A 56,853-nucleotide genomic window follows, 5' to 3' on the forward strand; every position below is an offset into this window, starting at 1 on the left:
TATCTAGTTGAGCTTCAAACCCTAAATCCTGATTCTGTCTCTTATACACATCTTTATTAGAGATATTGAGATTCCCTTCTATATATATAGCGGGAAAATTATTCAAAATTATCAGCTGGGATGTGGGCTATTTATACGTGAAAAAGATAACTATGACCAAAAGAGTATCATGTTCGTTTCTAGTTCAGAGAATGATCATGACGCGATTAATTATCTATCGTCTGGTCAGCTATCAGGCTTGGTGATTGCTTTCACCCTAGCTTTAAACAAGGTATACGAACAAAAAGCCTTAGATATTCTATTGATAGATGATCCTGTCCAAACTATGGATGAAATAAATGTTGCGTCATTCGTAGAGCTACTAAGAAATGATTTTAATCATAAACAGATTATCTTATCGACACACGAAGAAGATATATCCAAGTATATTCGTTACAAATTCTCGAAATATAATTTAGTTACTAAAAGAATCAATGTGAAAGATAAATTATATAAGGCGGAGTAGAGATAGAATGTAAAAATAGATGAAAATATAGCTGCCCGGTGAATATATGGGCAGCTATGCTTTCAATCAAAAACTTCTATTATATATACTGATTTCTCAGATATATTCTATTCGACGTTTTCATACATTGGTTCTAAGATAGTCTTTTCTAGAATCCTTCTTCCTCGCCTCACTTCAACTCCATTCTTTTTGAGGTGGTTGCTGACGGTTTCTCTATGACAAGAGTATTCATCTGCTAGATCTTTAATGAGGAAACCTTGTCTGTATTTCTTAACGATTTGCTCTATTTCGTTCTCCGAGAGTGTCTTTTGGCGAGCCATCCTTGGTTTGACATTTCCGATGATCTTGTTATACTTTTTTAAGTTAGTTTTATATGAATTGCTTGCCTTATATTTCAGGATTTTATCGATCTTATTCGTATCTAAGACCGATAGTGCGAAAGAACGGTACGGAAATACTTTGAATTGTTCATTGGAGCGGTTCTAAAATCCACTAGTTTCACATGAGTTACCGACCTTAAAATCAAAAGAGAAGATAAGAAAAAAGCTAACAGATTGTTAGCTTTTTTGGGTTATAGGTATATTTGGACTGCTGGACTGCTGGCACGCTTTATGAGGCTTTTTCTTTTTGCCCATTATCCGTTTTGTTTGATTGCGGTGTTTTAAACGAATATTTTAAGGGAAACGTAAATTTAAAAGGATAGCTTCAAAGCAAGAATTCATTTAAAATAGAGTACAAGAAAAGAAAGAATGGGGTAGAAGGATGACGACTATTAGTCGCTGGTTCAAACGCTACGCCACCTTGCTCAAGATTATTTTCTTTGGGATCGTTTTATTTTTCGTCGCAAATCAGGTGAAAAATATCGCTCATGGAATGAGCTGGCAAACCGTTTGGCAAACGATCAAACAACAGGATCAAATTGCATTATTAAGTATGTTTGGGATCGGCCTTTGCGGCGTTCTGCCCATGCTTTTATATGATCACGTAGCGATCACGACGCTGGAAGCGGCGGGACGGCCGCGGATGAATCGCAGAGAGTGGCTGGTCTCAGCTTGGACTACCAACACGATCAATAACCTAGCCGGCTTTGGCGGAGTCGTCGGAGTGAGTCTGCGGTCAAGTTTTTACGGAAAAGGAATGGAAAAGAAGAAGGTCTTGGCGGTGATCTCGAAAATCGCTATTTTCATGCTGGCGGGACTTTCGATCATGGCCTTCATCACGTCTTTGGATTTAATCTTCTTTCGAACGCAAAATCCCTTTGTTCGTTATCGGTTTTGGCTATTGGCTGGCGGAGCATTCGCGCCGATTCTGTTCGGCTTTGTTTATGCGCGCCGCCGTACAATTTTTAAGGAATTTCGGCTAAAACAGATTTTTGAACTATACTTGGCTTCATTAGGTCAATGGCTGGGCGCTTTAGCGGTCTTCTTGATCGTTGGCTATTTGATGGGTGTGAGATTAAATATTGGAGAAGTCTATCCGATGTTTGTGATCGCGACAGGATTAGGGATGCTGACGATGGTACCTGGAGGCGCGGGAACGTTTGATGTCATGATGATCTTGGGCTTAGGGCATCTGGGCTTGAATCAAAGCACCGCAATCGTCTGGATTCTGTTTTATCGGATATTTTATTACTTGCTTCCTTTTTTGACGGGGATCGTGATCTTTTTGACTAATACCAGTGTCAAAATGAATCGCTACTTTGATAATTTACCGCGCTTACTTTCGCAAAAAGTGGCTCATGTGATTATGGTCAGTGCAGTTTATTTTGCAGGAATCATGATGATTTTGTTATCGACATTGACGAATTTGTCGAATATCAGCCGCTTGTTCCAAGTGCTGCTGCCGTTCTCCTTTGATTTTTTGGATCAGACGTTGAATCTTTTGATCGGTTTTCTGCTGCTGGGCTTTGCTCGGGGGATTTCTCAGAAGGTGAAGCGGGCATTTTGGCCGACGATTCTCTTGTTGATTTTTGGGATCGTCAACACGGTTGCGCGGACAGCATCGGTTCGTTTGATCATGGTTTACGTAGTGATTTTATTGATCGTGTGGATGTCGCGGAAGGAATTCTATCGAGAACGCTTTGTTTATTCTTGGGGCGCGTTAGTGTTTGACGGTATTTTGTTTGGCTTGTTGTTCATATTCTATGCGGTAGCAGGTTATCACAGCGGACAAATTTGGAGTACGGAACGATTGTCGACGAAGTATTTTGCTTTTCCTTCCGGAGAGATTTGGTTCTCGGGATTAGTCGGATTGATCTTATCGATTTTGTGTTTGGCGATTTTATATCAATATTTGACCCAAAGTGATACCAGCCTTGGAGCGGCTTGGGATGAAAAACGCTTCAACTATTTGATCAGCCGTTATGGCGGCACGCCTGCCAGTCATTATCTGCGGGTGTCAGGCTATCAATATTTCTATTACCAAGAAAATGGCAATGATCAAATTCTATTTGGTTTTCAAACGCGTGCTAATAAGTGTTTTGTTTTAGGTGATCCTGTGGGGAATCCTAAAAAGTGGAAGGCGGCGACGTTTGCTTTTATGGAGCATGCCGATAAGCTGGGCTATCAGCTAGCTTTTTACAAAATATCGGAAGAGTATGTGCTGCTTTTACACGACTTGGGCTTCCACTTTGATAAGATCGGCGAGACGGGTGTGACGGATTTTAATCAGCATAAGCTGGATGTTTTCTCTGATCGTTTTGAATTTAAACGATTGACTAATGAAGGCTATCAATTTATCTATTTTGAAAAGCTGCCGGAAGAGGTCTTTGACGAGCTGGAGGAAATTTCCGATGAATGGTTGAACGGCGAAAAGGAAAAATGCTTTTCTGTCGGACGATTTGATCGGGCATATATTAAAACCAGCAATGTCGGGATCGCTCGTGATCCGCAAAACCGAATTGTCGGATTTATCACCGAGCAGCCGGTTAATCAGGAAAAAGCCTCCTTCGATCTTTTGCGTTTCCGAAATGATGTTCCGAATGAACTGCCGACATTTTTGAAGTTGCATTTAATGGATGAGTTGAAGAAGCAGGGCTATGCTGAAGTCTATCAAGGCATGGCGCCGCTAGCGAAGGTTGGGGAAACCTCCTTTGCCTTTTTAGGCGAACGGATCATGAACTTGATCTACAAATATGGTCATTCGATCTACGCCTTTCAGCAGGTGGCAGAAGAAAAAACGGTCTATGTCGATCATTGGCGGCCACGGTATTTCGCCTATATGAAAGACAGCAGCTTCTTATTTTCTGCTTTGCAATTATTATTATTGATTGGTCGGGGCAAGAACAAGGGCGCCACCATTTCAGAAGAGATGATCGAAGTATAAAAAGACGAGCCAAAGCGGCTCGTCTTTTCGTCTATTCAGCTGCTAATCGATCGTGATTGCTTTGCCCTTTTTCTCTTCATAATCGGCCTTTGGCAACTTTAAAGTAAGTACGCCGTTTTCAAATTTCGCGGTGATTTTATCTTCAATAATATCCTTTACGACAAATTGCCGATGATAGGCGCTGCTGGAGCGTTCTCTGCGAACGAAACGGCCGTCATCTTTGACCTCATTTTCTTCTGTGTGTTCTGCATCAATTGAAAGAATGTCATTATTGTGATGAATCGAAATTTCCGATTTATCAAAGCCCGGCAGGTCCGCCTTAACCTCATAATGATCATCCAAATCGCGGATGTCCACGCTCATTTTTCGATCATCCCAAAACGTGTTCATCAGTTTGCCAACTAAATCTTCTCCATCCAACCAATCGTTTTTCGGCAGTAGATTCATATCGCTTCCTCCTAATTCGTAATGAATGTTCTTCTGACAGCGTATACATAGTTCCTAACTTCATGGTAAAGCTTAAAGAGGAATTATTCAACTAATTTAGAGGGCTATGCTAAAATGAATTATCTATACATTTAGGATGGGCTATGATAGAATCGTCTAGTGAAAAATTTGAACGGGTGAGAAAATGGAAATTATGGAGAAAGCCCCAGCGAAAATCAACTTGGGCCTCGACATTTTAGGCAAACGGCCAGATGGCTTGCATGAATTGGCGATGGTCATGGCGAGCATCGACCTAGCGGATCGTTTGTATTTGGAAGAGATTCCGGAAAATAAGATTCTTATTGAGACCAATAAGGCTTTTTTACCCACGGATAAAAAGAACCATGTTTACGAGGCGCTGGAATTAGTCAAAGAACGCTTTGAGATAAAAAAAGGCTTGCGGGTCAAAATCCATAAAGAGATTCCTGTAGCGGCAGGACTTGGCGGCGGCTCGACGGACTCTGCTGCGGCTTTGCGAGCAGTCAATCGTTTGTGGGATTTGGGTCTGACGATTGAAGAGCTGGCTGCCTTAGGTGCCGAGGTCGGCTCTGACGTTCCTTACTGCGTCTATGGACAAACGTCTTTGGTTGAAGGATTCGGGGAAAAGGTCACACCGATTGCTCCGATGCCGCAATGCTGGGTCGTGGTGGTGAAACCGCGAATGAGCGTTTCGACACGCACGATTTTTGCTCAAATCGTGATGGAGGATTTGTATCATCCCGACATTGAGGCACTCGTCTCAGCGATCGAAGATAATGATTATCAGAAAATGACAGAAAACCTAGGCAATTCAATGGAAGTTGTCACGATCAAAAAGCATCCGATCATTCAACAGCTGAAGGATCGAATGTTGAGATATGGTGCAGATGCTGCAATGATGAGCGGCAGCGGTCCTACCGTATATGCCTTGTGTCATAAATATTCGCGCGCCAAGCATGTATTTAATGCACTGAAGGGCTTTTGCGATGAAGTCTATCTTGTACGTACGTTAAAATAGATCCGAAAAAGGGGTCTATTTTTTTGTGCTTTTTTAAGAAAGCTGGCTGATGGTTCATAAAATAACGTGATCGAGGGAATAAATCGGATACAGGTTTTGTGCTTCATATGAATGGAGTGTCATCTATTTTACGATTTAACAGCATTATTCTGAGTTAAATCGTAATTTTTACGTTTTGTGTTGACGGATAGAAAAACATTTGTTAAATTAAACCTTGTCTTAAAAAGAGAAGAGAAGGTGTTTAGCTAGATGAAGATGCAAAAAGGACTACTTTTAATAGGAACTGTGGTACTATCAGTTTTGCTGACTGCTTGCGGCGGTCAAGAGAAAAAAGAAGCCTCATCTAATGATAAAATTCAAGTGATGACGACATTTTATCCAATGTATGAATTCACCAAACAGGTGGTAGGAAATAAAGGCGAGGTAGAACTGCTGATTCCAGCAGGGACGGAGCCCCATGATTTTGAACCCTCAGCCAAAGACTTGGCTAAAATTTCTGATGCAGACGTGTTCGTCTATAATAGTCCCGAATTGGAAACGTGGACAGATAATCTGACAGATACGATCGATACGAAGAAAACGGAAATTATTCAAGCGTCTAAAAATATTACATTGATGGATGGTGCCGAGCATGATCACGAAGAAGCCCACGACGATCATGACGCAAAAGAGCATGAAGAAGACGGGCATGACCATGACTTAGATCCCCATGTTTGGCTAGATCCTGTTTTAGCGATCAAAGAAGTTGAAACGATTCGTGATCAGTTAAGTAAAAAGTATCCAGAGGATCAGGCGACATTTGAAAAAAATGCCGCAAGCTATATTGATGAATTAAAGACCTTAGACGAAGATTATCAAGCAGGCTTTAAAGCTGCGAAGAACAAGACCTTTGTGACGCAGCATGCGGCCTTCGGTTATTTAGCTAAGCAATATGGCTTAACCCAAGAAGCGATTGCGGGGATTTCGCCAGATCAAGAGCCGTCCCCAAGTCGCTTGAGTGAATTAAAGCATTATGTGGATGATCATCAAGTCAAAGTCATCTACTTTGAAGAAAATGCCTCATCTAAAGTTGCCGAAACGCTATCTAAAGAAACCGGCGTAAAATTAAAAGTATTGAATCCGTTGGAAAGCTTGACGGAAAAACAAATCAAAAACGGTGAAGACTACGTTTCCGTGATGCGGGAGAATTTGGACGCATTGAAGGAAAGCATTAAGTAGCCAAACGTTTTTAAAGGAGAGACGAAAAATGTCGTATATCGAGGTGGAAGACCTCTCGTTTTATTATGACAATGAACCGGTATTGGAAAATGTGTCGTATCACGTTGACCCGGGGGAGTTTGTCATTTTGACTGGAGAAAATGGTGCCGCAAAATCGACATTGATCAAAGCGACATTAGGTCTATTAAAACCCAGCAGCGGAAAAGTGACGATCGCGAAGAAAAATGCTGAAGGGAAAAAATTGAGTATTGGTTATATTCCGCAGCAAGTAGCGTCATTCAACGCGGGATTTCCCAGCACGGTGCTGGAATTAGTCGAGTCAGGGCGCTATCCGCAGGGAAAATGGTTTAAAAAATTATCGCCCCGCGATCATGAACATGTGCAAAAAGCTTTAGAATCTGTGGATATGTGGAATATGCGCCATAAAAAAGTCGGCGAATTATCCGGCGGGCAAAAACAACGAATCAGTTTGGCGCGTTTATTTGCGAAGGACCCTGATTTGTTGATTTTAGATGAACCAACCACCGGGATGGATGAAAAATCGCGAAATGATTTTTATGAATTACTGCGTCATAGTGCCCATGCTCATGGAAAGAGTATTTTGATGATCACCCATGACCACGAGGATACCAAAAAATACATTGATCGGCATATTCGATTGGTGCGAAAGGAGAATTCTAAATGGCGTTGCTTTCATATGAGTTCATGAGACGGGCCTTCCTAGCTGCGATCTTTATTGCCGGCATTGCGCCGATGTTGGGTGTTTTCTTGGTCATCCGTCGTCAATCGTTGATGGCCGATACCTTGTCCCACGTTTCGTTAGCTGGGGTAGCGCTAGGGTTCTTCTTAAATTTGAATCCGACCGGTACGACGTTATTAGTCGTGGTTATTGCAGCGATCATCATGGAGTATTTGCAGAACATGTACAGCTCGTATTCTGAAATATCGATCGCTATTTTGATGGCGGCGGGGTTGGCGGTTGCGCTGGTCTTGATGAGCTTGGCTCCCGGAAACTCGGCGGTCAGCATTCAATCCTATCTATTTGGTTCGATCGTAACGATTACGTGGCAGCAAGTTGTATTTTTAGGAATCCTATTTGTATTAGTGGGAATCTTGTTCCTACTATTTAAACGTCCGATGTATGTTTTGACCTTCGATGAAGATATCGCAGCAGTGGACGGCTTGCCGGTCCGTACGATGTCGATGATCTTTAACATTGTGACAGGAGTGGCGATTGCGATTATGATTCCGATCGCGGGCGCTTTGTTGATCTCCGCGATCATGGTGCTGCCAGCGGCGATCGGGATGCGAGTAGGAAAAAGTTTTAATATCGTCATTTTGGTCAGTGTGCTGGTTGGCTTTGTCGGCATGATCGGCGGCCTGACTGGCTCGTATTACTTGGATACACCGCCGGGAGCGACAATCACGCTGGGCTTCATTTTCTTGTTCCTGATACTTAACGGAATCCGACAATTACGGATTATGTTTCAGCGAAAACAGCAGCAAAATTAGAGGAAAGCGAAAGCTTTTCCTCTTTTTTTGTGGAATAATTAATAAATTCCGAACTTTTCGACTTTAAAACGAGAAAATGCTCGAATTTTATTGGCTAAACCCTTATAATGGGAAACGATAAATCAGAATAGGATGTCTTATGTTTTTTCTTTTTAATAGAAAGCCAAGGATGTGCGTCGAGTATCAGCTTATTTTCCTGATGTGGGAGAACTAAGTTCAATAAAATGAAACAGGTAGGAGTGAATTACGTGAAAGTGCGTCGAAGTGAACGATTAATCGACATGACACAATATTTGTTGGATCATCCACATGACTTGATCCCATTGACTTTTTTTGCGGCTAGATACGGTTCGGCCAAGTCTTCTATCAGTGAAGATTTAGCCATTGTAAAGAAAACCTTCAAAGAACGAGGAACAGGGTTCTTAGAAACGATCCCCGGTGCTGCCGGTGGTGTCGTCTTTACACCGAGTATTACTGATGAAGAGGCACAAGAGTACATTGGCTCTTTAGCTGAACGTTTGTCGGAAGAGGATCGTTTATTGCCTGGCGGCTATGTTTATCTGTCCGATATGTTAGGGCAACCGGACTTATTACGTAAAGTCGGTCGAATTATTGCTGCGCAATATTTGGATAAAAAGGTCGATGCAGTCATGACTGTCGCGACAAAAGGTGTGCCGATCGCCCAAGCGGTCTCGTATTACTTAAACGCACCCTTCGTGATCGTTCGCCGGGATTCAAAAATCACGGAAGGATCAACCGTTAGCGTGAATTATGTTTCTGGTTCTTCTGAACGAATCGAAAAAATGGAATTATCAAAACGCAGTTTGAAACGCGGTTCGAAGGTTCTGATCGTGGATGACTTCATGAAAGGCGGCGGGACCGTCAACGGGATGAAGAGCCTGATCGAAGAATTTGAAGCAGAACTTGTGGGGATCACTGTTTTTGCGGAATCTAAATTTAAAGGTGAGCGTGCGATCGATGACTATAATTCATTATTATTTGTGCAAGATGTGGATACCAGCACGAAAACTATTACGGTCGTACCCGGCAACTGCTTCGATAAATAGATGACAGAAATGCTAAGCTATTAGACTCTCTTGATTTTTTGATAGAGGGTCTAACGGGCTAGCCTTTTTTGCGTCTGGCTAGTAAAATAGGATGAGTGTTTTAAATTAGTAAGAATTTTATTGATAAGAATGATATGCGTGTTGAGCATCAGACTCATTTTTTTCTAAAAAAATGAATACATTAAAACGAACGAGGAGTGATTTCTTTTGGAAAATCGTTATGCGATTATTTTAGCAGCGGGTAAGGGAACTCGCATGAAATCAAAATTATACAAGGTCTTACATCCGGTAGCAGGCAAACCGATGGTGGAACACATCATTGAGCGCGTGGTTGAGACGCAGCCAACGGATATCGTGACGATCGTCGGCCACGGTGCGGAAATGGTCAAAGAACAGCTAGGCGACCGCAGCCAATATGCGCTGCAAGCAGAACAATTAGGAACGGGCCATGCGGTTATGCAGGCGGCCGAGTTTTTAAAAGGCAAAAAAGGCACGACGTTGGTTATCAGCGGAGACACTCCGTTGCTTACAGCCCAAACATTGAATAATTTATTTGATTACCATCAAGGTAAAAAAGCCAGCGCAACAATTTTAACGGCTCATGCAGAAGATCCAACCGGCTATGGCCGCATCCTACGCGACCATGTCGGTATTGTAGAAAAAATCGTCGAACAAAAAGATGCCACGCTTGAAGAGGCGCGTACCCAAGAAATCAATACCGGAACTTATTGTTTTGATAATGAACAATTATTTGCGGCATTGGAAAAAATCGGCACGAATAATGCTCAAGGTGAATACTATCTAACAGATATCGTTGAAATCTTGAAGAACGAAGATCAAACGGTTGCGGCTTACCAAACAGAAGATTTCGAGGAATCATTAGGTGTTAATGACCGGATCGCTTTGGCGAATGCAAATGAGATTATGCGCCGCCGTATCAACCGCCAACATATGGTCAATGGTGTAACCTTTATTGATCCGGCAACGACTTACATTGATGCAGGAATCGAGATTGGTTCTGACACAATCATCGAGCCAGGTGTGCAGATTCAAGGAAACACGGTGATTGGTTCGGATTGTGTTATCGGAGCACATTCAAAAATCGTTGACAGCACGATTGAAGATAATGTTGAGATCAAGGCTTCGGTCTTAGAAGAATGTATCGTTCGCAGAAATGCGGATGTTGGTCCGAATGCTCATTTACGTCCGCAGGCAGAAATCGGCGAGAATGCCCATATCGGCAATTACGTGGAGATCAAAAAAGCGACGATTGGCGAGAATACTAAAGTGGGTCACTTAACTTATGTTGGTGATGCGACTCTTGGTAAAGACATCAATGTCGGCTGCGGGGTTGTTTTTGTCAACTATGACGGCAAGAATAAACATCATACAACTGTCGGCGACCACGTATTCATCGGCTCCGGCACAAATATCATCGCACCGGTCACTATCGCTGATCATAGCGTAACAGCAGCGGGTTCAACGATCACTGACGACATCGCTGAAGGCGATATGGCGATCGCTCGTGCTCGCCAAGTGAACAAAGAAGGATATGCGAATCGTTTGCCATTTTAAGGGAAATCTCTTGATTTCTTAAATGGAAATGACTAGTATTTTATTTGAAATGGTATATAATCGGTAACGTATGTTTAAAAAGAAAGTGGAGGTCCCCATGTCGAAACATTATTTTGATCCAAGATTGAAAATTTTTGCTTTGAACTCAAATCGTCCCCTAGCTGAGAAAATCGCTGAAGAAGTTGGTGTTGAATTAGGAAAAAGTTCAGTTACCCAATTTAGTGATGGTGAAATTCAAGTAAACATTGAAGAAAGTATTCGCGGCTGTCATGTCTATGTCGTTCAGTCAACAAGTAGTCCGGTAAATGATAATCTGATGGAACTTTTGATTATGATCGATGCTTTGAAACGTGCGAGTGCAAAAACAATCAACGTCGTAATGCCTTATTACGGGTATGCCCGTCAGGACCGTAAAGCGCGTGCACGGGAACCAATTACTGCTAAGCTTGTTGCTAACATGATCGAAAAAGCTGGCGCAACCCGTCTATTGACTTTAGACCTGCATGCGTCACAAATCCAAGGATTCTTTGATATTCCTGTAGATCACTTAATGGGTGCACCATTGATTGCTGATTATTTCTTAGAAAAAGGCATTTGCGGAGACGATGTCGTAGTTGTTTCACCAGACCATGGTGGCGTAACACGTGCGCGTAAATTAGCCGAATTCTTGAAAGCACCAATCGCAATCATCGACAAACGCCGTCCGAAAGCGAATGTTGCCGAAGTAATGAACATCATTGGGAAAGTCGATGGCAAAACATGTGTCATTATCGATGACATGATCGATACAGCTGGTACGATCACATTAGCTGCCAATGCCTTAAAAGAAGCTGGGGCGAAACAAGTCTACGCTTCATGTACACATCCTGTTTTATCTGGACCAGCAATGCAGCGAATCCAAGATTCAGCGATCGAACATTTAGTCGTAACAGACTCCATCTACTTATCTGACGAACGTAAAATCGATAAAATCGACGAAATCAGTGTGGGTGTATTAATGGGGGATGCGATCAAACGTATCCACGAAAACAAACCGGTTAGTCCATTGTTTGAAACACATAAAAAATAATTAATTCTATTAGCTAGGTATCCTTGTTGGGTACCTAGCTTTTTTTACACATATTTTAATGATTAAAATTTTTTTGAACAAACGCTTTCACGCTGGTTTCCTTCTGATATGATAATAAGTAGAAGAAAGGAATCTGAGGAGGACATCATGCAAAAAAGAATGGATCGAATCTCCATGGCAGCGGGCTATGGGATTTTACTTATCGCTTTATTTTTAAAAATAATCGGCGGCGAAAGACAGCGGTTTACTTTGATCGAATCTTGGGTTCGCGGCTTGCTCAGCGGGAACTTCCTGCACTTTTGGCAAACAGAATTTGCTTCAGGAATAGGTGTCTTAGTAGGCACCGGGCTCTTCTTGCTGCTGACGTTGATGTACGTCCTTGATGCCGTTCTGCTAACGTTTCATCGACGAGTGCCATGGCTTGAATCAGCTAAGGCGGCGTGGCTTTATTTTACGATGTTCTTTTACTTTGTATTTATTTCATTTTATTCCAGCAGTATTTGGCTGGTGCTGATTCTGATCGTCTGTGCCTTGGAATTTCTGCTGAATCGGTATTTGGAGGATAAAATCGAGCGGGATCGAAAATACGCCGAGTCGCAAAAAATTGAAAAAGCCTATAATGAAGATCGCAAACGGCGCTTAGCCTTTCCGGGAAAATATTCGCCGGAATTCCACCAGATCATTCGCAAAAATTTCCGTTTCCATCAAAAGAATTATCTGCTGTTAATTTTTGCTAACGCGCTGGTTTTCTTTGCGTTGATGATTCTCTTTTTCACCTATCATGAGTTTAGCGGAACGCACACACAGGACTCGATCTTTGATAAGACTGGTCTTTTACGCATCTTTATCGAGTCAGGCGGCGTCCTTTTACTGCTGCTGCTATTATTTTTAACGTTTATGGATAGCTTGTACGTTGATTTTAAGGCGAAGCATATGGAGTTGTTCATTCAGCTGGGGATTCGCAAAAAGACATTTTTGGCGATGCTATTGGAAGAGTTTAGTTTTTGTGCTTTAGCGGGAATTTTGATTGGCGGAGTGATCGGCTTAGCGGTTACTAGAGGGTTGCATAGTTTCGGCTGGGCATTGCTGCTGTATATTGGATTGCTGGTTTTGGCGATGGCCTTTCATCAGGAAAAAATATTGCGCTTGATTCAGTTTAGACCAAGGGAACAAGCTAAACCGGATCGACCGAACCAACGCTGGACACCGTTGTTTTTATTGGTAGGCCTGATTGCGTTAGCGATCACTTTTTGGTGGTTCAATCGGCGAAAATCTGCGGAGACATTATTAGTGGTGGGGACGTTGGTCGCGGCATTGTGGGGACTGTTTCTTGGCGGAGGTGGGCTTTATGTTAAGCACAAGCGTGGAAAAATCAATCTGCTGCTTTCCCGCAATGATTTGTTTTATCGCTTCCACAAGAGTATCAATGTCTTACTGTTAGCGACACTACTGCAAGTATTGGCGATCGGTTTCTTTTTGCCCCGCTTAGTGACCTTTCAACAAACCAAAGTCCACGATTTATTTCCTTACGAGGCAGTGGCAAAAGTCAAACAGCCGGAAGTTCAGCAAGTGGAAACGACGTTGAATCAGGATAAGGCTTCGTGGAATAAATATCCTTTCTTTCCAGTAACCTCAGTTGACGGTGATCCGGAATGGGAAACTTTTGGAACGGCGCGCCCCATCATGTTCATTCAAGGTCAGCATATCGGAATTTCTGAAACGACTTATCAGCAGCTTCGTCAGGCGAATGGATTGAAGCGTCAGCCGCTGCATTTAAGAAAAGGACTGTGGCATGTGGTGTATCAACAGGCCATCAGTATTCGCGGACAGCCGATTGATTGGGACCCGCAAAGCACACTTCCGCGCTTGCGAATCGGGACACCTTTGGAAAGCTACAATACAGACGATGTCGATTTGATTTTTCCAATGCGTCAGATCAAAAGTCAAGAACGCTTAGTTTTGACGGGCATGTTTCAACGAGGATTGCAGGAGAACATTCTTGTTTTTGCCGATGAAGAATTTGCGGCGTATGCGAAAAAGGAAAGTCCAAGGCAATTATTCTTGATTAGCGACGATAAAAATAGCGCTGCTTCGTTGAACTTCCTGCAGAAAAAATATGCGGATGATAAGCGTTGGGATACGGCGATCGAACCTATATATGAAAAAACACAACGCAAAAACAATGTAATCACGGAAAATCATCTGCAGGTCCTGCTTCTGATCTTCACTTTAGTCACCTGCATTTTTATGAGTGTTGGGTTATTAGTATCGAAATTTGAAAGTGAACAAGCCAGCTTGGTGTCAAGAAGAAGACTGCTGGATCAATTAGGTATGCGAGAGAAGGAGCAGCAAAAGATTTTGAAGCAGCAGGTTGGCCTCTTTACACTGCTGCCGATCGTCGCAGGATTTCTATTGAGCGTCGGTTTTATTGTCATTATGGGGCTGCTGCGTTTCTTTACGAGACAGGAATGGCTGCAGTTCGCTCGTATTTTCTTCATAGACTACAGTATCTACTTGTTAGGCTGGGGAATCATCGCAGTTCTGATCTATCGCAGAATAAAAAAGTGGAGGTAAGCAAATGGAGCCAATTATCAAAGCCGCGGCTATCACTAAAAATTATGGGCAGCAAGAAGTACTTAAAGGAATTGATCTGACAATCAGCCGCGGAGATTTCACTTGCATCATGGGACGTTCCGGTTGCGGCAAGACAACGCTGTTAAAAATTTTAGGACTGATGCATCCGCCAACCACTGGCGAGGTCACATTTGAAGAACGATTAACCCATGAGCTGTTTCCAGATGAGATCTCCGATATTCGCAGACAAAAAATCGGTTTTGTTTTTCAAGATTTTAACTTGATGGAAAGCATCACTGTACGGGAAAATATTCTGCTGCCGGCGATCTTAGACAAACAGGATACAGGAACGGCAGAAGAACGGATGAAACCATTCTTTCAAATTTTGCGGATCGAACATTTGCTGGATAAGCTGCCGCATGAATTATCCGTAGGGGAAAAACAGCGGACCGCTATTTGCCGAGCGCTGATGAATGAACCGCAAATTATTTTAGCGGACGAGCCGACTGGAAATTTAGATAGCAACGCAGGGGCTGAGGTGATTAAGATTTTCCAACGGATCAATCAGGAGTTGGGGATTACGATCGTTATGATCACTCATGACAGCAAAGTCGCTCAAGCCGCTAAGGATGTTATCTTCTTAAAAGACGGGCAAATCTATGATCGTTTAACCAATATCGCCGGCTCAGAAGTCCAGATCGCGGAAAAAATGCTAGAAGTTTAAATGGAAGAGACGTAAAAGAAGCGCTCCGAGAGATCGGGCGCTTTTTTGCTGCAGGTATAACGGGCAAAAAAAGAGCTCATCGGTGGGTGGCCGATGAGCAAAGGAGTTAAAAAATGAAAAAGTGTTAGGGTTGTTTGTTGGTATGCTTATATAATAGCAACGAGTTGTGAATTATTTGTGAATGAAGCTTGCTATAAAATTAAAGAAAGTAGGTCGAAAAAAAGATTAACGATCTTTATTTTATTTATAAACAAAAAGGAGCTCATCGGTGGGTGGCCGATGAGCAAAGGAGTTAAAAAATGAAAAAGTGTTAGGGTTGTTTGTTGGTATACATATATAATAGCAACTAGTTGTGAAAAAAGTGTGAACGATGATTGTTCAGAAATTAAAAAATCTATAAAGAAACTGGAATGCAATTAACTTGACAAAAATATTATATTTATTTGCTTATAAAAAAAGGAGCTCATCGGTGGGTGGCCGATGAGCAAAGGAGTTAAAAAATGAAAAAGTGTTAGGGTTGTTTGTTGGTATGCTTATATAATAGCAACTACTTATGAATAAAATGTGATGAAAGAATAGCGAATCCATTAATTTTATAAGAAATAAAGCTCATCAATATATAATGCCGCGAAAAATTGTTCGAAATATTAAGGAGCTTACCTCAAAATAGTATAAATTCGAATTCCTAATAATTAAATTATATTGAGTAATTTTCAAGGCTTAGACAGAAAATAAACAACCGTGCTTTAGAGGCAAAGGCTCACAGGAATTTCAATAGCGAAAAAAACTCCCAAAACATGTCCTCATGTCTTTGGGAGTTTTGTCTATTCATAAACGCGATTTTTCTTGTCGTAAATATTACGCAATTCCAAGTAGAGCGGAATGAGCTCGTTTTTCGTGTATGGAAAGTCTAATTGATACAATTGAATATGCGGTTTTTCTTTTTTCAGTAAGGATGACGAGCTGATGATCAAATCGTAATCATCCTTCAGCGATACATCATACGGCTCAGCATCGATGAAGCGCAGATCCTCCAAGAAGCGATACAGATCACGAACAAAGATGGCATTGTGCTCTAAAGCGATCCCGACTTTTAAATTGTTTGCGTACGGGAACTGATTGAAGTAAGGCAGCAATAATCGCTTAAAGGCCCGCGTAAGCATCGGATGTACCGAACTAATGAAACCGTATGGCGGATGATCTTTGGCCATCTGCATAAAGTTTTGGATATTTTGGAATAAAATATATTCGCCGCGTGTTTGTTTTTCATTTGGGTCCATCACCAATTCAATCATGCTTGGGAACGGCTGACGGAAAATATAGTAGCCAAAGGTGATGTTCAACAAGTTTGCGACCACTAACGGATCATCCATCATTTCTGGGCGATCAGGGAACAACGCCTTTTTCGCAAAGTTACGGAACTCTACAACGAAATCATTAACAGGATTTGGCCGTGCAGCAAAATCATGGATCGTTTGTTTCATGCTTTGATCGTCACGAATCGTATAGAATGGTGAATAATGGGCTAAGAAATAAATGAAGCTGGATTCGCCCTTCAGCTGACGAGTCGTCATAGGACCATCGACTAAATCACGTAACGAAGTAAAATCATAATAAGGATTATCCTTCATTAAGAAATTGTAGCGCGGGTCGTATTTGACGAACTTCTTATTGTTGACACGAATCATAATGATGGAAGTGAACAATTTGATTTCCTGCGTACCAAAGTAAGTCCGAGACAATGGGAAGTATTCTTTGTATGTATCAACGATTTGTTCCAATTGATGCTGATCGACATTTAACGGACATTCGATTCCGCGAGTTCCCAGCCATAAAAGATCAAACAACGCTAAACGAATCAGACGTTCATCTCCAGACATACCTGCCTCTGTATAAGTAAAACGAATATTGAAGCGTTTCAAATGCTTTTTCAGCTTGTCGATCTTACGGGAAACTGTGGAACGGCTCACAAAATATTTCTCACAAAATTGTTCGATTGTTGGATTTTCTTCATTTAAGAAGTATAGGATGAACTGGAACGGCACTGCTTGCTGCAATAGATGGTAACGATACTCATCGACGGTAGCGTTAAGGTTTTCTAGGTTCACCTTTCCGGCACGCATCATGATCGTTTCGTGATTCGGACGAATTTCTGCCATTTCTTGATCTATTTCATTTAATTCAATGACACTTTGCTGGTAGTTTAAATTCAAGTCTTCTGACAGTTGACTGATGGCTAATACTTTTTTAGTCGTTTGATTTAAGTATTTAAAGATATTAAAACGCAAGAGGAGCGACGCATCAAACATAAGTTCCTCGTATAACATCTGTTTTCCTCCTTTATTAAATTGGGTTATTAATCTGAATTTTTTTAAGCATATTTCTCCTATATTGTACTTTATTTACAAAAACCTGTCAGTTATTAGCCGGTAAAAAGTGAGTAAAATTATATAGGGAAAAACAATTTTCATGCTATTCTAAGAAAGAAGGTGAAAAAATGACTAAGTCACGTTTGGAAGCATTTACTGACGGTGTCGTTGCGATCGTATTAACGGTCCTTGTACTTGATATCCAAATACCTGACGCGCCCTCGCTCGCTTCGCTGCTGAGTATCACCAATACATTATTTGCTTATATTGTTAGTTTTATTTTTGTCGCTGTAATCTGGGTGAACCATCATCGGATGATGCAGATGGCAGAAAAGATCAATTATCGCGTAATTTGGGCAAATATTTTTTGGTTATTTTGGCTAACATTATGCCCGGCAGTGACGAGTTGGGTGGGTCGGAATCCTGACCATTTTTGGCCGGAATTTTCTTATGTGGTGGTTTACATGATGTGGAGTTTTTCGTATGGTGTTTTATCGAAACAGCTTATCAAAGCCAACGAGTCTGACAGTCACGTGGTGAAAGTATTAACACGCGATCATCGCAGCAAGCTATCCATGCTCATTAATCTAGCTGTCTTGGGCGGCGTGTTTATTTTTCCGCCAATCGGAATCTTTGGCCGATTCTTAGTATCCGGCATCTGGATCGTCTCATATCGCAAGGCAGATCAGTATTATCAAAGAATCTTTGGTAAAAAAAATCACGGCAGAAGCTGAACGCTTCTGCCGCTTTTTCGCCCTATAAAGAAAACATAAAATTTTCACATGAATAAATCGCTTTGTAGCGGGTATATCCATGTCTGGCTTCACGAACTAGCTTTTGAGCAATAAGACCAAAAGCTGAGCGAGTTCGCGAAGCCTTTCTTACATGTAGACTTATGGATGTAATACCCGATGCAGAAACTCTTTTGTTCGAGCTTCTTTAGGATTTACAAAAATATCTTCCGGTGTTCCTTGTTCAGCGATGACTCCTTGGTCCATGAAGATGACCCGATCGGAAACTTCTTTAGCAAAGGCCATTTCGTGGGTCACGATCACCATCGTCAAGCCGCTTTCTGCTAATTTTTTCATGATCTGCAACACATCGCCGACCATTTCAGGATCAAGGGCTGATGTAGGTTCATCGAACAACATCACTTCCGGGTTCATTGAAAGGGCACGGGCGATTGCGACCCGTTGCTTTTGACCGCCGGAAAGCTGTGCTGGTTTGGCATCGATGAAACGCGCCATTCCCACTTCCTCTAAATTCTTCACCGCTATTTTGCGGGCTTCGTCTTCTTTACGACCTAAAACTGTGACTTGACCGCTCATGCAATTTTGCAAGACGTTCATATTGTTAAAGAGGTTGAAGGATTGAAAAACCATCCCTAAATGGGTCCGGTATTTCGGCAGATTATACCCAGGAGCTAAAACATTTTCTCCCTGATATAGGATTTTTCCATCCGTTGGTGTTTCTAATAAATTGATACAACGCAGAAAAGTTGATTTACCAGAACCAGAGGCTCCGATAATGGTCACGACTTCTCCTTTGTTGACGTTCATACTGATATCTTTTAAGACGAGATTATCGCCGAAACTTTTTTTCAAATGTTCGATTTCAATGATACTGCTCATAATGATCCTCCTTATTCTTCTTTCGCGAGAAAAAACATTGTAATAATCATGCTAGTGATGTCTGGCTTCACGAACTAATTTCTTAGTCTTGTCGTCCAGCCTTTATTATTTATCTTCGCCAACTGCTACGTCTACCTCATCCAAGCGGACATAGGCTGAAGGGCCGTCCATTTTCTTTTCAACAGCTCGCAAGATACGTGTCGCTGTGAAGGTCAATACGAAGTAGATCACACAAATAATGAAGTAGGTCTGGAAGAACATGTAGTTCGTTCCAGCAGCTGATTTCCCTTGGAAGAACAATTCAGAAACAGAGATGATGCTCAATACAGAGGTATCTTTGATATTGATTACTAATTCATTCCCGGTCGCTGGCAAGATATTGCGCAATACCTGCGGCAAGACAACTTTGCGCATGGTTTGTCCATGAGTCATCCCGATCGCATGGGCCGCTTCAAACTGACCTTGATCAACCGCGAAGATTCCGCCGCGGACGATTTCTGACATGTACGCCCCTGTGTTAATAGATACAATGAACAAAGCAGCGGCTGTCCGGTTTAAGTCGATCCCGAACGCCATCGCGATCCCGTAATAGATTACGGCTGATTGAACGATCATCGGTGTACCGCGGAAAATCTCAATGTAGGCATTTAACAGCCAACCAAAGACTTTTTGCAGGCCGCGTTTTGCATTATTGTTTGATTCTGGAATCGTCCGGAAGACTCCGACTAACAAACCAATCAATGTCCCAACAGTCGTCCCAACAATTGCCAGCAGCAAGGTCGTACCTGTACCGCGTAAGAACATAGAGCCATTTTGTTTTAAGATACGAACAAAAACATTTTCTTTTTTGCCTGAAGCATTTTGCGTTTCATCTGTAGCCGGTTGATCTTTGATGGCTTGGTCCATGATTTCTACTCGTTCATCTTGCGGGATTCCGCTTAAGATTTGATTGACTTGTGCCATATCAGGATCGCCTTTGCGCATCCCAACCGAAACTTGGACATCTTCGGGATTGGTTTGGAAGCCATCCGCTTTGTCAAATTCCACCATTTTCAAATCAGGGTTCACGCTTTCGGCAGTCACACCTTCAGGTCGTTCGCTGACGTAACCATCGATTGTTCCCGATTCCAATGCAACACGCATCGCTGGGAAATTATCCATAGCGCCCTGTTTTTTGACATCAGGGATTTGAGGGATAACATCATAATGGAACGTGCTCAGCTGTCCGGTGATCTTTGCGCCAGCAAAATCTTTGATTGAAGTGGCTTTGGCATATTTAGTATCTTTGCGCGTGACGATGACCAGCTGTGATTCGTAATACGCATCAGAAAAGTCGACCTCTTTGCGTCGTTCAGCAGTAGGCGACATCCCGGCAATAATCGCGTCGATCTTGCCAGATTGCAGGGCAGGCAGCAAACCATCCCATTCTGTTTTGACAATGACTAATTTGCGGTTCATTTTATCAGCGATTTTTTTCGCCATTTGAACGTCATACCCGCCGGCGTAAGCTTTATCGCCTTGAATTTGCACAGCGCCGTTGCGGCTATCCTTTTGTGTCCAGTTAAAAGGGGCGTAGCCGGCTTCCATGCCGACACGCAATTCTCCTTCCGGTGTCTTTGCGTCTGCTTGAGTGACTAATGGGGCTCCTAGAAATGAAATAAATAATGCGATGAGTGCGATAACTGAAAATTTTCTTCTATTCATATATTTCTCCCTTTCTTGAAATCACGAGATTGGGTAGAGCGTGTTTTAAAAACCTGCAACAAAAAAAGCCGCCGTTTCGTGTATAAGGCCGCTTGCAGATAATAAGAAGATGATGTTCCCTCTCACAAAAACATAGCGCAACTTAGCATCACTGCTAAGACAGTCCGCAAGTTATTCGCTTGCGTCCCAACATACAAAATAAAGAGAATTTTGTACATTTCGGCGAAACTTCCTAGACCTATTTCAACGTGTCTCTACACTCCATAGGGTTAATAAGGTTCGCGACCTCTACCTCATTGTTCTGAGGCATCTCGTATTCAGTTATTATGTTTCACAGTCTAAAGCCTACAAATGAAAAAGTCAATGGAAATCATTTGAAACGAACAAAAAAGTTGGCAGAAAGTTTTAATTCATCACGACTTTTTTGTCAAAAAAGACAAAAAATGAAAATAATCTCTTTCTCTGAGAAAAAATTTTCAACTTAAAAAGGCAAAATTGAAATGCTACGATTAAGTATTGCAGCAAATACACAAAAATAGCTTTGGTACAATCGTTTCGATTTTTAAAACGTAAATTGTACTGAAGAATGATCGCCAATAAAACGGTTACACCCTATACTTTAGTCAGGAGGTGAGGAGAAAGTGAATTACAAGATGAGCTATCTCCTATCCAACAATTTTAATTGTTACGTAACATTAAAAGAAGCGGCACAACAAACCGGTCTATCTGCCAGTGAGCTCGCGACTCAATTAGCAGAATTGAATTTGACCGTTGAGACAATCGCTGACACTGAAGAACAACGGGTGTTCATTGCACCGATAACGACTGAGCAATGGACACGGAAGCTCGTAAATGAAACACAAGATTTCTTTGTATATTCCGAGGAGCAGCGGCAAGCATTGATTTACTTGCTGAGCTATTCCGCTTTTGAGGAGTTGTCACTGTTTCATTTTCAGGATTTTTTGGAAATCTCAAAAGGAACTGCGATCGCAGACGTTAAAAAGCTTCGAAAGTATCTGGCTTCACAAAAAATCGAGCTGGTTTATTCTAGAAAGAATGGGTTTTTCCTGACGGGAGATGAGCTTGAGATTCGCCGGGTCGCTCAAAATTTTGTTGCACTATTGGTACAAGATACGATCGGGAAATTTGGTTTGTTTTATTGGTTGAACCAATTTGATCTAACATTGTACGCACAGATTCGCGATGTCATTCAAGAACAAACCGGTGCTTTGGGCTTGACCATCGTGCCGAGTCGCATTGACGAAGTCAGTTTATTGCTGGGACTGTCCTACAAGAGAATTGAACAACAGCGCTTAACCGATTTAACTGAGTTAAAAGTTTTGCGGTCATTGACGGCTTATCAAGCCAGCGAGAATTTCTTTCAAATATTTTTTAATGGAAGTAATCCGTACGAGCTGGGCTATATGACAGTTGTATTAATGACGATCGTTCAAGGCGAGATTCGCGATTTGCAATTGGATTTTTTATTGAATTGTTCGGCTGAAATAATTCATCGGATGGAAAATTATTCCGCCATCCAATTCTCGAATTTTCGTGAATTGCTGATGAATTTGTTTTATCATCTTGTTCCTGCTTATTTTCGCATTCGCTTTGGGTTTTATTTACCCAATGTTTTGATCGAAAATATTCAAATGGATTATCCAGAAATTTTTGATTTTACGAAGCAGGCGCTCTTTCCGTTAGAACAAGTTGTGGAACAAAAAATTCCTATTGAGGAAGTCGGCTTCTTTTCAATTCTATTTGGCGGAGCGATCACGAACCAGAAAGCTGAAGCGGCAGAAAAAGAAGTGCGGGCTTTGATCGTTTGTCCAAGTGGAATCAGTTCTTCGTTGATTCTGCAGACGGAATTGAAAAAAATGTTTTCGACGATTCGTTTTCAAGAAGCCGGTTCGGTGGATCAATTGCAGAGCGTTTCTGAAGAAAACTACGATGTGGTCTTCTCGACGATTCCATTAGACAGTAAAAAGCGTGTTTACTTGGTCAAACCATTGATGTCGCAATTAGAAAAAAATCAATTGATCAATCAAGTTCAGGAGGAATTGCTTGTTCCCGGTTTTTCTATGCCTAGTGCAGATGAAATTCTCAAAGCACTGAAACCCTACATTGAATTGAAAAATGGAGTGACCAAGGAAAAACTGTACAAAGTATTAAATAAAAAAATGAACCGATTAATTGAGCAGAAGGAGGACAATCGTCCAATGCTAACAGAACTTATTACCCCCGAAATGATCCAAATCAGTGATGAAGTCGCTGATTGGGAAAATGCCATTCGTTTAGCGGCACAACCATTGGTAGACAGCCAAAAAATCGAGTCTCGCTATTCAGAGGCAATGATCGAAAAAGTGAAACAATATGGTCCGTTTATCCATATTGGCAAGGGGATTGCTTTGCCTCACGCTCGCCCAGAAGACGGTGTAAAGGCGTTGGGAATGTCCCTGCTGAAAGTAGAAAAACCTGTTTTGCTGCTGGGGGACGAAAAGCATGCCATTCAACTATTCGTTTGTTTAGCAGCTGTTGATAATGAAGCTCATTTACGCGCATTGTCCAGTTTAACGAAACTATTATCCAATCGTGAAAATCTGGAGGCGCTATTAGCAGCAACGACTAAAGAAGAAATCACAACTATTTTAACTAGAGGAGAGAATAACTAATGAAATTTGCAGCAGTATGCGGATCCGGTTTGGGATCAAGCTTTATGGTAGAGATGAATATCAATAGTGTTTTACAAGAACTAGGAGTCAGCGATGTAGAAGTTGCTCATTATGATATGGGCAGTGCAACACCAGATCTTGCAGATGTCTTTTTTGTTGGCACCGATCTGGCAGACAGCGCACAGCATTTAGGCGAAGTCGTCATTTTAGACAGCATCATTGATATGGACGAATTAAAAACAAAGGTTCAAGCAGTTTGTGAAGAAAAAGGCTTGCTCTAATTAAACGGGAGGTCAGTATATAGCTGGGTGAATGGATTAGGCTCCTTGCTATAAAAGGCTGAACCTCCTTAACAAAATGTTATACGTGGTGAGAATAATATATTTTTTTTGAAAAATGATTACTTTAAAACGAAACGGGAGGAATACAAATGAATGGGATTTTAGATATATTAATCGATATTGCGAGTACACCTGCACTGTTGGTTGCATTGATTGCTATTTTAGGGAATCTTTTACAAAAGAAAGACACAGCATCAATTGTTAAAGGCGGAATCAAAACTTTTGTCGGCTTCTTAGTTGTCACTGCCGGAGCGGGTGTTGTGGAAGGCTCATTGGCACCTTTTGGCGAAATGTTCCAAGCAGCTTTCAATATGCAAGGAGTCGTTCCTAATAATGAAGCGATCGTTGCACTAGCCTTAACAAAATATGGCACTTATACAGCACTTATCATGTTGGTCGGCATGGCCTTTAACATTTTGATCGCTCGCTTCACACGCTTCAAATATATCTATTTAACAGGTCATGCGACATTGTATATGTCTTGTATGATCGGTGTAATCTTGAGCGTAACAAAAATGGGAACAGTGCCGTTAGTTCTGTTCGGCGGATTAGCTCTAGGGATTGCCAACACAATTTTTCCAGCAATTGCTCAGCCATTTACGCGGCAAATTACGAAAAATGACACCGTTGCTTTGGGGCATACAGGAAACTTCGGTTATGCCTTAAGCGGCTTGATCGGAAAATATGTCGGCAACAAAGAAAAATCAACCGAAGATATCAATTTCCCGAAAGGATTATCGTTCTTACGTGATTCAACAGTCAGCATTACTATTACAATGGCAATTGTTTATGTGATCGTCGCATTATTTGCGGGCAATACTTACGTTTCGACTAATTTAAGCGATGGAACAAACTACATTATTTACTCATTACAACAAGCCGGTTCGTTTGCGGCTGGAGTTTTTGTTATCTTAGCTGGTGTTCGTTTGATCTTGGCGGAAATCGTCCCAGCCTTCAAAGGGATTTCAGAAAAATTAGTACCAAATTCAATTCCTGCATTGGATTGTCCGATCGTTTTCCCTTACGCGCCAAATGCAGTATTAATTGGTTTCTTGACTAGCTTTGTCGGCGGGATTGTAAGCCTGGCAATCATGGTTCTTACTGGAACGACAGTGATCATTCCAGGGGTTGTTCCTCATTTCTTCTGCGGTGCGACTGCCGGAGTATACGGAAATGCAACAGGCGGGTTGCGCGGCGCTGTCATCGGCTCTTTTGTTCATGGCGTAATTATCAGCTTTATGCCGATTCTATTGATGCCAGTAATGGGTGATCTAGGATTCCAAGGCTCAACATTCTCTGATACGGACTATGGTGTTGTAGGAATCTTCTTAGGAAACTTAGCCAATGCCGGCGGTCAGATCGCAGTCATTTCAGGAATCGTTGCTGTGTTAGCCGTACTGATTGGTTTGACTATCATAGGTAAAAATAAAAAATCAAAAGCTGTCTCAGAATAAGAGGGGTTAAAGTGAATGGATAAGAAAATGGTAACAGAGCTAGAAGGACTAGCAGCAAAGATTCGGATCAATAGTATTGAAGCGATTCGAAAAGTTGGGGCCGGACATATCGGCGGGTCGCTTTCTATTGCCGATTTATTGGCGGTGCTTTACGGAAAACAAATGGTTTATGATCCAAAGAATCCGCAATGGGAAAAACGGGATCGGTTAGTACTTTCGAAAGGTCACGCAGGGCCGGCTTGGTATAGTACCTTAGCAGCGGTTGGCTTCTTTCCGGAAGAATGGCTGTGGACTTTGAACGAAGGCGGGACAAACTTGCCGTCACATCCAGATCGGATAAAAACGCCGGGTGTTGATGCTACCACAGGTTCTTTAGGACAAGGAACGTCACTGGCAGCTGGTATCGCCACTGGCTTAAAAATGCAGGGCAGTGAGAGCTATGTTTATCTGATTGTTGGCGATGGCGAATTAAATGAAGGTCAATGCTGGGAAGCCTTTCAGTACATTGCCCACTTTAAACTAAATCGTTGTATCGTGATTATTGACGAAAATAAAAAGCAATTAGATGGAACGACACAAGATATTTTAAATCCTTTTGACATTGCAGAAAAAATGCGGGCTTTTGGATTTTCGACTCAAAAAGTCAAAGGTGATGATCTCATCGCGATTGATCAAGCGATCGAAGACTGTAAAAAAGTCGAAGACCAAGCAGTTTGTATTGTTTTAGATACCATTAAAGGACAGGGTGTAAAATTCTTTGAAGAAATGGATGCTAATCACTCAGTAAAATTTGATAGTAAAGCAGTTCAAGAGGCAACAGACAAGGCCCTGGAAGAATTAAGAAAGGGGTGCGTCTAACATGTTTACTTTGGCAGATAATCATGAAATTGGAAAAGAGTTACGGACAACAGTTGTTGATGCATTAAAAGAAGCGATGGCGATTGATGAGAAAATCGTTGCACTGGATGCTGATCTTGGCGGTGCCAGCAAGTGGACAGATCTTGCAAAAGACGTACCCGATCGTTTTATTAACGTGGGGATTGCGGAAGCAAATATGGTAGGAGTGGCAGCCGGTCTTAGTTTGACTGGTTACACCCCATTCATTCACACCTTTGGACCATTCGCCACGCGTCGTGTATTGGATCAAATCTATCTTTCCGGAGCATACGCGGATAATACGATCAATATCTATGGTTCCGATCCCGGCTTTGCTGCGGGGCATAACGGCGGAACACATACTACATGGGAAGATATTGCTTTACTGCGTTCAATTCCGAAAGTAGTGATCTGTGATGCGGCTGATGAGGTGCAGATGGACTGGATCATAAAAGAGTTCGCGAAATTAAAAGGCGTCCACTATGTTCGAGGAAATCGAAAAGGAGTAAAAAATGTTTATGCTCCTGGCTCAACTTTTTCGATCGGTAAGGGAAATCTTTTGCGGGAGGGTCAAGATTACTTGATCGTTGCTGCTGGACAGCTCGTATCCGAAGCATTAGAAGTGGCTGAAATGCTGGAAGAAAAAGGAATTTCAACTGATGTGATCGACATGTTTACCATTAAGCCTTTAGACAAGGAACTATTACTTGAGCGCTTTGGCGGAAAAAAAGCCGTGATAACGATCGAAAACCATTCGATTACCGGGGGATTAGGCAGTGCTGTTGCTGAAGTTTTAGCTGAAAACGGCCTGGCGATACCATTGACACGGATCGGCGTCGACGAACGCTTCGGTCAGGTAGGTACCCCAAGCTTCTTGCAAGAAGAATTCGGTTTAACAGCTGAAAAAATTTTAGAGCAAGTAAAAGATTTATAAAAAGAATTCCCTCAGTTTTTTAAGCTGGGGGAACTCTTTTTATTTTAGCCAGCATTTATACTATACTGGTTCTTGAGGTGACAGAAATGGAAATCACAGTCGATCAAGCAGTAAAAATGATTCAGCAAAGTAAAAAAAATACTTTTCTAACAGGAGCGGGTGTCTCCACTCCTTCGGGGGTGCCGGATTATCGCTCATTGCAGGGTGTCTATCATGGACTTGAAGCACCGGAATATTTACTGAGCAGCGAGTGTTTGATTCGTGAGCCTGAGAAATTTTATCAATTTGTCAAACACTTGTATCATGAGGAGGCACGTCCCAATATTATTCATCAGGCAATGGCGGAGATGGAAAACACGAAGGATATCTGGGTGATCTCGCAAAATATTGATGGTCTGCACGAGACAGCCGGGAGTCGGCACTTGGTGAATTTTCATGGTTCCCTTTACGATTGTTATTGCCGCAAGTGTCAGCAGGCAGTAGTGTGGACAGATTATTTACAAAGTGACACTCATAAAGATTGCGGCGGACAAATTCGGCCGAATATTGTTTTGTATGGTGAAGGCTTTGAAGATGCCGTTATCCATCAAGCAATCACGGCAGTCGGCAATGCAGAGCTTGTTGTGATTGTCGGAACGAGCTTCCAAGTTCATCCATTTTGTGATTTAATTTATGAAAAACGCAGAGATGCAAAAGTATTGGTGATTAACCAAACACCGATCCCATTAGCGGGCGAGTATAATTTTGTCCAAGCTAACGGTACTGCCGTTTTTGAAAAAGTGTAGAATAGTTATTTGATAGCTTCACGAATTGCGAGGAGCTAATCATTTTCTGCACAGAATGATATTTAAAAAGCAAAACAATCCATTTATTACAACTATAGGAGGAAAATGTGTGGAGTTGACTGAAAAGGAAAAAATGATTGCGGGTAAATTATATTTTGCAGGAGATGCTGAGTTGGTAGCAGACCGAAGAGATGCGCGGATAAAATTACAGGCTATCAATCAAGAAACAGATAAGAAAAAACGCGAAGAGTTTGTAAAGGAAGCCTTTGGCGGAACTAAAAACCGGGTGTATGTAGAACCGACAATCTCGTTTGATTACGGCTACAATATTTTTGTAGGCGAGAATTTCTACTGTAATTTCCACAATATATTTTTAGATATTTGTCCCATCACCATTGGAGACAACTGTTTATTTGGCCCGAATGTACAATTATATACGGCGAGTCATCCGTTAGAACCAGGAAAACGCAATAGCGGACAAGAGCTTGGCAAACCGATTACCATTGGCAACAATGTCTGGATCGGCGGATCGGCAGTCGTGGTCCCTGGGGTAACGTTGGGGGATAACGTTGTTGTGGCAGCTGGGGCAGTCGTGACAAAATCATTTCCCGACAATGTTGTAGTCGGCGGAAATCCAGCTCGGATCATTAAGACAATCGAAGAAGAAAATGAAAAAGATCAGCTAACTCAAGCGAGAGAAAAGATCGATCAAATCGATCAAGAGCTCGTTGCGCTATTAGAAAAAAGAATGACGGCAGTTAGTGAAGTGACTGCGTATAAAGCGAAAACGAAGAAGGCTGTTTTGGATACTGGCCGCGAAGAAAAGGTGTTGCAGGGTGTCGCGGATTTGGTGAAGGATGAAAATTATCGTGAGACGATTGTCGAAACCTTCAAAGATATTATGAAGCAGTCACGAAATTATCAAGAAGGGCGGTTGAAATAGCATGCTCGATGGCGATAGACGCAAAGCCGAGATTTTAGAGGCACTGCAGCAGGCGGAAAAGCCCATCAGTGCAACCAGCTTTGCTAAAGAATTTGGCGTGAGCCGCCAGATCGTGGTCGGTGATGTTGCTTTATTACGAGCAGCAGGCGAAAATATCATTGCAACCGCGCGGGGATATTTGTTAGAACGCGAATCAGAAAAGTTGATCAGCAAGATTGCCGTGCAGCATGCACCTGATCAGACCGAAGAAGAATTACGCACGATCATCGAACATGGCGGTGAAGTGATAGATGTAGTGGTGGAGCATCCGTTATACGGAGAGTTGGTCGGCGGACTGCACCTAACGACACAACAAGATGTTGATACGTTCATTAAAGAAGCAAATGGCTCGCAAGTGACGCTTTTGTCTGAGCTGACGGCAGGCATCCATCTCCACACGATCGCCTATGAAACACTGGACGACCTAGCAGAAATCAAACACGCGCTTTCAGAAAAAGGCATTTTATATGAAGAAAAACACCATTCGTAGCGAATGGTGTTTTTTTACTCGATGACTAACACGCCGTCTTTTAGCTGTAATGGGTTCTTTTCATCGATGTGGTCATAAAACATGATGCCGTTAATATGGTCGATCTCATGTTGTACAACGATTGCGTTATAATTTTTCAAGCGAATCTTATGTTTTTCACCTTCCGCATCAAAGTAAGAAACGGTGATACGTGCGGCGCGAACGACATAACCAGGGACTTCGCGATCGACTGATAGACAGCCTTCGCCTTCACCTAGACAAGCCTCCTGCACCGAGTGGCTCAATATTTTTGGATTATACATTACGGTACTGATACCATTTTCTGGTTTCTCTGGATCAACACTTGGAACGTGAACCGCGATAATCCGTTTTGAGATATCTAATTGGGGAGCCGCTAAGCCGACACCGCCTCGTAGATTTAATTCTTCTGCCTTCACCGGATCTTGGCTGTTTTTAAGAAACTGCAACATTTCTTTTCCAAGCTCCAGATCTTCAGCAGTTGGAGGAATCGGGACTTCTTTAGCAACAGCCCGCAAGGTAGGGTGGCCTTCCCGAATAATATCATCCATTGTGATCATTAAAAAGTCTCCTCTCAGACATGATTTCATCACGTTAGTTTAACACAAAAAGTAAGTAAGGTAAAAAAACTGTTTTTATTAAAGCAGTTCTTTAAAAAAATTGTAATGATTCTAAAAGCAACGCTTAAATTGCTATACAGCTTGATTTTTTAGTGTAAATAAAGTAAAGTGTTAGAGTGTGCAAAGCGCACCACCTATCACTTGGTTGGGCGATTCACCAACGCTTTACTCAGTCATAGGGAGAAAAAAAGGAAGAGGTGAAAACCATGGCATTATCAAAAGAACGTAAAAACGAAATCATCAATGAATTTGCTCGCCATGAAGGAGATACTGGTTCTCCAGAAGTACAAATCGCTGTATTAACGGAAGAAATCAATCAACTAAATGAGCATGCACGTGTCCACAAAAAAGACCACCATTCATACCGCGGTCTAATGAAAAAAGTTGGTCATCGTCGTAACTTGCTAGCTTACTTACGTAAAAACGAAGTACAACGTTACCGTGAATTAATCCAACGTCTAGGACTACGTCGTTAATTCGTACTACTACTGAAAGTGAGGTTCCTAGGAATCTCACTTTTTTTGAAGTTAGGCTTTTCGCAGTAGTGTAAGTTTGAGGGCTATTAATAGTCTTTTATAAGTTGTATTGAACAGGCAGTTTAGCCTAATGTTATGCGTATGAAAATCAGTTCACTTAAAATGAGCTAGCTGCTAAATTTTAGTATAAACGTAGAAAGATTCGTCTCTTATTATGTTTTGTTTGTAAAGGGGACTAAATTAATCTAACACTGATAACTATCAGAAAAAAATAAAAGACCTTTGATTGGCGTGTTGTCACTCTACTAACCAAATGCAAGAAGCGAAAGATTTCGCTGTTTCCATTTGTTTAGTAGCGTCGCACTGGTCAAAGGGAAAAGGAGAAATTATGTCAGAAAAACAAGTTTTTAAAACCACTTGGGGCGGACGCCCTCTGCAAGTTGAAATCGGTCAGCTTGCGAAACAAGCGAATGGCGCAGTTTTAGTTCGCTATGGTGACACTGTTGTATTAAGTGCCGCAGTTGCCTCAAAAGAAGCAAAGGATACCGACTTTTTCCCATTAACGATCAACTATGAAGAAAAAATGTACGCGGTAGGTAAAATTCCTGGCGGCTTTATCAAACGTGAAGGTCGTCCAAGTACGGATGCTACGTTAACGGCTCGTTTGATCGACCGTCCAATCCGTCCAATGTTCGCAGATGGCTTCCGTAATGAAGTTCAAGTAACGAACGTTGTAATGAGTGTTGAACAAGATTGCTCGCCATCAATGGCAGCGATGTTTGGTTCTTCATTGGCATTAGCTATTTCAGATATCCCATTTGATGGACCAATCGCGGGTGTTGATGTGGGTCGTGTGAATGGTGAATATGTGTTGAATCCTACTGCGGAACAACATACAGAATCAGATATCGACTTGACGGTTGCTGGTACAAAACAAGCAATCAACATGGTTGAATCTGGTGCAAAAGAAGTTTCTGAAGAAGATATGCTGGGCGCATTATTATTCGGGTTTGACGCAATCAAAGAAATGGTTGCATTCCAATCTGAAATCGTTGCAGCAGTCGGCAAAGAAAAAATGGAAATCAAATTATTACAAGTTGATCCTGAGTTGAAGAAAGAAATCTTCGACGGTTACTATCAAACAATGAAAACAGCCGTGATGACGATGGACAAATTGGCGCGTGAAGACGAAATCGAAAAAGTGAAAGAAACAGTCAAAGAAGTCTACGCTGAAAAATTCGCGAATGTCGAAACAGAAGACCTAGTTCAAATCACGAAAGAAGTAAAACAAATCGCTGAAGATCTTGAAAAAGATGTAGTTCGCGAATTGATTACAATCGATAAAATTCGTCCTGACGGCCGTAAACTAGATGAAATCCGTAAATTAGATGCTGAAACGAGCGTTTTACCACGAGTTCACGGATCAGGTCTGTTTACTCGGGGACAAACACAAGCATTATCTGCTTGTACTTTAGCTCCTTTAGGTGAGCATCAAATCATTGATGGTTTAGGATCAGTTGAAAGCAAGCGATTCATCCATCATTATAACTTCCCGCAATTCTCTGTTGGTTCAACGGGCCGTGCCGGATCACCTGGCCGCCGCGAAATCGGACATGGAGCATTAGGGGAACGTGCCTTAGCGCAAATTATTCCAAGTGAAGAGGATTTCCCTTACACAATTCGTTTAGTAGCGGAAGTATTGGAATCAAATGGTTCTTCTTCACAAGCAAGTATCTGTGCAGGTACATTAGCATTGATGGACGCAGGGGTTCCAATCAAGGCGCCAGTTGCTGGGATCGCGATGGGATTGGTATCTGATGGTGAAAATTATACGATCTTAACAGATATCCAAGGACTTGAAGATCACCTAGGCGATATGGACTTTAAAGTTGCCGGAACTAAAGATGGTATCACTGCCTTGCAAATGGATATCAAGATTCAAGGAATCACAGAACAAATCCTTTCTGAAGCGTTGACCCAAGCGAAAAAAGCGCGGATGGAAATCTTAGAAGTATTGACGGATACAATTGCTGAACCACGTGAAGAGTTAAGCCCATACGCACCGAAGATTGAAATGATCCAAATCGATCCAGATAAGATCAAGACAGTTATTGGTAAAGGCGGCGACACAATCAATGGAATTATTGATGAAACTGGCGTGAAAATTGATATCGATCAAGAAGGTAATGTCAGCATTGCTTCTTCAGATGCAGAAATGATCAAGAAAGCAATCAAGATCATTGAAGAATTAACGAAGGAAGTTAAAGTCGGCGAAGTTTACTTAGGTAAAGTTGTTCGTGTCGAAAAATTCGGCGCTTTTGTGAACTTGATCAAAGGTAAAGACGCGTTGGTACACATTTCTCAACTTGCAAATGAACGCGTGAATAAAGTTGAAGATGTCGTGAAATTAGGCGACGAAGTGTTAGTCAAAGTAACAGAGATCGATCGTCAAGGTCGTGTGAACGCTTCTCGTAAAGCTATGTTGAAAGAAGAAGAAAGCAAAAAAGAAGAAAAATAAATTCTATTTTGAGGTTATTCTTTGACAAATCTCTTTGAAAACTGGATAATACGGATAAGTTTTAGGGGAGTAGCGACATAGAGCAAGCTCTATGCTTTTAGATCAACATCAAGTGCTCAAGCACTGGTCTATAAGATAATTTGCAAGACCTAAACAATAGTGAGAGCTGTTGTTTAGGTCTTTTTTTGTCAGTTCTGCTTCCTGCTTGCAGGTTAGCAGAATGATATGCGCAGCAAATTTACAACTTACTCGATAGAGAGAAACCAAACCAATACCGATTCAGCGTTGGGCTGTAACAGGAGAGTGCAAAATGGAAAAAAAGAAAGATCATACTAAAAAACTTTCGGCAGCTGGATTGCTGATTGCGATGGGAGTTGTTTACGGCGATATTGGAACAAGCCCATTGTATGTAATGAAAGCTATTTTAGAAGAAAATGGCGGATTGAGTACGGTCACGCAGGACTTTGTCCTTGGAGCAGTCTCGCTGGTTTTTTGGACCGTCATGCTTTTAACCACGGTCAAATACGTGCTGATTGCTTTAAAGGCAGATAACCATGGTGAGGGAGGGATTTTCTCTTTATACACCTTAGTGCGAAAAGGCGGAAAGTATCTAATCGTGCCGGCTATGATTGGCGGTGCGGCATTATTAGCCGATGGCGTGCTGACCCCGGCCGTGACAGTGACGACGGCGATCGAAGGACTAAGAGGAATTCCGGACTTTTATCAAATATTCGGTAATAATCAAAATGTTATCGTGATCATAACCTTAGTGATTCTGCTATTTTTATTTTTGATCCAACGCTTTGGTACGGATTTTGTCGGGAAAGCTTTTGGACCTATCATGTTTCTTTGGTTCACTTTTTTAGGTTTGATGGGTTTATTGAATATTCCTTATGACTTTAGTGTGATTAAAGCGTTGAATCCTTATTATGCGATTCATTTGCTGTTCAGTCCTGAAAATAAAATGGGAATCTTTATTTTGGGAAGTATTTTCTTAGCGACAACTGGGGCGGAAGCTTTGTACTCTGATATGGGCCATGTGGGCAAGAAAAATATCCATATCAGCTGGCCGTATGTCCTGCTTTGTTTGATGTTGAATTACGCCGGCCAAGCCGCGTGGATTTTGCATGTGAAGGGCAATGCTGCGATTGAAGGAATCGAAAATTTGAATCCTTTCTTCCAAATATTGCCGGATGGCTGGATGATTTTCGGGGTCGTCTTTGCGACAATCGCTGCAGTCATTGCGTCTCAGGCCTTGATTTCCGGATCGTTTACGTTGGTTTCTGAGGCGATCAAATTAAAATTATTACCGAGAATGCGGATTATCTATCCGGGTAAAAGCATTGGGCAAATGTATATTCCGGCTATCAATCTGATTTTATGGGCGGCCTGTTCATTGATCGTTTTGACGTTCCGCACGTCTAGTCATATGGAGGCTGCGTATGGTCTGTCGATTACCGTTACAATGCTGATGACGACTTTCTTGTTGTATCATTATTTACTTCAAAAAGGAACGTCCCGCTTTTTAGCGATATTGATGCTAGTCTTTTTCGGAACGCTAGAAGGCTTCTTCTTTATTTCTAGTGTAACCAAGTTTTTCCACGGCGGGTTCGTTGCGGTGGCGATGGCCCTCTTGATATTAAGTGTGATGTATATCTGGTATCGCAGCAATCGAGTGCAGGAAAATACGAGTCAAGATGTAAACTTTAAAGACTATCTTCCGCAATTACAAGAATTGCATGATGACGATCGGATTCCGTATTATCAGACGAATGTGGTTTTTCTGGTTCCGCGTTTAGATGGGGATCAGATTCCGCAGCAATTCATTTATTCGATTTTGGATAAACGGTTAAAGCGCGCCAAAGTTTATTGGTTCGTGAATGTCGAGGTAACGGATGAACCCTACACCGAAGAATATAGTATCGATATGATGGGGACCGACTTTATTGTGAAGGTCAAACTGTATTTGGGCTTTCGTATCTCACAAGACGTCAACGTTTATCTACGCCAGATCATCCATGATCTGATGAAGCAGGGACGACTACCGAAACAACCGCAACATTATTCATTGACACCGGGACGCCAGGTCGGAGATTTTCGTTTTGTGATGATTCAAGAGGTGTTGTCGAACATGACGAAGCTGGATAAATGGGATCGTCAAGTCATGCAGGCACGTCTGGCTATCAAGCACCATACGGTTACTCCAGAACGTTGGTTTGGAATTGAATATAGTGAAGTTACTTATGAGACAGTACCGCTGATCGTAGGTGAAACAAGAAAAACGTGGCTTAAGGAACGAAAAATATAATTATAGCTAGACGTTTTCAGCTTCTTCACTCAAAAAGTTTATACAGATTAAGAACTTTTGGCTTAAATAAGCGCCAAAAGTTCTTTTCTTTTTATTTGAAATAAGTTAAATTAAGATTAAAAAAGAGTGAAGGTGCTGTCTCTTATACACATCTAGATGTGTATAAGAGACAGGTGTTAACAGCTCGAAACTGTTAATCTAGTAACGTTAAATCTTTTTTAAGTGGAGGATAAGGGATGAAAAAATGGAAAATTTTGGTTAGTTTGTCTTTAGGGTTAGTGCTGGTAACCGGATGTGGAAATAATAACACTGAAGAGGCAGGTAGTGAAAGTACCGCCAGTTCAAGTATAAAAAAAGTTAAAGATTCATCTACGAAAGAAAGTACTGAAGAAAGTGAAGTAGAAAAATCAACAGATTCAGCGGATTGGTCAATGATAGAAAAAGACCTAAAGGAGCAGACTGAAGCGGAACGTGTCAGTGAGCTTTATCAAAGTACGCAATCGCTCGTATCGGAAAAGGATGCTGTGAAAGTAACGATCGAAGGCTATCGCTATTATCAAATTGAGAACTTCTCACGCAATATGAAAATTCCTTTTGGCGATCAACGAGAAAAAGGCGGGGTTGTCATCGTGGATGCTTTGATTGAAAATGGCAGCGATCAAAAAGTATATGCGGGTACAGGTTTTTCGATGAGTGTGACTGGTTTTGATGCCAGTATCATGCGTAAGAAACAACTATTGACGGAGGATTTAGACAGTAAATTGTATGAAGCTGATCACGAGATAGCACCTAAATCCCAAGTTCGAGGCTATATCGCGCTATCATTAAAACCAGAGGCGATGGACAAGCTAGCTGAACATGGCGAAGCGATGATCGAGATTCCTGGCATTTATAGCAAGAAAGATAGTTACTCTTCAGCGGATGCATTATTAGAGAAGAAGGAAGAGTCGATTCCATTCACTGTTGATGGAGAGAAAAAAGTTGAGGCAGCGGGTGAGTTTTATCCAGATAAGGTGACCGCTGAAAACATGGGAACCAAGACTCTGTTGACATCTAAGAAACTGAATGAGACGAAGGATTTTGAAGGGATCAAAGTCACATTAGGCGGTTATCAATTTACTGAATTTGTACCAAATGAAGATGAAGCTCCCCGTTTTAAAAACTTTGAAAAGGGTATTGTCTTGTTGACGGCGGAAGTGACCGTAGATAACCAAGGGCAAGAAACGTTAAAATTCGCTAACACATCAGGTGGTTTGACGATTGATAATTCGGTCAAAACGCTGACACAGAATGGTCTGGAAGTACGGCCTAAGAAGGAAGAGTTAGCTGTTGGCGAAAAAGCGACTAAGTATCTGGTCTTTACTTTAGACAAGGAATCATACGAAAAACTTTATCATGAACAAGAATTCAAATTGGACGTTAAACTTTACGACGAGAAATTTGCTCAAATGACAGATCTGGATGATATTACCTTTGAATTCAAGAATTAACAATAAAGGACAGAGCCTATCGCGTTCTGTTCTTTTTTTGTTTTGCGATTATGAGTGAAATTAGTTTAAATAAATACTTTTAAGTGAGATAGCTGGCGAAATTCTGTATAATGAATCTGATAAGTTTAAGGGAGTTTAGCGATGCGTTTAGATAAAGTGATCGAACAAAATCTGCAAACAACGCGGAAAGAAATGAAGCGTTTATTTCTTATGAAAAAAGTTTTGATCGATGGTATGGTCGAGCTTAATCCACAGCGAAATGTTGACAACCGCCTGCATGAAATTCAAGTTGATGGGCAGAAGCTGCGGACCAGCCACGTATACTACTTGCTAAATAAACCGGCAGGTGTTGTAACGGCAAAAAAGGATGAAAAGTTTCAAACAGCTACTCAATTGGTGGCAGAAGCAGAACGTCCTGCTGATTTATATCCAGTCGGCCGCTTGGATCGAGACACAACAGGATTATTACTTTTGACGGATAATGGGCAATTAGGGTATGATCTTTTGCAGCCAGGGGCAAAGGTTACGAAGACCTATCACGTAATTGTCAACGAAGCAGTTACAATAGAAGATGTGGCTGCTTTTAAAGCAGGTATCGTTTTTCATGGCGGGGTCCATTGCCAGCCAGCTCAATTGAACATCCTTAGTTCTAAGTTTGGTCATTCAGAAGTTCTATTGACGATCAAAGAAGGGAAGTTTCATCAAGTCAAAAAAATGTTTTTGGCTTGTGGAAAAAAGGTGATAAAACTGACGCGTCTTTCAATGGGACCATTAGCTTTACCCGATGACTTAGCGGAAGGAAACTATCGACCGCTGACACTTACTGAACTGCAACAATTAAAAATATACTTTAGATAGAAGGTTTGAAAATGGGATACGAAACAATTTTATTTGATATTGATGATACCTTGCTGGATTTTAAGGCGGCAGAAGAGCAAGCTTTAAGTTGGCTGTTTCAAGATATGGGAGTAGAACCTTCCTTATCAGTCAAAAATAATTATAAAAAAATGAATCAAGGATTCTGGCGCGATCATGAAGCAGGGGTGCTTTCACGACAAGAGTTGTTGGATAATCGCTTTCGTTTGTTTTTCGAGCAATACGAACGAGATGTTGATGGACCAGAGACAGAGGCTCGCTATCGTCATTACTTGAATCAGGGGCATCAATTAATCTCAAACAGCCTAGAGGTTGTTGAAAATCTAAGCCGGAAAAAGGATCTTTACGTCGTCACCAACGGCGTTTCGGCAACTCAGCATCAACGTCTTAAAAAATCAGGCTTGGCTCCTTATTTCAAAAAATTCTTTATTTCTGAAGAGATGGGTGTACACAAACCAATGAAAGAATTCTTCGACATTGTTTTCGCTGAAATTCCTCGTTTGGATAAAGAAAAGACGGTGATTATCGGTGATTCTTTGACTTCGGACATCAAAGGTGGACAAGTTGCTGGAATTGATACGATTTGGATGAATCCGCAAGAAAAAGAAGCGAACGAAATTGAACCGACATTCCAGATTAAAAAATTAACCGACCTCTATCAGATTTTAGAAGAATTTTAAGTTTTTGATAGTATTTTGGCGATGTTTCGCTATAATAGGACTAATGAAAAACGAAAGAGGTTTTATTTACATGAAAAACAAGCCGATCATTATTGGTGTAACGGGCGGTTCTGGAAGTGGAAAAACGAGTGTCAGCCGCGCGATCTACAATCGGTTTCCCGATCATTCGATTATGATGTTGGAACACGATTCTTATTATAAGGACCAAAGCGGTATCAGTTTTGAAGAACGACTATCAACAAATTACGATCATCCGTTTGCGTTTGACACAGATTTATTGATCGAGCATTTAAAGGAATTAACGAAATATCAGTCGGTCGAAGTGCCGATTTACGATTACGTAAAACATACACGCAGCGAAGAAGTCTATGTGCAAGAACCAAAAGAAGTCATTATCTTAGAAGGTATCTTGATTTTAGAAGATGAACGCTTGCGTGATTTGATGGATATAAAAATCTATGTAGATACTGACGACGATATTCGAATTATTCGTCGCATCAAGCGTGACATGAATGAACGCGGTCGAACATTAGAATCAGTCATCGACCAATATTTGACTGTAGTGAAACCAATGTACCATCAGTTCATCGAACCAACGAAACGTTACGCCGATATTATCGTGCCTGAAGGCGGCGAAAATCATGTAGCCATCGACTTGATTGCAACAAAAGTGGCAAGTTTTTTGAACCATGACTAAAAAGAACCCGACAGATTTTTCTGTCGGGTTCTTTTTGAGGTTTATCGCTATGCGGCCGAGAAGACTCGAACTTCCACGGTATTGCTACCACTAGCGCCTGAAGCTAGCGCGTCTGCCAATTCCGCCACGACCGCAAAGAAATTACTTATTTATTTTAGCACAAAAATTTTATTGTGCCAGTGATAAAGTTGCTGAGTTTCAAATAAAAAAATCCCAACTCAATAATGAGTCGGGAAAAATTTTTATAAGTAGTATTTTTTAGCAACTGTTAAGTCATCGTTCAAGTCATAAACAAGTGGTTGACCTGTTGGGATTTCTAAGTCCATGATATCTTCGTCAGAAATACCTTCGATGTGTTTAGCTAATGCACGTAGTGAGTTGCCATGGGCAGCTACTAAAACAGTTTTGCCATCTTTCAAAGCAGGAGCGATTTCGTCTTGCCAGAAAGGTAACGCGCGTTCCAAAGTAACTTTTAGGTTTTCGCCACCAGGGATATCGCGAGGGTCTAACATTGCGTAACGACGATCTTGAGCTGCTGAACCTTCGTCAGTTGCTTCCATCAATGGAGGTAATACATCGTAAGAACGGCGCCAGATGTGAACTTGTTCGTCACCGTATTTTTCAGCGGTTTCTTTTTTGTTCAATCCTTGTAATTTACCGTAGTGACGTTCGTTTAAGCGCCAAGATTTAACAGTTGGTACCCAAAGTTGGTCAGAGTATTCTAAGATATAGTCGCAAGTTTTGATCGCACGAGTTAAAACTGATGTGTAAGCAACATCAAATTCAATTCCTGCTTCTTTGATTTTACGGCCGCCTTCTTTTGCTTCTTCGACACCTTCTGGAGCCAAATCAACGTCTGCCCAGCCTGTGAATTGGTTCAATTTGTTCCATTCACTTAAGCCGTGACGAGAAAAAACTAATTTTGGCATAACATTCTCTCCTTTTTGAAATTTCTGAAATTTTCAATTCCTGAATCATTGTACAATGTTTCTGCCGTGATTTCCATTAAATTGGGTGTGTTTTTTATCAAATCACGAGCTTTAAAGGGATTTTTATAAAATTATTTTGCAGGAACCTCCAAAATTTTTGGACCTTCAGGAGTGCCGACGATCACGCGTGAAATCATGTCAATGAACAATCCGTGCTCAACAACACCGACACAAGCATCCAATTCTGCAGCTAATGCATGAGGGGCTTCAATAACATCTAAATGCAAATCAATGATGTAATGCCCGCCATCTGTTGTTAGAAGTTCATTGGCATCATTCATTCGCCATGCTGGATTGTAACCTTTTGATTCAAATAAACGAAAGACGTTGTGGCTGCCGAATGGCACGACTTCAACTGGTAAAGGGAATTTGCCTAATTTGTTAACCATTTTGCTTTCGTCAACGATCCAAATGCAATCTTTTGAATAAGTCGCTACTACTTTTTCGAAAAGCAGAGCAGCACCGCCGCCTTTGATACCTTGGAAGTCATCGCTGATTTCATCTGCACCGTCAATCGTAAGATCTACAGACTCTACATCGTCAATCGCTTTTAAAGGAATACCTAATTCTTTTGCCTGCTCTTCTGTTTTAGAGGAGGTCACGACACCTGTGATCTTCAAACCCTCTTCATTTACTCGGCGACCTAATTCTTTCACTAGATAATAAGCTGTTGATCCAGTACCTAATCCGACGATCATTCCATCTTTGACAAATTTTGCCGCTTCGATCCCAACTAACTCTTTCAAATTCATTGAAAAATCCCACCTTCTACTAAGTTACGTCCATTGTAATCGCAAAAAAAGAAAAAAGGAAGTTTTTTAAGTAAAAAAGACCAAAAAAAGTGAAGGCGTTTTATTTACTATTCTTTAAATGAATAGAAATAAACACATCTAGATGTGTATAAGAGACAGTACCTATACTATAATAAGGACGAAGATTTTTTTTATTTTTCCTTACTAGATGTTCGCTGCATCTGGTGAGGATTTTTTTGTTTACCCGATTTGGTTGTTCTGAAAGGGATTTATAAACCATTCTTAGTATCTTGTGAGCACATACGATTATCTCTTTTTTTCAACTAGAGGTGCGAGCATAAAACTCTGGAAATATTATGTTACTTAAGCGTCCCGTATTTCCGCCGTATTGATAAAGTATGGTTTTTAGGTACTTATTTCCAGCTGAGATATGTACAGATTTTCGGACACCGCCACTTTTATAACTTGCTGGGCAAAGTCCTGCCCATGAGGTCAGTTGTTTGGCATTAGCGAATTGTTCCAAGTTGGGGTTAATTTTAGCCGAGATAATTTCTAACGCTCTTTTTTCACTTCTGGAATTGTTTGTAAGGTTTCCGTTAGAATTTTTTCAACTTTTCTTTCCGTTAACTACTCACCAAGTAAACGTAACTAGAAAGTACGTGTTCCAAAGGTACGAATCTCCTTTTTCGTTCTTAAAGGATCTAAAGAGCCAGAGAGACCACAAGCAACGGCTATTTTGGCATGGATATCTAATCCAGCACAAACTTTCAGTTTTACTTCTAGTGTGTTTGTTTCCATGGAATCTCCTCCTAAAAATATGTGGCAGATTCATTTCTTGGAAGTCATCATAATTTTTAATTCATGCGCGAAGTGACATTTGGTTTAACAAAAAGAAGGAAATCATTTAGGGATTCGGGTGGACGCCGTTAAAAGAGCCCCGAGGACCTGTCACCTTATATCGTTATATGTTTAAAACGAGAGTGATTGTTTCCGAAGGCGGTTTAATGGAGGTGTACCTCCATTTTAGTTTTTTTGTCCTAACTATTTAATATAGAAGTGATTTAAGCTAAGTGGAATATAAACTAAAAATTTTGAAATATTGTAAAAACAATCGGCAACAATCTATATCTGAGAAGTTCCTGATAATTACCAAGGAAGAACATGCTTTTTCTATATTAATAGAAGGAAACGTATCGAAAGTTTTTGAGTTTTCAGAAAGAAAAAGGGAAAACCAAAAAAAGCTTAGAAAAACCTTGCAATCATTGACCCTGTGTAATATAATCATAAAGGTGCTGTTTGCAGAAGTGTAAATGTCACTGGGGGGTTCATGAATGAATCCGCCGGCTTTGAAACGAGAGGTTGCGACACGCCCGGACGCTTTGCCACGAACGAGCGTGACGGAGATTTTCGTGGAGCTATGTCTACTTTTAAAATAGGCGAAGGAGGGAACAAGATGGCAAAACAAAAAATTCGTATCCGTTTAAAAGCGTATGAACATGGTATTTTAGATCAATCAGCGGATAAAATCGTGGAAACTGCAAAAAGAACTGGAGCTAGCGTGTCTGGTCCAATTCCATTACCAACTGAACGCAGTCTTTACACTGTAATCCGTGCGACTCATAAATACAAAGATTCACGCGAACAATTCGAAATGCGTACTCACAAACGTCTGATTGACATTGTGAACCCAACACCGAAGACAGTTGATGCTTTAATGAAGCTTGACTTACCATCAGGTGTGAATATCGAAATCAAACTATAATTAAAGAAGATGGAGGTGTAATCATGACCAAAGGAATCTTAGGGAAAAAAGTGGGAATGACTCAAATCTTCACTGAATCTGGTGAACTTATTCCAGTAACTGTTATCGAAGCTACTCCAAACGTTGTGTTACAAGTTAAAACAATGGAAAACGATGGCTACGAAGCAGTTCAATTAGGTTACCAAGATATGCGTGAAGTTTTGTCTAACAAACCTGCGAAAGGTCATGTTGCAAAAGCAAACACGGCTCCTAAGCGCTTCATTAGAGAATTCAAAGATGTTGAGCTAGGAGACTATGAAGTAGGTAAAGAAGTGAAAGTTGATACTTTCCAAGCTGGAGACATCATTGATGTTACCGGAACGACTAAAGGTAAAGGATTCCAAGGCGTTATCAAACGTTACGGACAAAGCCGCGGCCCAATGGCTCACGGTTCTCGCTATCACCGTCGTCCTGGATCTATGGGTCCTGTTGCACCAAACCGTGTATTTAAAAATAAACGTTTAGCTGGCCGTATGGGTGGCAACCGCGTGACAATTCAAAATCTTGAAATTGTTCGTGTTGACGCTGACCGCAACGTTATCTTAGTAAAAGGAAATGTTCCTGGAGCTAAAAAATCTTTAATCACTATCAAATCAGCTGTGAAAGCTAAATAATTAGTTAGAGGAAGGAGGAACTAAGGAATGCCAACTGTAGCATTATTCAAACAAGATGGAACTCAAAACGGAGACATCACTTTAAATGAAGAAATCTTCGGAATCGAACCAAATGAAAGTGTTGTTTACGATGCAATCGTTATGCAACGCGCTTCATTGAGACAAGGAACACACGCTGTGAAAAATCGTAGCGCAGTTCGTGGCGGTGGTCGCAAGCCATGGCGTCAAAAAGGAACTGGTCGTGCTCGTCAAGGTTCTATCCGTTCACCACAATGGCGTGGAGGTGGCGTTGTATTTGGACCAACACCACGTTCATACAGCTACAAACTTCCTAAAAAAGTTCGTCGCTTAGCAATTAAATCTGTTTTATCAGAAAAAGTTGCTGAAAATAACTTAGTTGCTGTTGACGCTTTAAGCTTTGACGCACCTAAAACAAAAGAATTCAAACAAGTTTTAACTGGCTTGTCAATTGATTCTAAAGTATTGGTTGTTTTGGAAACAGAAAACGAAGTTGCAGGCCTTGCTGCTCGTAACTTAGCAAACGTAACTGTTACTACTTCAGACAACGTTACTGTATTAGATGTAGTCGCTAATGACAAAATCTTAGCAACGCAAACTGCTCTTACTCAAATTGAGGAGGTGCTTGCATAATGAACTTACTAGACGTAATTAAACGCCCAGTGATCACTGAAAAATCTATGTTAGACATGGATGAAAAGAAATATACTTTCGAAGTTGACACTCGCGCAAACAAAACTTTAGTGAAACAAGCGGTTGAAGCTGCTTTTGACGTTAAAGTAAAAAACGTAAACATTATGAATGCTAAACCAAAAGCAAAACGTATGGGTAAATACCAAGGCTTCACAAAAAAACGTCGCAAAGCTGTTGTGACTTTAACTGAAGATTCAAAAGAAATCCAACTTTTCGACGCTGAATAAGCGTTAGAAAATCACTAGTAAATTAGGAGGGAAACTAGACGTGGCGATTAAAAAGTACAAACCTACCTCAAATGGTCGTCGTAATATGACAAGTTCTGATTTCGCTGAAATCACTACTTCAACGCCTGAAAAGACGTTATTACAACCATTGAAAAACAACGCCGGTCGTAACAACAACGGTCGCATCACTGTACGTCATCAAGGTGGCGGACATAAACGTCAATACCGTGTTATCGATTTTAAACGTAACAAAGATAACGTGGTTGCTACAGTTCAAACGATCGAATACGATCCAAACCGCTCAGCAAACATTGCATTAGTTCATTATACAGACGGAGTGAAAGCTTACATTTTAGCCCCTAAAGGCTTAGAAGTTGGCATGACAATCGTTTCTGGAACAGATGCAGATATCAAAATCGGAAATGCTTTACCACTAGAAAATATTCCAGTCGGTACTGTAATCCACAACATTGAAATGAAACCTGGCAAAGGCGGACAATTGATCCGTTCAGCTGGTACAAGTGCTCAAGTACTTGGTAAAGAAGGAAAATATGTATTAGTACGTTTAAACTCTGGCGAAGTTCGTATGATCTTAGCTACTTGCCGTGCAACAATTGGTTCTGTTGGTAACGAACAACACGAATTGATCAACATCGGTAAAGCTGGTCGTTCTCGTTGGATGCGTAAACGCCCAACTGTACGTGGTAGCGTAATGAACCCTAACGATCACCCACACGGTGGTGGTGAAGGTAAAGCTCCAGTCGGACGTAAAGCTCCAGTATCTCCTTGGGGACAACCTGCATTGGGTTACAAAACTCGTAATAAGAAAGCTGCATCAGACAAGCTTATCGTACGTCGTCGTAAGACTAAATAGAACCATTGACTATGTGTCGCATATTTTGAGAGGAGGTACACCATGGGTCGTAGTTTGAAAAAAGGACCTTTCGTCGATGATCATTTGATGAAAAAGGTTGAAGCGCAACAAGGTGTTGAAAAGAAAAAAGTTATTAAAACTTGGTCTCGTCGTTCAACAATTTTCCCTAGTTTTGTAGGATTTACAATTGCTGTTTATGACGGACGCAAACATGTGCCAGTTTACATCCAAGAAGACATGGTAGGACATAAATTAGGTGAATTTGCACCATCAAGAACTTATCGTGGACATGCCGCCGACGATAAGAAAACAAGACGTTAATTTTGAGGGGAGGATATTAACATGGCAGAACAAATTACATCAGCTAAGGCAACTGCGAAAACAGTTCGCACTTCTCCTCGTAAAGCACGTTTAGTAATCGATCTTATTAGAGGAAAAAGCGTAGCAGAAGCAATTTCAATCTTGAAATTCACACCAAACAAATCTGCAGGAATCATTGAAAAAGTTATGATGTCAGCAGTTGCTAACGCAGAGAACAACTTTGACTTAGATGTTGAAAATTTGGTGGTTTCTGAAGCATTTGTTAACGAAGGACCAACAATGAAACGTTTCCGTCCACGTGCAAAAGGTTCAGCTTCACCAATTAACAAACGTACAAGTCATATTACCGTAGTGGTATCAGAAAAATAAGGAGGGATAATCAGTGGGACAAAAAGTAAATCCTATTGGAATGCGTGTAGGCATCATCCGCGAGTGGGATGCTAAATGGTATGCCGAAAAAGAGTATGCTGAGTTTCTACACGAAGATTTGAGAATCCGTAAGTTCATCGCAACTAAACTTGCTGATGCCGCTGTGTCAACTGTTGAAATCGAACGCGCTGCAAACCGTGTAAATATTTCAATTCACACAGCTAAACCTGGTATGGTTATCGGTAAAGGCGGATCTGAAGTTGAGAGCCTAAGAAAAGAATTAAATAAATTAACTGGTAAACGAGTTCACATCAACATCGTTGAAATCAAAAAACCAGATTTAGATGCAAAATTAGTCGGTGAAGGAATTGCACGTCAATTAGAAAATCGTGTTGCCTTCCGTCGTGCACAAAAACAAGCGATCCAACGCACTATGCGTTCTGGCGCTAAAGGAATCAAAACTCAAGTATCTGGTCGTTTGAATGGTGCGGATATCGCTCGTTCAGAAGGATACTCTGAAGGTACAGTTCCTCTTCATACATTGCGTGCTGACATCGACTACGCATGGGAAGAAGCAGATACAACATACGGAAAACTAGGAGTTAAAGTGTGGATTTATCGTGGAGAAATTCTTCCTACAAAGAAAAACACTAAGAAAGGAGGGAAATAATCATGTTAGTACCTAAACGTGTAAAACACCGTCGTGAATTCCGCGGTAAAATGCGTGGGGAAGCTAAAGGTGGTAAAGAAATCGCATTTGGAGAATACGGCTTACAAGCTGTTGATTCACATTGGATCACTAACCGCCAAATTGAAGCTGCCCGTATTGCAATGACTCGTTACATGAAACGTGGTGGGAAAGTATGGATTAAAATTTTCCCTCACAAATCTTATACAGCCAAAGCTATCGGCGTACGTATGGGATCTGGTAAAGGTGCTCCTGAAGGATGGGTTTCACCAGTTAAACGCGGTAAGATCATGTTTGAAATCGCCGGCGTTCCTGAAGAAGTTGCTCGTGAAGCATTACGTCTTGCTTCTCACAAATTACCAATGAAGACTAAGATCGTAAAACGTGAGGAAATGGGTGGTGAATCGAATGAAGGTTAAAGAAATCAGAGAATTAACCACTGCCGAAATGCTAGATCAAGAAAAACAATTAAAAGAAGAATTGTTCAATCTTAGATTCCAATTAGCAACAGGTCAATTAGAAAACACTGCACGTATTAAAGAAGTACGTAAATCGATTGCACGCATCAAAACTGTGTTGCGTGAACAAGCTGACAAATAGTGGAAGGAGGCCATTTCCAGTATGACTGAAGAAAGAAATCAACGTAAAGTTTATCAAGGACGTGTGGTATCTGACAAAATGGACAAGACGATCACTGTTGTCGTTGAAACCAAAAAGAATCACCCAATCTACGGTAAACGCATGAAATATTCTAAAAAATACAAAGCTCACGATGAAAACAATGAAGCAAAAATTGGCGATATCGTGAAAATCATGGAAACTCGTCCATTATCAGCTACCAAACGTTTCCGTCTGGTTGAAATCGTTGAAAAAGCAGTGATTATCTAATCACACGAGATTTTCCTATATAGATGTTTCTTAAATCTGAAAGGAGGATACACAAGTGATCCAAGCAGAAAGTCGTTTAAAAATTGCGGACAACTCAGGCGCTCGTGAAATTTTAACTATTAAAGTTCTTGGCGGATCTGGTCGCAAAACTGCAAATATCGGTGATGTGATTGTTGCTACGGTTAAACAAGCAACGCCAGGTGGTGTTGTCAAAAAAGGTGACGTTGTTAAAGCCGTTATCGTTCGAACTAAATCAGGCGCTCGTCGTACTGACGGTTCTTATATCAAATTTGATGAAAATGCAGCTGTTATCATTCGTGATGACAAGAGCCCAAGAGGAACACGTATCTTCGGACCTGTCGCTCGTGAACTACGCGAAGGCAACTTCATGAAGATCGTTTCATTGGCACCGGAAGTATTATAATCGAAAGATTCAACCAAAGGAGGTGCGCAACAGTAATGTTCGTTAAAAAAGGCGATAAAGTAAAAGTTATCTCTGGTAAAGACAGAAATAAAGAAGGCGTAGTATTAGAAGCCCTTCCTAAACAAGATAAAGTCGTTGTTGAAGGCGTCAATGTCGTAAAAAAACATAAAAAAGCCTCTCAAGAAGCCCCTCAAGGCGGAATCGTTGAGGTAGAAGCACCAATTCATGCTTCTAATGTTATGGTGATCGATCCTTCAAATGGAGAAGCGACACGCGTTGGCTATAAAGTGGTTGACGGCAAGAAAGTCCGCGTTTCTAAAAAAACCGGCGAAGCTCTAGATAAATAATTAAACAAGGAAGGAGGATCTTATAGATGAACCGCCTAAAAGAAAAATTTGTAAGTGAAATTACACCATCTTTGATGGAAAAATTTAACTATGATTCAGTTATGGAAGTTCCTAAAGTTGAGAAAATTGTCATCAACATGGGTGTTGGTGATGCGGTATCAAACGCAAAAAACTTAGACAAAGCTGTTGAAGAATTAGCATTGATTTCTGGTCAAAAACCAATCATCACAAAAGCTAAAAAATCAATCGCTGGTTTCCGTTTACGTGAAGGAATGCCTATCGGTGCGAAAGTAACACTACGTGGAGAAAGAATGTATGAATTCTTAGACAAATTAGTGTCTGTATCACTTCCCCGTGTACGTGACTTCCACGGAGTAAGCAAAAAATCCTTTGATGGCCGTGGTAACTTTACTTTAGGTGTTAAAGAACAATTGATCTTCCCTGAAGTAGATTATGATTTAGTTGATAAAGTCCGTGGTATGGATATCGTTGTTGTTACAACTGCTAAAACAGACGAAGAATCTCGCGAATTATTAACACAACTTGGAATGCCATTCCAAAAATAATCAAGGAGGCGAAAAAATTGGCTAAAAAATCAATGATTGCTAAAAACAAACGCCCTGCAAAACATTCAACGCAAGAGTACACTCGTTGCGAACGTTGCGGACGTCCACATTCAGTTTATCGTAAATTTCATCTTTGCCGTATTTGCTTCCGCGAACTTGCCTACAAAGGTCAAATTCCCGGCGTGAAGAAAGCTAGCTGGTAAAATAAACTCGCATAAAGGAGGTAAACAGTTCAATGGTCATGACAGATCCAATTGCAGATTTTCTAACTCGTATTCGTAATGCCAACATGGTAAAACACGATTCAGTAGAAGTACCTGCTTCAAAAATCAAACGTGACATCGCAGAAATCCTTAAACGTGAAGGTTTCGTACGTGATGTTGAATATATCGAAGATGACAAACAAGGCATGATCCGTGTTTTCCTTAAATACGGTAAAAATGACGAACGTGTTATCACGAACTTGAAACGTATTTCTAAACCTGGCTTACGTGCTTACGTCAAAGCTGACGAAGTGCCGAAAGTATTAAATGGTTTAGGTATTGCAATCATCTCTACTTCTGAAGGTTTAGTAACTGATAAAGAAGCTAGAGGTAAAAACGTCGGCGGCGAAGTGCTAGCTTACGTTTGGTAAGATCAAACAATCCATGAGGAGGTGTCTTTAAGTGAGCCGTATTGGTAATAAATTAGTCGTTTTACCTGCAGGAGTTGAAGTAACTCAAAACGGGAACGACATTACTGTTAAAGGACCTAAAGGTGAATTAACTCGTACTTTTTCTTCTGATATCAAAATGAGCATCGAAGGAAATGAAGTAACATTTACTCGTCCCAATGACAGCAAAGAAATGAAAACAATTCACGGAACAACTCGTGCAAACTTCAATAACATGGTTGTTGGTGTTTCAGAAGGGTTCCAAAAAGCATTAGAATTAATCGGGGTCGGATACCGTGCACAATTACAAGGTTCAAAACTTGTATTGAACGTTGGTTATTCACATCCAGTTGAGATGGTAGCTCCAGAGGGCGTTACAATCGAAGTTCCTTCTAACACTCAAGTAATTGTTAAAGGATCAAATAAAGAAGTAGTAGGCGAATTAGCTGCGAAAATCCGCGGAACTCGTCCTCCAGAACCTTATAAAGGCAAAGGTATCCGCTATGTTGGCGAATATGTACGTCGTAAAGAAGGTAAAACTGGTAAATAGTAGGTCGAACCTACACGCGGCTTAGGCCAGCTTAATTAAAGAGGTGACAATTGTGATTACAAAACCAGATAAAAATAAAACACGCCAAAAGCGCCACATGCGTGTCCGTAACAAAATCTCTGGTACTGCTGAGTGCCCACGCTTGAACGTTTTTCGTTCTAACAAAAACATCTACGCGCAAGTAATTGATGACGTAGCGGGTGTGACGCTAGCAAGTGCCTCTGCCTTGGATAAAGAAATTTCAGGTGGAAACAAAACTGAACAAGCACAAGCTGTTGGGAAATTGGTAGCAGAACGTGCTTCAGAAAAAGGTATTAAGAAAGTAGTCTTTGACCGTGGTGGATACCTTTACCATGGCCGTGTAGCAGCTTTAGCTGAAGCAGCTCGCGAAAATGGACTAGAATTTTAGGAGAAGGAGGAACACCATTCATGGTTTATATCGATCCAAAACATTTGGAATTAGAAGACCGCGTTGTAGCGATCAACCGTGTTACTAAAGTTGTTAAAGGTGGACGCCGTCTACGCTTCGCAGCACTAGTTGTTGTCGGTGACAAGAACGGTCACGTAGGCTTTGGTACAGGTAAAGCTCAAGAAGTCCCTGAAGCAATTCGTAAAGCAATCGAAGATGCTAAGAAAAACCTAGTCGAAGTACCAATGGTAGGAACTACACTTCCTCACGAAGTTATTGGTGTATTCGGCGGTGGACGCATCTTGATGAAACCAGCCGTTGAAGGTTCTGGAGTTGCCGCTGGTGGACCAGTTCGTGCCGTCTTGGAATTAGCTGGGGTTGCCGATGTAACTTCTAAATCTTTAGGTTCAAACACACCAATCAACGTTGTTCGCGCGACTGTTGAAGGTTTAACTCAATTGAAAAAAGCAGAAGAAGTGGCACAATTACGCGGCATCTCTGTTGAAAACTTAGCTAATTAAGGAGGACGAATGAAATGGCTGAATTAAAAATTACTTTAAAACGCAGTATTATCGGACGTCCTCAAAACCAACGTGACACTGTTAAAGCGTTGGGTCTTAAAAAAATGAATAGCACAGTTGTTAAACCTGCTAACGATGCAATCAAAGGTATGGTTAACACAGTGTCTCATTTAGTGGACGTAGAAGAAGTTTAATAAACAATGATGATTAAAATCTAAGGAGGTGCCCAATATAATGAAACTTCATGAATTACAACCTGCCGAAGGTTCACGTAAAGTTCGCAACCGCGTTGGTCGTGGTACTTCATCAGGTAACGGAAAAACAGCTGGACGTGGTCAAAAAGGACAAAAGGCTCGTTCAGGCGGTGGTGTACGTCTAGGTTTTGAAGGTGGTCAAACTCCTTTATTCCGTCGTTTACCGAAACGTGGATTTACTAACGTGAATCGTAAAGAATACGCTGTAATCAATTTGGATGTCTTAAATCGTTTTGAAGATGGTACTGAAGTAACGCCAGTTGCTTTAGTTGAAGCTGGAATCGTGAAAAACGAAAAAGCTGGAATCAAAGTTTTAGGAAACGGATCATTAGATAAAAAACTAACCGTTAAAGCAGCAAAATTCTCTAAACATGCTCAAGAAACAATTGAAGCTGCTGGTGGTTCAATCGAGGTGATTTAATGTTCAAACTTTTAAAAGATTCTTTCAAAGTTCAGAACATCCGGTCACGGATCCTGTTTACTGTATTAATGTTATTAATTTTCCGATTAGGTGCTCAAATAACTGTACCAGGAGTAGACGCGCATGGTTTGCAAGGTCTAAGCGAAATGCCATTTTTCAGAATGCTGAATATGGTGAGTGGCTCGGCCATGCAGAACTTTTCGATCTTCTCAATGGGAGTTTCTCCATACATTACGGCTTCAATTGTTATTCAGCTGTTGCAGATGGACATTATCCCTAAATTTGTTGAATGGTCAAAACAAGGTGAGGTTGGACGTAAAAAGTTGAATCAAGCAACTCGCTATTTAACTTTAGTTTTAGCTTTCATTCAGTCTGTAAGTATTACAGCTGGATTTGACTATTTTGCACAATTTGGTTTTGTTCCAAACCGTAATGTTCAAACCTTCGTAACGATTGGTATCATCCTTACAGCAGGTACCATGTTTGTTACTTGGTTAGGAGAACAGATCACTGAAAAAGGAATTGGTAATGGTGTATCAATGATTATCTTTGCAGGTATCATTTCACGATTGCCGCAAAGTATCAAAGATATCTATGATGATTATTTCGTAAATATTGATTCTAGCGATCTTTGGAAATCAGTTATCTTTGTTGTAATTTTACTTATTGCTATCGTGTTGATTGTCGTTTTCGTAACGTACTTCCAGCAAGCGGAAAGAAAAATTCCAATACAATATACGAAACAAGTCGTTGGCGCTCCAACAAGTAGTTATTTACCATTAAAAGTAAATGCTGCCGGAGTTATCCCGGTTATCTTTGCCAGCTCATTTATTGCGACACCGAATGCGGTGTTACAGGCATTAGCTAGCAAGTATAGTGCGGAGGGCTGGTATGATGTTTTAACGAAACTATTCAGTTATAACACAGTTCCAGGTGCTGCGATTTATACTGTTCTGATTGTTGCCTTCACCTTCTTCTATGCATTTGTTCAGGTTAATCCTGAAAAATTAGCGGAGAACTTGCAAAAACAAGGAAGTTATATTCCTCGTGTAAGACCGGGTAAAGGGACAGAAGAATATGTTTCTGCAATTTTGATGCGTTTAAGTGTAGTCGGAGCTATTTTCTTAGGCTTGATTGCTTTGATTCCAATTATTGCCCAAATGATTTGGAACCTACCTCAATCAATTGGTTTAGGTGGTACTAGTCTTTTGATCGTAGTTGGGGTTGCGTTAGAAACTGCAAAACAATTAGAAGGACTCATGTTAAAACGACGCTATGTCGGATTCATGGATGAAGAGTAGATTCGCGTGTTGAGGATTTCCTCAACGCCGTTCTCGCTTCAAATATTTAGGAGGGAAAGCAATGAACCTGATCTTAATGGGACTGCCAGGAGCAGGAAAAGGAACACAAGCAGAAAGAATTGTTGCAACGTACAATATTCCGCATATCAGCACGGGGGATATGTTCCGAGAAGCAATCAAAAACGAGACAACACTCGGATTGAAAGCAAAATCTTATATGGATGCAGGGGATTTGGTCCCAGACGAAGTTACTAACGGTATCGTGAAGGAACGTTTAGCTCAAAAGGATACTGATAAAGGGTTCTTGTTAGACGGGTTCCCTCGTACTTTAGATCAAGCCAAAGCATTAGCTGAAATGTTAACGGACTTGAACAAAAAGATTGATGCTGTGATTGAAATTCAAGTAGCAGAAGAAGTGTTAGTTGAACGTTTGGCAGGACGCTTCATGTGCCGTAATTGCGGCGCAACTTATCATAAAATCTTCAATCCTACAAAGGTAGAAGGTACTTGCGACCGTTGTGGTGGTCATGAGTTTTACCAACGTGAAGATGATAAGCCAGAAACAGTTAAAAATCGTTTATCTGTAAACATTAAAAACAGTGAACCAATTTTAGCTTATTATGATGAAGAGGGTCTGTTGTATCCAGTTGATGGAGATCGTGAAATTGATGCCGTATTTGCGGATGTAGAAAAGATTATCGAAAAATAATTTTGCCTGCCGACTTGAGATGCAGTTTATCTTGCCAAGTTCGATGTTTTATGATAGAATTTGTCAGTCCGACTTCTAGCTTTTCTAGAAGTTAACTTAAGAATTAGGGTGGGAACTGCAGTTTCCGCCATTTTATCGTGTGAAAATGCGAAACAACTACAAGGAGGTACTCTGCGTGGCAAAAGAAGATATGATTGAAATCGAAGGAACAGTCGTCGAAACTTTGCCGAATGCAATGTTTAAAGTCGAATTGGAAAATGGACACGAAGTTCTAGCACACGTATCTGGTAAAATCCGGATGTATTATATTCGAATCTTGCCTGGAGATAAAGTTACAGTAGAACTTTCTCCATATGATTTGAGCCGTGGTCGCATTACCTATCGCTTTAAGTAAGTTGTACTCCGTAAAACTTCAGGAGGTATAATCATGAAAGTAAGACCATCAGTAAAACCAATGTGTGAACATTGTAAAGTAATTCGTCGTAATGGACGTGTTATGGTGATTTGCCCAGCAAACCCAAAACATAAACAACGTCAAGGATAATTGGAGGTGTAATTAAGTATGGCTCGTATTGCAGGAGTAGATATTCCTCGTGATAAACGCGTGGTAATTTCACTTACTTATATTTACGGTATCGGAAATACTACAGCGAAACAAATTTTAGCCGACGCAGGCGTTTCTGAAGATGTTCGTGTACGTGACTTAACAAACGAACAAACAGACGCTATCCGTGCTGAAGTTGATAAATTAAAAGTTGAAGGCGATCTTCGTCGTGAAACTAACTTGAACATCAAACGTTTGATGGAAATCGGTTCTTACCGTGGAATCCGTCATCGTCGTGGCTTGCCTACACGTGGACAAAACACTAAGAACAATGCTCGTACTCGTAAAGGCCCAGCTCGCGCTATTGCCGGCAAGAAAAAATAATTAGTGAAGGAGGTATAAAACTTCATGGTAGCAAAGAAAGTCAATCGTAAACGTCGTGTGAAGAAGAATATTGAAACAGGTATTGCTCATATTCATTCGACTTTTAATAATACAATCGTCATGATCACTGATGCAAGCGGAAACGCTGTAGCATGGTCATCTGCAGGTTCATTAGGCTTCAAAGGTAGTAAAAAATCTACTCCTTTCGCTGCTCAAATGGCTGCTGAAACAGCAACAAAAGCTGCAATGGAACATGGATTGAAAAGTGTTGAAGTAACTGTTAAAGGACCTGGTTCTGGTCGTGAAGCAGCGATTCGTTCATTGCAAGCAACTGGTTTAGAAGTAACTGCAATTCGTGACGTGACTCCAGTACCTCATAATGGATGCCGCCCTCCAAAACGCCGTCGTGTTTAATGAGTGCCCCACTCTATGAGTTTTACAGGAACGTCATTGAACAAGACACTTTTCGTTTTGAAAGGGGTAAAAGACAAGAATGATTGAATTCGAAAAACCAAGAATCACAAAAATTGATGAAGACAGAGATTATGGCAAGTTCGTTGTTGAACCTTTGGAAAGAGGTTATGGAACTACTTTAGGTAATTCTCTACGTCGTATTCTACTTTCTTCTTTGCCGGGCGCGGCCATTACTAATATTCAAATCGATGGGGTGTTACACGAATTTTCAACCATCAAAGGTGTAAGAGAAGACGCTGTACAAATCATCTTGAATATCAAAGGTTTGGCTTTGAAATTATTCGCTGAAGAAGAAAAAACCCTTGAGATCGATATTACTGGACCAGCTACGGTAACTGCCGGCGATATTATCGTTGACAGCGACGTTGAAATCTTGAATAAAGATATGTACATTTGTACTGTTGCTGAAGGCGCGACATTCCATGCTCGCTTAACAGTAAAACCTGGTCGAGGCTATGTTCAAGCAGACGAAAATAAAAAGGAAGATATGCCGATTGGTGTCCTTCCGGTCGATTCTATCTATACACCAGTGCGCAAAGTAAACTATCAAGTTGAAAATACACGTGTTGGTCGTCGTGATGATTTCGATAAATTAACGATGGAAATTTGGACTGATGGATCAATCATTGCTCAAGAAGCATTGAGTCTTGCAGCGAAAATTTTAACTGAACATTTAGATATTTTTGTAAATCTTACTGATGAAGCGAAAAATGCTGAAATCATGGTTGAAAAAGAAGAAACGCAAAAAGAAAAAATGTTGGAAATGACCATCGAAGAACTAGACCTGTCTGTACGTTCGTACAATTGCTTGAAACGTGCTGGAATTAATACGGTTCAAGAATTAACGAATAAGTCTGAACCTGAAATGATCAAAGTACGTAATTTAGGTCGTAAATCACTTGAAGAAGTGAAGGCTAAATTGCATGATCTTGGATTAGGACTACGTAAAGACGATTAATATTGTTTACAAAGGAGGGAAACCTACGTGAGTTATCGTAAATTAGGACGCACATCTAGCCAACGTAAAGCGATGTTGCGTGACTTAACAACTGACTTAATTATCAACGAACGTATCGTTACGACTGAAGCTCGTGCGAAAGAAGTTCGTTCAACTGCTGAAAAGATGATTACCTTAGGAAAACGCGGGGATCTTCATGCACGTCGTCAAGCTGCTAGCTTTGTACGTAATGAAGTTGCTGAAATTCGCGAAGAAAACGAAGCAGTCGTTGTTGAATCTGCATTGCAGAAATTATTCAACGATATCGCTCCTCGTTATGCTGAACGTCAAGGTGGATACACTCGTATCTTAAAAACTGAACCTCGTCGCGGCGACAACGCCCCTATGGTTGTTTTAGAACTTGTATAATAATCACTCTTCACTTTATAGATGATTCTTTTAGAGTGTTATGATGTTGGAGATTTTCTCCGAGTCTAGCTCAGCGCCGCTTCCCAGAATGTCTGGGAAGCCGGCACTCATCATAAAGTGTTTTTTTATACCCAAAAACACTGTCAAGACAGATCGGTATACAAAAGCATTTTATTGAGTATCAAGGATTGATAAAACGTGGCTTTTTTGCTAGGCTTAGAACAGATTTGCAAAGAAGTGGAAAGGTGCAGTCATGAAGCCAATTATTGAAATCAATCAAATTGAATTTAGCTATCAAGAAGATGCGACACCTGCTTTGAAGGATGTCAGCTTTTCGATTAATAAAGGTGAATGGATCGCGATCGTCGGACATAACGGCTCGGGAAAATCTACTCTAGCCAAAGCAATCAACGGTCTTCATTTACCACAAAAGGGAACAGTCACTGTTGGGGGAATGGAATTGTCTGAGGAATCAGTCTGGGACATTCGCCGAATGGTAGGGATGGTTTTTCAAAATCCGGATAACCAATTTGTTGGAGCAACGGTAGAAGACGATGTGGCCTTTGGATTGGAAAATCAAGGGATCGAACGTAGTGAAATGCAGCGTCGTGTTCAGGATGCTTTGGAAAAAGTTAAGATGCAGGACTTCGCAACCCGCGAACCCGCTCGGCTATCAGGGGGGCAGAAGCAGCGCGTTGCTATTGCAGGAGTAGTGGCTTTGCGCC

The 56,853-nt window shown here is 41.1% G+C and carries 65 protein-coding genes, 1 tRNA gene and 1 riboswitch (1 of these 67 running past the window's edge); of the genes, 56 read left to right on the top strand and 10 right to left on the bottom strand.

Annotated features, from left to right (window positions below; genetic code table 11):
• The first annotated feature begins 1,267 nt into the window (after positions 1 to 1,267).
• On the top strand, positions 1,268 to 3,829 hold the full coding sequence (gene mprF, locus A5875_RS13930) for a bifunctional lysylphosphatidylglycerol flippase/synthetase MprF (RefSeq protein ID WP_088934157.1): 2,562 nt from the start codon (positions 1,268 to 1,270) through the stop codon (positions 3,827 to 3,829).
• Between the two features lie 42 nt (positions 3,830 to 3,871).
• On the opposite strand, the gene A5875_RS13935 is transcribed toward mprF, so the two are convergent.
• A complete protein-coding gene (locus tag A5875_RS13935) occupies positions 3,872 to 4,276 on the bottom strand; it encodes an Hsp20/alpha crystallin family protein (protein ID WP_088934158.1) in 405 nt (134 codons plus the stop codon).
• A gap of 184 nt (positions 4,277 to 4,460) precedes the next feature.
• Between A5875_RS13935 and ispE the strand changes: the two genes are divergently transcribed.
• The 9 genes from ispE (at position 4,461) to A5875_RS13980 (ending at position 15,051) form a co-directional block, all read left to right on the top strand.
• Positions 4,461 to 5,312 carry a 4-(cytidine 5'-diphospho)-2-C-methyl-D-erythritol kinase gene (ispE, locus tag A5875_RS13940; RefSeq protein ID WP_217809347.1) on the top strand — a complete coding sequence of 284 codons (852 nt, stop codon included), beginning with the start codon at positions 4,461 to 4,463 and terminating at the stop codon, positions 5,310 to 5,312.
• Between the two features lie 249 nt (positions 5,313 to 5,561).
• A complete protein-coding gene (locus A5875_RS13945; protein ID WP_176244681.1) occupies positions 5,562 to 6,530 on the top strand; it encodes a metal ABC transporter substrate-binding protein in 969 nt (322 codons plus the stop codon).
• A 28-nt stretch (positions 6,531 to 6,558) separates the two neighbouring features.
• Entirely contained in the window at positions 6,559 to 7,239 is a 681-nt protein-coding gene (locus tag A5875_RS13950; RefSeq protein WP_088934698.1) for a metal ABC transporter ATP-binding protein, read from the top strand.
• The gene (locus tag A5875_RS13955) at positions 7,212 to 8,042 is read left to right on the top strand and encodes a metal ABC transporter permease (RefSeq protein ID WP_088934159.1); all 831 of its coding nucleotides are present in this window, start codon (positions 7,212 to 7,214) and stop codon (positions 8,040 to 8,042) included. The genes A5875_RS13950 and A5875_RS13955 overlap by 28 nt, the downstream gene beginning before the upstream one ends.
• Positions 8,043 to 8,290: 248 nt before the next feature.
• On the top strand, positions 8,291 to 9,109 hold the full coding sequence (purR, locus tag A5875_RS13960) for a pur operon repressor (RefSeq protein ID WP_088934160.1): 819 nt from the start codon (positions 8,291 to 8,293) through the stop codon (positions 9,107 to 9,109).
• Positions 9,110 to 9,316: 207 nt separating this feature from the next.
• A complete protein-coding gene (gene glmU / locus A5875_RS13965; protein WP_088934161.1) occupies positions 9,317 to 10,684 on the top strand; it encodes a bifunctional UDP-N-acetylglucosamine diphosphorylase/glucosamine-1-phosphate N-acetyltransferase GlmU in 1,368 nt (455 codons plus the stop codon).
• Between the two features lie 97 nt (positions 10,685 to 10,781).
• Positions 10,782 to 11,753, top strand: coding sequence for a ribose-phosphate diphosphokinase (locus tag A5875_RS13970; protein WP_088934162.1), 972 nt, complete (start codon positions 10,782 to 10,784; stop codon positions 11,751 to 11,753).
• 147 nt (positions 11,754 to 11,900) lie between these two features.
• Positions 11,901 to 14,327: a hypothetical protein gene (locus A5875_RS13975; protein ID WP_088934163.1), complete on the top strand. Its 2,427-nt coding sequence runs from the start codon at positions 11,901 to 11,903 to the stop codon at positions 14,325 to 14,327.
• A gap of 4 nt (positions 14,328 to 14,331) precedes the next feature.
• Positions 14,332 to 15,051 carry an ABC transporter ATP-binding protein gene (locus tag A5875_RS13980; protein WP_088934164.1) on the top strand — a complete coding sequence of 240 codons (720 nt, stop codon included), beginning with the start codon at positions 14,332 to 14,334 and terminating at the stop codon, positions 15,049 to 15,051.
• A gap of 824 nt (positions 15,052 to 15,875) precedes the next feature.
• On the opposite strand, the gene A5875_RS13985 is transcribed toward A5875_RS13980, so the two are convergent.
• Positions 15,876 to 17,378 carry a helix-turn-helix domain-containing protein gene (locus A5875_RS13985; RefSeq protein WP_088934165.1) on the bottom strand — a complete coding sequence of 501 codons (1,503 nt, stop codon included), beginning with the start codon at positions 17,376 to 17,378 and terminating at the stop codon, positions 15,876 to 15,878.
• A gap of 170 nt (positions 17,379 to 17,548) precedes the next feature.
• Here A5875_RS13985 and A5875_RS13990 point away from each other — a divergent pair, with 170 nt between their 5' ends.
• Positions 17,549 to 18,154, top strand: a complete 606-nt coding sequence (locus A5875_RS13990) for a TMEM175 family protein (protein WP_088934166.1) — start codon at positions 17,549 to 17,551, stop codon at positions 18,152 to 18,154.
• A 159-nt stretch (positions 18,155 to 18,313) separates the two neighbouring features.
• Here the strand turns inward: A5875_RS13990 and A5875_RS13995 are convergent, their stop codons facing one another.
• Both A5875_RS13995 and A5875_RS14000 read right to left on the bottom strand, forming a co-directional pair.
• Complete coding sequence (locus A5875_RS13995) at positions 18,314 to 19,051, bottom strand: amino acid ABC transporter ATP-binding protein (protein WP_088934167.1); 738 nt, start codon at positions 19,049 to 19,051, stop codon at positions 18,314 to 18,316.
• A 105-nt stretch (positions 19,052 to 19,156) separates the two neighbouring features.
• The gene (locus tag A5875_RS14000; RefSeq protein WP_088934168.1) at positions 19,157 to 20,755 is read right to left on the bottom strand and encodes an ABC transporter permease subunit; all 1,599 of its coding nucleotides are present in this window, start codon (positions 20,753 to 20,755) and stop codon (positions 19,157 to 19,159) included.
• Between the two features lie 125 nt (positions 20,756 to 20,880).
• Positions 20,881 to 21,054, bottom strand: a riboswitch (Lysine riboswitch).
• Between the two features lie 342 nt (positions 21,055 to 21,396).
• Between A5875_RS14000 and A5875_RS14010 the strand changes: the two genes are divergently transcribed.
• From A5875_RS14010 to A5875_RS14045, 8 genes are all read left to right on the top strand, one after another.
• Positions 21,397 to 23,427 (top strand): BglG family transcription antiterminator, encoded by a 2,031-nt coding sequence (locus A5875_RS14010; protein ID WP_088934169.1) that lies wholly within the window; start codon positions 21,397 to 21,399, stop codon positions 23,425 to 23,427.
• On the top strand, positions 23,427 to 23,708 hold the full coding sequence (locus A5875_RS14015; RefSeq protein WP_088934170.1) for a PTS sugar transporter subunit IIB: 282 nt from the start codon (positions 23,427 to 23,429) through the stop codon (positions 23,706 to 23,708). Before A5875_RS14010 ends, A5875_RS14015 begins: the two co-directional genes overlap by 1 nt.
• 149 nt (positions 23,709 to 23,857) lie before the next feature.
• Positions 23,858 to 25,222 carry a PTS ascorbate transporter subunit IIC gene (locus A5875_RS14020; protein WP_088934171.1) on the top strand — a complete coding sequence of 455 codons (1,365 nt, stop codon included), beginning with the start codon at positions 23,858 to 23,860 and terminating at the stop codon, positions 25,220 to 25,222.
• Between the two features lie 15 nt (positions 25,223 to 25,237).
• Entirely contained in the window at positions 25,238 to 26,080 is an 843-nt protein-coding gene (locus A5875_RS14025; protein ID WP_088934172.1) for a transketolase, read from the top strand.
• A gap of 1 nt (position 26,081) precedes the next feature.
• Positions 26,082 to 27,032: a transketolase family protein gene (locus A5875_RS14030; protein WP_088934173.1), complete on the top strand. Its 951-nt coding sequence runs from the start codon at positions 26,082 to 26,084 to the stop codon at positions 27,030 to 27,032.
• Positions 27,033 to 27,118: 86 nt separating this feature from the next.
• Positions 27,119 to 27,817: an NAD-dependent protein deacylase gene (locus tag A5875_RS14035; RefSeq protein ID WP_088934174.1), complete on the top strand. Its 699-nt coding sequence runs from the start codon at positions 27,119 to 27,121 to the stop codon at positions 27,815 to 27,817.
• Positions 27,818 to 27,926: 109 nt separating this feature from the next.
• Positions 27,927 to 28,760, top strand: coding sequence for a chorismate mutase (locus tag A5875_RS14040; protein ID WP_088934175.1), 834 nt, complete (start codon positions 27,927 to 27,929; stop codon positions 28,758 to 28,760).
• 1 nt (position 28,761) lies between these two features.
• Positions 28,762 to 29,289, top strand: a complete 528-nt coding sequence (locus A5875_RS14045) for a transcription repressor NadR (RefSeq protein WP_088934176.1) — start codon at positions 28,762 to 28,764, stop codon at positions 29,287 to 29,289.
• Between the two features lie 14 nt (positions 29,290 to 29,303).
• On the opposite strand, the gene def is transcribed toward A5875_RS14045, so the two are convergent.
• A complete protein-coding gene (def, locus tag A5875_RS14050; RefSeq protein ID WP_088934177.1) occupies positions 29,304 to 29,867 on the bottom strand; it encodes a peptide deformylase in 564 nt (187 codons plus the stop codon).
• A gap of 266 nt (positions 29,868 to 30,133) precedes the next feature.
• Between def and rpsO the strand changes: the two genes are divergently transcribed.
• The 7 genes from rpsO to udk all read left to right on the top strand — a co-directional run bounded on the left by rpsO (position 30,134) and on the right by udk (position 38,972).
• Complete coding sequence (gene rpsO, locus A5875_RS14055) at positions 30,134 to 30,403, top strand: 30S ribosomal protein S15 (protein WP_088934178.1); 270 nt, start codon at positions 30,134 to 30,136, stop codon at positions 30,401 to 30,403.
• A gap of 388 nt (positions 30,404 to 30,791) precedes the next feature.
• Entirely contained in the window at positions 30,792 to 32,921 is a 2,130-nt protein-coding gene (gene pnp / locus A5875_RS14060) for a polyribonucleotide nucleotidyltransferase (RefSeq protein WP_088934179.1), read from the top strand.
• A 310-nt stretch (positions 32,922 to 33,231) separates the two neighbouring features.
• On the top strand, positions 33,232 to 35,229 hold the full coding sequence (locus A5875_RS14065) for a KUP/HAK/KT family potassium transporter (RefSeq protein ID WP_088934180.1): 1,998 nt from the start codon (positions 33,232 to 33,234) through the stop codon (positions 35,227 to 35,229).
• A 236-nt stretch (positions 35,230 to 35,465) separates the two neighbouring features.
• The gene (locus A5875_RS14070) at positions 35,466 to 36,719 is read left to right on the top strand and encodes a DUF5068 domain-containing protein (RefSeq protein ID WP_088934181.1); all 1,254 of its coding nucleotides are present in this window, start codon (positions 35,466 to 35,468) and stop codon (positions 36,717 to 36,719) included.
• Between the two features lie 141 nt (positions 36,720 to 36,860).
• Positions 36,861 to 37,577, top strand: a complete 717-nt coding sequence (locus A5875_RS14075) for a 16S rRNA pseudouridine(516) synthase (RefSeq protein WP_088934182.1) — start codon at positions 36,861 to 36,863, stop codon at positions 37,575 to 37,577.
• A gap of 11 nt (positions 37,578 to 37,588) precedes the next feature.
• Positions 37,589 to 38,275 carry a YjjG family noncanonical pyrimidine nucleotidase gene (locus A5875_RS14080; RefSeq protein ID WP_088934183.1) on the top strand — a complete coding sequence of 229 codons (687 nt, stop codon included), beginning with the start codon at positions 37,589 to 37,591 and terminating at the stop codon, positions 38,273 to 38,275.
• Between the two features lie 70 nt (positions 38,276 to 38,345).
• Entirely contained in the window at positions 38,346 to 38,972 is a 627-nt protein-coding gene (gene udk / locus A5875_RS14085) for a uridine kinase (protein WP_088934184.1), read from the top strand.
• A gap of 50 nt (positions 38,973 to 39,022) precedes the next feature.
• On the opposite strand, the gene A5875_RS14090 is transcribed toward udk, so the two are convergent.
• The 5 genes from A5875_RS14090 to A5875_RS23710 all read right to left on the bottom strand — a co-directional run bounded on the left by A5875_RS14090 (position 39,023) and on the right by A5875_RS23710 (position 41,511).
• Positions 39,023 to 39,106: transfer RNA gene (locus A5875_RS14090), tRNA-Leu, on the bottom strand.
• Positions 39,107 to 39,214: 108 nt separating this feature from the next.
• Positions 39,215 to 39,901, bottom strand: coding sequence for a 2,3-diphosphoglycerate-dependent phosphoglycerate mutase (gpmA, locus tag A5875_RS14095; RefSeq protein WP_088934185.1), 687 nt, complete (start codon positions 39,899 to 39,901; stop codon positions 39,215 to 39,217).
• Between the two features lie 131 nt (positions 39,902 to 40,032).
• Complete coding sequence (gene rpiA / locus A5875_RS14100; protein ID WP_088934186.1) at positions 40,033 to 40,713, bottom strand: ribose-5-phosphate isomerase RpiA; 681 nt, start codon at positions 40,711 to 40,713, stop codon at positions 40,033 to 40,035.
• Positions 40,714 to 41,032: 319 nt separating this feature from the next.
• Positions 41,033 to 41,263: a transposase gene (locus A5875_RS24325; RefSeq protein WP_088934187.1), complete on the bottom strand. Its 231-nt coding sequence runs from the start codon at positions 41,261 to 41,263 to the stop codon at positions 41,033 to 41,035.
• 98 nt (positions 41,264 to 41,361) lie between these two features.
• Positions 41,362 to 41,511: a hypothetical protein gene (locus A5875_RS23710; protein ID WP_176244683.1), complete on the bottom strand. Its 150-nt coding sequence runs from the start codon at positions 41,509 to 41,511 to the stop codon at positions 41,362 to 41,364.
• Between the two features lie 655 nt (positions 41,512 to 42,166).
• On the opposite strand from A5875_RS23710, the gene rpsJ reads away from it, so the two are divergent.
• The 30 genes from rpsJ to A5875_RS14260 form a co-directional block, all read left to right on the top strand.
• Positions 42,167 to 42,475, top strand: coding sequence for a 30S ribosomal protein S10 (rpsJ, locus tag A5875_RS14115; RefSeq protein ID WP_010756438.1), 309 nt, complete (start codon positions 42,167 to 42,169; stop codon positions 42,473 to 42,475).
• A gap of 23 nt (positions 42,476 to 42,498) precedes the next feature.
• A complete protein-coding gene (gene rplC / locus A5875_RS14120; protein WP_088934189.1) occupies positions 42,499 to 43,128 on the top strand; it encodes a 50S ribosomal protein L3 in 630 nt (209 codons plus the stop codon).
• A 27-nt stretch (positions 43,129 to 43,155) separates the two neighbouring features.
• Entirely contained in the window at positions 43,156 to 43,779 is a 624-nt protein-coding gene (gene rplD / locus A5875_RS14125) for a 50S ribosomal protein L4 (protein WP_088934190.1), read from the top strand.
• Positions 43,779 to 44,066: a 50S ribosomal protein L23 gene (locus A5875_RS14130; protein ID WP_010747215.1), complete on the top strand. Its 288-nt coding sequence runs from the start codon at positions 43,779 to 43,781 to the stop codon at positions 44,064 to 44,066. Before rplD ends, A5875_RS14130 begins: the two co-directional genes overlap by 1 nt.
• Before the next feature lie 40 nt (positions 44,067 to 44,106).
• A complete protein-coding gene (gene rplB / locus A5875_RS14135) occupies positions 44,107 to 44,940 on the top strand; it encodes a 50S ribosomal protein L2 (RefSeq protein ID WP_088934191.1) in 834 nt (277 codons plus the stop codon).
• A 42-nt stretch (positions 44,941 to 44,982) separates the two neighbouring features.
• Complete coding sequence (gene rpsS, locus A5875_RS14140) at positions 44,983 to 45,261, top strand: 30S ribosomal protein S19 (RefSeq protein ID WP_010742754.1); 279 nt, start codon at positions 44,983 to 44,985, stop codon at positions 45,259 to 45,261.
• 21 nt (positions 45,262 to 45,282) lie between these two features.
• Complete coding sequence (gene rplV / locus A5875_RS14145) at positions 45,283 to 45,630, top strand: 50S ribosomal protein L22 (RefSeq protein ID WP_010742755.1); 348 nt, start codon at positions 45,283 to 45,285, stop codon at positions 45,628 to 45,630.
• Positions 45,631 to 45,643: 13 nt separating this feature from the next.
• A complete protein-coding gene (rpsC, locus tag A5875_RS14150) occupies positions 45,644 to 46,300 on the top strand; it encodes a 30S ribosomal protein S3 (RefSeq protein ID WP_088934192.1) in 657 nt (218 codons plus the stop codon).
• Positions 46,301 to 46,302: 2 nt separating this feature from the next.
• The gene (gene rplP, locus A5875_RS14155; protein ID WP_010747211.1) at positions 46,303 to 46,737 is read left to right on the top strand and encodes a 50S ribosomal protein L16; all 435 of its coding nucleotides are present in this window, start codon (positions 46,303 to 46,305) and stop codon (positions 46,735 to 46,737) included.
• Entirely contained in the window at positions 46,727 to 46,918 is a 192-nt protein-coding gene (gene rpmC / locus A5875_RS14160; RefSeq protein ID WP_010747210.1) for a 50S ribosomal protein L29, read from the top strand. Before rplP ends, rpmC begins: the two co-directional genes overlap by 11 nt.
• Before the next feature lie 21 nt (positions 46,919 to 46,939).
• Positions 46,940 to 47,206, top strand: a complete 267-nt coding sequence (gene rpsQ / locus A5875_RS14165) for a 30S ribosomal protein S17 (RefSeq protein WP_010742759.1) — start codon at positions 46,940 to 46,942, stop codon at positions 47,204 to 47,206.
• 55 nt (positions 47,207 to 47,261) lie between these two features.
• Positions 47,262 to 47,630 (top strand): 50S ribosomal protein L14, encoded by a 369-nt coding sequence (rplN, locus tag A5875_RS14170; RefSeq protein WP_010742760.1) that lies wholly within the window; start codon positions 47,262 to 47,264, stop codon positions 47,628 to 47,630.
• Positions 47,631 to 47,665: 35 nt separating this feature from the next.
• A complete protein-coding gene (gene rplX, locus A5875_RS14175) occupies positions 47,666 to 47,977 on the top strand; it encodes a 50S ribosomal protein L24 (RefSeq protein WP_088934193.1) in 312 nt (103 codons plus the stop codon).
• A 26-nt stretch (positions 47,978 to 48,003) separates the two neighbouring features.
• On the top strand, positions 48,004 to 48,543 hold the full coding sequence (gene rplE, locus A5875_RS14180) for a 50S ribosomal protein L5 (protein ID WP_010742762.1): 540 nt from the start codon (positions 48,004 to 48,006) through the stop codon (positions 48,541 to 48,543).
• A 17-nt stretch (positions 48,544 to 48,560) separates the two neighbouring features.
• Positions 48,561 to 48,746 (top strand): type Z 30S ribosomal protein S14, encoded by a 186-nt coding sequence (locus A5875_RS14185; protein WP_028020384.1) that lies wholly within the window; start codon positions 48,561 to 48,563, stop codon positions 48,744 to 48,746.
• 32 nt (positions 48,747 to 48,778) lie between these two features.
• Positions 48,779 to 49,177 carry a 30S ribosomal protein S8 gene (gene rpsH, locus A5875_RS14190; protein ID WP_010747206.1) on the top strand — a complete coding sequence of 133 codons (399 nt, stop codon included), beginning with the start codon at positions 48,779 to 48,781 and terminating at the stop codon, positions 49,175 to 49,177.
• A gap of 31 nt (positions 49,178 to 49,208) precedes the next feature.
• Entirely contained in the window at positions 49,209 to 49,745 is a 537-nt protein-coding gene (gene rplF, locus A5875_RS14195) for a 50S ribosomal protein L6 (protein WP_088934194.1), read from the top strand.
• Positions 49,746 to 49,797: 52 nt separating this feature from the next.
• Positions 49,798 to 50,154 (top strand): 50S ribosomal protein L18, encoded by a 357-nt coding sequence (gene rplR, locus A5875_RS14200; RefSeq protein WP_088934195.1) that lies wholly within the window; start codon positions 49,798 to 49,800, stop codon positions 50,152 to 50,154.
• 20 nt (positions 50,155 to 50,174) lie between these two features.
• Positions 50,175 to 50,675 (top strand): 30S ribosomal protein S5, encoded by a 501-nt coding sequence (gene rpsE, locus A5875_RS14205; protein WP_010747203.1) that lies wholly within the window; start codon positions 50,175 to 50,177, stop codon positions 50,673 to 50,675.
• Positions 50,676 to 50,689: 14 nt separating this feature from the next.
• Positions 50,690 to 50,869, top strand: a complete 180-nt coding sequence (rpmD, locus tag A5875_RS14210; protein WP_010747202.1) for a 50S ribosomal protein L30 — start codon at positions 50,690 to 50,692, stop codon at positions 50,867 to 50,869.
• Between the two features lie 40 nt (positions 50,870 to 50,909).
• The gene (gene rplO, locus A5875_RS14215; protein WP_010782047.1) at positions 50,910 to 51,350 is read left to right on the top strand and encodes a 50S ribosomal protein L15; all 441 of its coding nucleotides are present in this window, start codon (positions 50,910 to 50,912) and stop codon (positions 51,348 to 51,350) included.
• The gene (gene secY, locus A5875_RS14220; RefSeq protein WP_088934196.1) at positions 51,350 to 52,651 is read left to right on the top strand and encodes a preprotein translocase subunit SecY; all 1,302 of its coding nucleotides are present in this window, start codon (positions 51,350 to 51,352) and stop codon (positions 52,649 to 52,651) included. The genes rplO and secY overlap by 1 nt, the downstream gene beginning before the upstream one ends.
• 61 nt (positions 52,652 to 52,712) lie before the next feature.
• The gene (locus A5875_RS14225) at positions 52,713 to 53,360 is read left to right on the top strand and encodes an adenylate kinase (protein WP_010747199.1); all 648 of its coding nucleotides are present in this window, start codon (positions 52,713 to 52,715) and stop codon (positions 53,358 to 53,360) included.
• Between the two features lie 175 nt (positions 53,361 to 53,535).
• Positions 53,536 to 53,754 (top strand): translation initiation factor IF-1, encoded by a 219-nt coding sequence (gene infA, locus A5875_RS14230; RefSeq protein WP_010742771.1) that lies wholly within the window; start codon positions 53,536 to 53,538, stop codon positions 53,752 to 53,754.
• A 33-nt stretch (positions 53,755 to 53,787) separates the two neighbouring features.
• Entirely contained in the window at positions 53,788 to 53,904 is a 117-nt protein-coding gene (gene rpmJ, locus A5875_RS14235; RefSeq protein WP_010742772.1) for a 50S ribosomal protein L36, read from the top strand.
• Positions 53,905 to 53,922: 18 nt separating this feature from the next.
• The gene (gene rpsM, locus A5875_RS14240) at positions 53,923 to 54,288 is read left to right on the top strand and encodes a 30S ribosomal protein S13 (RefSeq protein ID WP_010747198.1); all 366 of its coding nucleotides are present in this window, start codon (positions 53,923 to 53,925) and stop codon (positions 54,286 to 54,288) included.
• A 24-nt stretch (positions 54,289 to 54,312) separates the two neighbouring features.
• Positions 54,313 to 54,702, top strand: a complete 390-nt coding sequence (gene rpsK / locus A5875_RS14245) for a 30S ribosomal protein S11 (protein ID WP_016179483.1) — start codon at positions 54,313 to 54,315, stop codon at positions 54,700 to 54,702.
• Between the two features lie 79 nt (positions 54,703 to 54,781).
• Positions 54,782 to 55,720, top strand: a complete 939-nt coding sequence (locus A5875_RS14250; protein WP_088934197.1) for a DNA-directed RNA polymerase subunit alpha — start codon at positions 54,782 to 54,784, stop codon at positions 55,718 to 55,720.
• A gap of 27 nt (positions 55,721 to 55,747) precedes the next feature.
• Entirely contained in the window at positions 55,748 to 56,128 is a 381-nt protein-coding gene (gene rplQ / locus A5875_RS14255) for a 50S ribosomal protein L17 (protein WP_088934198.1), read from the top strand.
• Between the two features lie 253 nt (positions 56,129 to 56,381).
• On the top strand, positions 56,382 to 56,853 hold the 5' portion of the coding sequence (locus tag A5875_RS14260; RefSeq protein WP_088934199.1) for an energy-coupling factor ABC transporter ATP-binding protein. It continues 365 nt past the right edge of the window; the window shows 472 of its 837 coding nt (coding positions 1-472); its start codon is at positions 56,382 to 56,384; the stop codon falls past the right edge of the window.

The sequence above is a fragment of the Enterococcus sp. 3H8_DIV0648 genome (genome assembly GCF_002140655.1).
GTDB classification, from domain to species: domain Bacteria; phylum Bacillota; class Bacilli; order Lactobacillales; family Enterococcaceae; genus Enterococcus_A; species Enterococcus_A hulanensis.

What these genes read in the sequence shown, in the direction of transcription:
- mprF (WP_088934157.1), top strand. Translation starts at nt 1,268, where the DNA reads ATGACGACTATTAGTCGCTGGTTCAAACGCTACGCCACCTTGCTCAAG.
- A5875_RS13935 (WP_088934158.1), bottom strand. Translation starts at nt 4,276, where the DNA reads ATGAATCTACTGCCGAAAAACGATTGGTTGGATGGAGAAGATTTAGTT.
- ispE (WP_217809347.1), top strand. Translation starts at nt 4,461, where the DNA reads ATGGAAATTATGGAGAAAGCCCCAGCGAAAATCAACTTGGGCCTCGAC.
- A5875_RS13945 (WP_176244681.1), top strand. Translation starts at nt 5,562, where the DNA reads ATGAAGATGCAAAAAGGACTACTTTTAATAGGAACTGTGGTACTATCA.
- A5875_RS13950 (WP_088934698.1), top strand. Translation starts at nt 6,559, where the DNA reads ATGTCGTATATCGAGGTGGAAGACCTCTCGTTTTATTATGACAATGAA.
- A5875_RS13955 (WP_088934159.1), top strand. Translation starts at nt 7,212, where the DNA reads ATGGCGTTGCTTTCATATGAGTTCATGAGACGGGCCTTCCTAGCTGCG.
- A5875_RS13970 (WP_088934162.1), top strand. Translation starts at nt 10,782, where the DNA reads ATGTCGAAACATTATTTTGATCCAAGATTGAAAATTTTTGCTTTGAAC.
- A5875_RS13975 (WP_088934163.1), top strand. Translation starts at nt 11,901, where the DNA reads ATGCAAAAAAGAATGGATCGAATCTCCATGGCAGCGGGCTATGGGATT.
- A5875_RS13980 (WP_088934164.1), top strand. Translation starts at nt 14,332, where the DNA reads ATGGAGCCAATTATCAAAGCCGCGGCTATCACTAAAAATTATGGGCAG.
- A5875_RS13985 (WP_088934165.1), bottom strand. Translation starts at nt 17,378, where the DNA reads ATGTTATACGAGGAACTTATGTTTGATGCGTCGCTCCTCTTGCGTTTT.
- A5875_RS13990 (WP_088934166.1), top strand. Translation starts at nt 17,549, where the DNA reads ATGACTAAGTCACGTTTGGAAGCATTTACTGACGGTGTCGTTGCGATC.
- A5875_RS13995 (WP_088934167.1), bottom strand. Translation starts at nt 19,051, where the DNA reads ATGAGCAGTATCATTGAAATCGAACATTTGAAAAAAAGTTTCGGCGAT.
- A5875_RS14000 (WP_088934168.1), bottom strand. Translation starts at nt 20,755, where the DNA reads ATGAATAGAAGAAAATTTTCAGTTATCGCACTCATCGCATTATTTATT.
- A5875_RS14015 (WP_088934170.1), top strand. Translation starts at nt 23,427, where the DNA reads ATGAAATTTGCAGCAGTATGCGGATCCGGTTTGGGATCAAGCTTTATG.
- A5875_RS14020 (WP_088934171.1), top strand. Translation starts at nt 23,858, where the DNA reads ATGAATGGGATTTTAGATATATTAATCGATATTGCGAGTACACCTGCA.
- A5875_RS14025 (WP_088934172.1), top strand. Translation starts at nt 25,238, where the DNA reads ATGGATAAGAAAATGGTAACAGAGCTAGAAGGACTAGCAGCAAAGATT.
- A5875_RS14030 (WP_088934173.1), top strand. Translation starts at nt 26,082, where the DNA reads ATGTTTACTTTGGCAGATAATCATGAAATTGGAAAAGAGTTACGGACA.
- A5875_RS14035 (WP_088934174.1), top strand. Translation starts at nt 27,119, where the DNA reads ATGGAAATCACAGTCGATCAAGCAGTAAAAATGATTCAGCAAAGTAAA.
- A5875_RS14045 (WP_088934176.1), top strand. Translation starts at nt 28,762, where the DNA reads ATGCTCGATGGCGATAGACGCAAAGCCGAGATTTTAGAGGCACTGCAG.
- def (WP_088934177.1), bottom strand. Translation starts at nt 29,867, where the DNA reads ATGATCACAATGGATGATATTATTCGGGAAGGCCACCCTACCTTGCGG.
- rpsO (WP_088934178.1), top strand. Translation starts at nt 30,134, where the DNA reads ATGGCATTATCAAAAGAACGTAAAAACGAAATCATCAATGAATTTGCT.
- pnp (WP_088934179.1), top strand. Translation starts at nt 30,792, where the DNA reads ATGTCAGAAAAACAAGTTTTTAAAACCACTTGGGGCGGACGCCCTCTG.
- A5875_RS14065 (WP_088934180.1), top strand. Translation starts at nt 33,232, where the DNA reads ATGGAAAAAAAGAAAGATCATACTAAAAAACTTTCGGCAGCTGGATTG.
- A5875_RS14070 (WP_088934181.1), top strand. Translation starts at nt 35,466, where the DNA reads ATGAAAAAATGGAAAATTTTGGTTAGTTTGTCTTTAGGGTTAGTGCTG.
- A5875_RS14075 (WP_088934182.1), top strand. Translation starts at nt 36,861, where the DNA reads ATGCGTTTAGATAAAGTGATCGAACAAAATCTGCAAACAACGCGGAAA.
- A5875_RS14080 (WP_088934183.1), top strand. Translation starts at nt 37,589, where the DNA reads ATGGGATACGAAACAATTTTATTTGATATTGATGATACCTTGCTGGAT.
- udk (WP_088934184.1), top strand. Translation starts at nt 38,346, where the DNA reads ATGAAAAACAAGCCGATCATTATTGGTGTAACGGGCGGTTCTGGAAGT.
- gpmA (WP_088934185.1), bottom strand. Translation starts at nt 39,901, where the DNA reads ATGCCAAAATTAGTTTTTTCTCGTCACGGCTTAAGTGAATGGAACAAA.
- rpiA (WP_088934186.1), bottom strand. Translation starts at nt 40,713, where the DNA reads ATGAATTTGAAAGAGTTAGTTGGGATCGAAGCGGCAAAATTTGTCAAA.
- A5875_RS23710 (WP_176244683.1), bottom strand. Translation starts at nt 41,511, where the DNA reads ATGGAAACAAACACACTAGAAGTAAAACTGAAAGTTTGTGCTGGATTA.
- rpsJ (WP_010756438.1), top strand. Translation starts at nt 42,167, where the DNA reads ATGGCAAAACAAAAAATTCGTATCCGTTTAAAAGCGTATGAACATGGT.
- rplC (WP_088934189.1), top strand. Translation starts at nt 42,499, where the DNA reads ATGACCAAAGGAATCTTAGGGAAAAAAGTGGGAATGACTCAAATCTTC.
- rplD (WP_088934190.1), top strand. Translation starts at nt 43,156, where the DNA reads ATGCCAACTGTAGCATTATTCAAACAAGATGGAACTCAAAACGGAGAC.
- A5875_RS14130 (WP_010747215.1), top strand. Translation starts at nt 43,779, where the DNA reads ATGAACTTACTAGACGTAATTAAACGCCCAGTGATCACTGAAAAATCT.
- rpsS (WP_010742754.1), top strand. Translation starts at nt 44,983, where the DNA reads ATGGGTCGTAGTTTGAAAAAAGGACCTTTCGTCGATGATCATTTGATG.
- rplV (WP_010742755.1), top strand. Translation starts at nt 45,283, where the DNA reads ATGGCAGAACAAATTACATCAGCTAAGGCAACTGCGAAAACAGTTCGC.
- rplP (WP_010747211.1), top strand. Translation starts at nt 46,303, where the DNA reads ATGTTAGTACCTAAACGTGTAAAACACCGTCGTGAATTCCGCGGTAAA.
- rpmC (WP_010747210.1), top strand. Translation starts at nt 46,727, where the DNA reads ATGAAGGTTAAAGAAATCAGAGAATTAACCACTGCCGAAATGCTAGAT.
- rpsQ (WP_010742759.1), top strand. Translation starts at nt 46,940, where the DNA reads ATGACTGAAGAAAGAAATCAACGTAAAGTTTATCAAGGACGTGTGGTA.
- rplX (WP_088934193.1), top strand. Translation starts at nt 47,666, where the DNA reads ATGTTCGTTAAAAAAGGCGATAAAGTAAAAGTTATCTCTGGTAAAGAC.
- rplE (WP_010742762.1), top strand. Translation starts at nt 48,004, where the DNA reads ATGAACCGCCTAAAAGAAAAATTTGTAAGTGAAATTACACCATCTTTG.
- rpsH (WP_010747206.1), top strand. Translation starts at nt 48,779, where the DNA reads ATGGTCATGACAGATCCAATTGCAGATTTTCTAACTCGTATTCGTAAT.
- rpsE (WP_010747203.1), top strand. Translation starts at nt 50,175, where the DNA reads ATGGTTTATATCGATCCAAAACATTTGGAATTAGAAGACCGCGTTGTA.
- rpmD (WP_010747202.1), top strand. Translation starts at nt 50,690, where the DNA reads ATGGCTGAATTAAAAATTACTTTAAAACGCAGTATTATCGGACGTCCT.
- rplO (WP_010782047.1), top strand. Translation starts at nt 50,910, where the DNA reads ATGAAACTTCATGAATTACAACCTGCCGAAGGTTCACGTAAAGTTCGC.
- secY (WP_088934196.1), top strand. Translation starts at nt 51,350, where the DNA reads ATGTTCAAACTTTTAAAAGATTCTTTCAAAGTTCAGAACATCCGGTCA.
- A5875_RS14225 (WP_010747199.1), top strand. Translation starts at nt 52,713, where the DNA reads ATGAACCTGATCTTAATGGGACTGCCAGGAGCAGGAAAAGGAACACAA.
- rpmJ (WP_010742772.1), top strand. Translation starts at nt 53,788, where the DNA reads ATGAAAGTAAGACCATCAGTAAAACCAATGTGTGAACATTGTAAAGTA.
- rpsM (WP_010747198.1), top strand. Translation starts at nt 53,923, where the DNA reads ATGGCTCGTATTGCAGGAGTAGATATTCCTCGTGATAAACGCGTGGTA.
- rpsK (WP_016179483.1), top strand. Translation starts at nt 54,313, where the DNA reads ATGGTAGCAAAGAAAGTCAATCGTAAACGTCGTGTGAAGAAGAATATT.
- A5875_RS14250 (WP_088934197.1), top strand. Translation starts at nt 54,782, where the DNA reads ATGATTGAATTCGAAAAACCAAGAATCACAAAAATTGATGAAGACAGA.